Below are 57428 nucleotides of genomic sequence, written 5' to 3' on the forward strand. Positions count from 1 at the left end.
TAAATGACATCTTCTGAAGTTCATTCAATTTATAATCTACCTGGTAAATGGCATACCCTTCAAACTTAAGCGGTTTATTAACTTGAATCGGATGTTCTTTCACTTTCTCAAGTTCTGGATCCGTCCCAGCTACTCTTTCACCAACCTGCTTGTATAAAATAGCATCCGTTTGATAGTTCTTTGCCACGACTGCTTGTCCAGACTCTTCAATCGCATCTTTAAATTTCTCATCTTCATTATCATAAGTTTCTAGAATAAAGCCATCACTTTTTAAATAATAGGCTTCTTCCGTCCCTTTGATCTTCTCTGTTTCACCTTCTCTTAACCAGAGCACCTCATCAACATACATTCCAGGGAAAAAGCGGAGCATTCCGCCGATGAGGAAGAGAATGAGTCCGATATGATTTACGTAAGGTCCCCATCTGGAGAAGCGATTTTTCTCAGCAAATAAATGACCATTTTCTTCTTTAACATTGTACCTTTTATTTTCTAATGCTTGTTTAATGCCGTTTAAGTCAGGCGAATCATGGCTGAATTCCGTCTTGCCAAAATACTTCTGGCGCTTCATGAAACTTTCATGGCGAATGACTCGCTGCTTCTTTAATGAGCGATAAAGCGGGACAAACCGATCGAGACTGGCTACAATGAGCGAAAGTCCCAATGCGGCAATTAATAACATATACCACCATGAGCCGTATAAGTTATGAAAACCCAGGTCATAATACAATTGACCAAGTACGCCGTATTGTTCCTTGTAATAAACTGTCGGGTCTGACAGCGGTGGTATGTACATTTCTTGAGGGAAAATAGTGCCTATCGCTGAAGCTACTAGCAACAAGACGATGATCCAGATTCCGACCTTAACAGATGAGAAGAAATTCCAGATCTTATCGATGATCGTCGTTTTGTACGTTTGAGACCTCCGTGCACTTCCCTCGTATCTCATATTAAGCAGTTTCTTAGATTCTAAATCTCCTTGAAGCGGTTTACCACATACTTCGCATATCTCAGTTCCATAAGGGTTCACATGTCCGCATTCACAGGTGATGTTATTGTTGCTCATTGGAACACCCCATTACGGTTGGATTTGCTTCATATAGCTATCAATTACTTCCTCTGAAAGGCTGGCTTCCGTTTTTTGAACGACCTTGCCATTCTTGTCAATTAAAAAGGTTACTGGAATTGGCCCAACTCCATAGTGATTAGTTACATCATTGCTTTTATCAAGCAACACCGGAAAACTAAGGTTATACCGATCAGCAAAGCTTTCGGCAGTCAATTTAGGTTCCGAAACATTTACTGCAAGTATTTCGACGCCTTTTTCTTTGTATTCTTTATACTTCTTGTCCATCGCTGGCATCTCATCTTTACAAGGCTCGCAATAGGTTGCCCAAAAATTCAGAAAGACGCCTTTCCCTCTGTAGTCCTCAAGCTCTACTTCATTTCCGTCTAAATCCGTTAAAATAAAGTTTGGCGCTTGATCTCCGGCCTGTACGATTCCGCTTTCATTTGCAAAAAAGTTTGTATAGAACGTATAGCCGACTGCTATAAAGACGATAGTCAATATAACAGTCCGCACGATCAGCCGGTTTTTCTTTTTCATTCAACCAACTCCAATCAAACAAAGCAATACTACTCTCACTATAACGTGTCGATAAGGGGTCACCTTATCGTTTTTTTGAATTTTGTGTGACAGCTTGGTTACGAAGCTGCTTCACTTCGTAAGGTTTTAGCTCACGATAATCTCCAGGATTCATTCCAGTCAACTCAAGAAAACCATATCGTTCTCTCTTTAACTTTTGCACAGGGTAACCTAATGTTTCGAACATACGGCGTACCTGGCGATTCTTACCTTCATGAATGGTCAATTCTACAATTGATTTTCCTTTTTGTTTATCAACGGATAGAATTCTAGCTCGTGCTTTCGAAGTCTTTCCGTCTTCTAGCTGCACACCTCGCTCAAGCTTTTGAATGGTCTCTTTATTCATTAAGCCTTTCACTTTAGCAACGTACACTTTGTCTACATGATAGCTTGGGTGCATCAGCTTATTCGCAAAATCACCATCATTCGTTAAGAGCAAAACACCTGACGTATCGTAATCAAGTCGTCCAACAGGAAAAACCCGTTCTTCGATTTCATGGAAATAATCGGTGACGGCCTTTCTTCCTTTATCATCTTCTACTGTTGAAATGACGCCTGTTGGTTTATAAAACAAAAAATAAACCGGCTCTTCACGTTCTACCGGAATCCCGTTTACTTCAATTTTACAGCGCTCAGACACCTTTGTACCGAGTTCAGTTACGACTTTGCCGTTAACTTTCACTCTACCTTCTTCAATCAATGTTTCTGCTTTTCGTCTGGACGTTACTCCAGCTTGAGCAATTACTTTTTGCAAACGTTCCATCAAATTCACCTCACTAAAACATCATACTCTTGTCACAGTCAAACCTCAAGCACAGATTCATTCTATCATTTATTATGCTCAAACAGGAATGTTCCAAACATTCCGTTACAATAAAAAAAGCCATCGAATAAGATGGCTTCTATCCAAATACGAGAGTGACAAATATAATCGCTGCTGCCATCCCGACTAAATCTGCTAACAATCCAACTTTAAGAGCATTTCCCATTCGTTTGATGCCAATCGCCCCAAAGTAAACCGTAATGACATAAAGCGTCGTATCTGTACTTCCTTGCATGGTAGAGGCTAGCCTCCCAATAAAGGAATCTGGCCCATATGTGCTAATAATATCCGTTGTCATCGCAAGCGCACCGGTACCAGAAATCGGGCGAATGAGAGCCAAAGGAACGATTTCTGTAGGTACCCCAATCGCTTCTAGTGGTACTCTTAATAATCCACTAAGAAAGGCCATTGCACCAGATGCTCGAAAAACAGAAATCGCTACCATCATGCCTACCAAATAAGGAACGATCGAAACTGCAATAGAAAGCCCTTCTTTACCTCCTTCTACAAAGGTTTCATAAGTTGGTACTCTTTTCCACGTTCCGTACGCAAGAATAAACCCGATCAATAAAGGGATAATCCAGATCGATGCATTCACAGAGATCCTCCCCTTTTGCTTCTTCGATAGAAAAAGCGATCAATGAGGATAGCTCCAATTGTAGAACATGCTGTAGCAGCAATTGTTGTACCAACAATTTCCGTTGGTGAAACTGATCCATATTTCATCCGAATAGCTATAACACTAGTTGGGATGAGAGTTAAACTTGATGTATTGAGCGCTAGGAGGGTAATCATTGACCTTGTTGCATTATCTTTCATATCATTGAGCTTTTTTAACTCTTCCATTGCCTTTATCCCCATTGGCGTAGCTGCATTTCCAAGGCCGAACATATTCGCCATCATGTTCGAGAGAATATATCCCATTGCAGGATGATCAGGGGGAACTTCCGGAAACAGCTTCCGAGCTATCGGTTTAAATCCTCTTCCCAAAAGGTCTAACAGTCCTGCTTTCTGAGCAATCTTCATCAATCCAAGCCAGAAAATAAGAACACTTAACAACCCTATACAAACAGCTATCGCTTCTTCAGCCCCAGTAAATATTGCTTTATTGACCTCTTCCATCGTTCCATTAATTAGAGCAAATAGAATACCAATGAGAAATAAGCCAGCCCAGATGAGATTAACCATTCGGCTCACGTCCGATATCTAATGAAAATAACCCTTTAAAAAATCCCCATAATCCTTTTTCCTTTTTTTCAACGGAGTCAAAAGTAATTGGTGCTTTCACAATTGTCTTGTTATTTAGTTTTACAACATACATTCCAACAGGATCATCTGTTGACCCCATTTCATCCCACTTACTTTCATCTGGAGGTTCTACAAGTTGGATGGTGGAATCAATTTGATCTCTTTCTTCTGAGGTTAAAGGATAGGAAAGATCTCGATTCAATCTCACATTGCCTTTGTAAGGTTCATCCTTCACATCTTTAATAATCCCTTTAGGCTCAAGTAGAGTCAGCTCATAGTTACTATAACCCCAATTAAACATCGAAATATGATCATTCCAATCATCAGGCGCATCTAAGGTAACAGCAATAAGAGTCATACCATCACGTTCAGCAGTAGAAACGAGTGTACGCTTAGCTCGCTTTGTGTATCCCGTTTTCCCACCAGTAGAATCAGAGTATAAACTAGTTAACAGCTTATTTTTATTACGCCATACATAATCCCAATCCTCTGTCGCATTGGGTGCCTTATGTACTTTAGTACTTGAAATAATACGGTAAGTGTCATTATCCATGGCGTACTGTGTTAGGATAGCCATGTCATAAGCTGTCGATAGATGATTCTCATGATCATCAAGTCCATGAGGATTCATAAATATTGTGTGCGACATCCCAATTTCTTCTGCTTTCTGGTTCATCAATGTAACAAAGCCTTCTAAACTGCCTCCAACTTCTTCAGCAATTGCCACAGCAGCATCATTACCAGAACGAAGCATTAAACCGTATACCAAATTTTCAAGTTTTATTTTCTCTCCTTCTTTTAAATAGAGAGAGGAACCTTCTGTCCCAGCAGCGTTTCCACTGATTTTTACTGTTTCATTCATCTTACCTGACTCAATCGCAATGATCGCAGTCATAATTTTTGTGATACTCGCTATTCGTCTTTGTGTATAGGCATCTTTTTCGTAAAGAACTCTTCCTGTTTCTTGTTCAATTAGTATGGCACTTCTCGCTGAGACGCCTACTCCCTCTGCTACTACACCTCTTGGAATCATGAGAAACAACAGAGCAGCAATTAAAATAAAGACGCCAATTTTTGTCTTAAGCGATTTCATCATGACAGCCACGTCCCTTAAGCTCTATATTTGTACAAGTCTATGAGCAAGAGACGCAGTATATGTCTTTCATTCCTTTTCGGCATTCGGAAACATCACGGGATAATTGGTCGACTCTTTTAACGCTTTCTCTTCAGCGGGAATACGAACTCTCAGAAGTAATACTGCATTTAGCACAGTAAAAACAATCGCAGTGAAGTAAGAGGAGAAAATAAGTGGCAAAGAGAGAATTTCTAGTGCGACAATTACGTAGTTTGGGTGTTTCAAAAATCGGTAAGGACCCTTTTTTACAACATCTGCATCTTGTAGGACGATTATTTTTGTATTCCAAAAGCGGCCCAGACTTCTAATTGTCCAGACTCGAAGGCATTGAGCCAAAAGAAACACAAACAACATAACAGACCAGACGAAGGAGAGAGTGAAACCTCGTAAAATCGCTTCAATCGCTACTGCGAAAAGAAAGAAAATGTGTAGCAGCACAATGTATTTATAATGATTTTTTCCAACTTCTCTTGCTCCCTGCTCTTTCATCCACTTTTCATTTTTTTTAGCTATATATAGTTCAATTAATCTTTGAAACACAAGAAGGATAAAAACCCCAGTAAATATTAGCCCCATTTTTTATGCTCCTTTTTTCCATTCTAGCAGCAGCAGTTCTGAACAAAAACCAGGTCCGAGAGCTGCCATTAATCCAAGATGTCCATGTTTACACCCATTTCTCAAAAACTGGTCTAGTACGTAAATAACGGTAACTGAACTCATATTTCCATATTCTTTTAATACATTTCTCGATACTGCAGTCATCGACTTATCGAATCCGAGAGCTTCTTCATATGCTGTTAATACTTTTGTTCCTCCTGGATGGGCAATAAAATAATCTATTTCTTGCGTGGTCTTCTCTTGAATAGAGAGGAATTCCAGAACATTAGGTTCAAGCCAACTTGACACAATCGCGGGAATAGACTTAGAGAACACTACGTGCAAGCCTTCGTTGCTAACTTCCCATCCCATCACATCTTCTGAATCTCTCATTAATGTGGAGCGTGTGGCGACGATGCCTGGAATGCTCGGCAAGGTTGAACGTCTAAGAAGAGATGAAGTCTCACCTGTCAAAAGTACAGCTGATATCCCATCAGCAAAAAGTGCTGTTCCAATAAGGTTGCTCTTGGAAAAGTCACCATGTTGAAAAGTAAGACTACACAGCTCAACATTCACTACTAGAACAGCTTGATCAGGATGGGCAAGACAATAATCATTCGCTCTTGCAATACCTGCAGCACCACCTGCACAACCAAGTCCCCAGATGGGGATCCGTTTTGTATGTGGAGAGAATGGTAGGACATTCATAATTCTAGCCTCTATACTCGGTGTAGAAATACCTGTTGTTGACACAAAAAATATTGCATCGATATCTCTACAATCAATCATTTCATTTAAGTAAAAGGGATTGTTCAGACAGTCCAATACTGCTTCTTTAGCGTATTCAACAGAAAGAGAAACGTATTTTTCGTTTTTTTCTTCAAATGTTGGGCCACTACTATACCATTCTAGTGGCATAGCGAAATATCTTTTATCTATTTCAGCACTTTGAAAAACAGGTAGCAGACGATCTATATTTTTAAAATGTGGACCAAATTGCCTTTTAGCAAAAGTCGCAGCTTCTGTTTGCAGAAGACAATGAGGGGGTAAAGATTTTCCGATCGATAGTATCATTGATCTGAGCTCCTATTCCTACTCTTTTCAATTAGTGTTCGAAGTTTATTTCATTTTTATTCTAGAACCGTTAATAACTAGAAAAGAATGGAAGATTCACTCATTTGAGCCAAAAATGATACATCAATATAAGCGAACATAGTCAAAGCATAAAAAAGATGCCTCAGTATGGAGGCATCTTTTCTTTGTTTGAATGTAAATACGTACCTGTTGTTTTTATCTCATGGATGATCGCGAGAAGCTCTTGTAAATCCGCCTTCTTAAGCGGATCAACAAACTCATTTTCACTACTAATATACAAACGTTTTCGATTCGGATAAGATGAAAGGAGATTCAGTGCGATTGCTTCGTGAATGGGGGTCTCATAATCCCAAAATTCTTTAATGGCAGTTTCTGCAAAAACACCAGGATATAAAACATGAAATCGCTTTACCTTTCCATTCTCCTCATACGTTATTGTAGAACGAACGAATGAATCTTCAGGGGAGTTTGCACGATCTTTTTGAAGCTCCTCGAAAGCAACATGAGTTAACCGCATCGATTGTCCTCCTTCATCATGATCGAACTTAGCATCTACTCAGAGATTTCCTGAAACTTTTCAAAAAACAAGTCTGCTTCCTCATCTTCCTTATCTTCTGTCCCATCAGGTAAAGGGGGGAGATCCTTGATTGAGCTTAAACCAAAATGAAATAGAAACTCTCTAGTTGTTCCATATAAAATCGCTCTTCCAGCTTTTTCGGCTCTGCCCGCTTCTTTAATGAGCAATTTACTCATTAAAGTTTGTAAAGGCTTATCCGTTTTAACACCGCGAATTTCTTCTATTTCTACCCTTGTTATTGGTTGCTTGTAGGCGACGATCGCAAGTGTTTCAAGAGCTGCCTGCGATAAAGTATGATTACCTGGTGTCGCTACTAGTTTTTCGATATAGGGAGCATTTTTAGCATTTGTAGTGAGCTGATAGCCACCACCAATAAAACTAATTTTAAAACCGCGATCTTTTTCATTGTATTCATCCTGCAAATCACTTATTGCACTTAGAAGGGTGTCTTCTTCCAATGAGATGGTTTCACAAAGATCTTTCACTGTGATCCCTTCATCACCAACTACAAATAGAAGACTTTCGATAATGCTTTTTATTTCTTCGTTTGTCACACTGATGCCTTCCCTTCTCGTTCAAAAATCATAATTTCGCCAAAGTTTTTATCTTGTTCACAAGCCACATCTCTCGTTTTCATTAACTCAAGGACTGCAAGAAACGTCACAATCATATGCCCACGATCCTCTTCACTAAAAAGATCACTAAAACGCGTCTTTCCACTTCCTCGTAGCTGGTTCCGAATAGCGTTCATTCGATCTTCAATAGGAACATCTTCACTTTGAATCCGTGTACGCTTTGGTTTCTTTTCCTTTACACGTCTGGACATTTTTTGAAATGCCGCAAGCATATCATACAATGTAACGTCGCCAATGGAGGTTTGACTATCCTCATGACTAAATTCACTAGTATCCACAGGTGGCCGAGCATAAATAAGGCTTCGACTACTTTCTTTTTCCTTTAAATCATTCGCAGCCTCTTTAAACCTTCGATACTCAACAAGACGTTGAACGAGTTCATCACGGGGATCATCTTCAAACTCAGGGTCCTGTTCGAAAATTTCTTCTTCTTTTTGAGGAAGAAGCATTTTGCTTTTTATCGCAAGCAACGTCGCAGCCATAACAAGATATTCACTTGCCACATCAAGTTCTAACTCTTGCATTGTATGGACAAACGTTAAGTATTGATCTGTAATTTGCGAGACTGGAATATCATAAATATCCACTTCGTACTTATTTATAAGGTGGAGCAAAAGATCCAATGGACCTTCAAATGCATCAACCTTTACACTGTATTGCTTCATTTTCCATCTTCCTTTATCCAAGTCCATCTAGTATTCCGATTATATCACATTTACAATAGGGGCTTACAGCAATGCAAGAAAACCATCCGGTTCATTTTTAACGTAAATTGATTTCCATTGATCGTTTACAGTTTGATAGCATCCTGACGACTGATCGCTATTTTGATCCATAAGAGCACTCGCTTTATCCATTTAACACACATGTGCTACACTACTAAAAGAAATGGAGGAATCAGCATGTATTCAAAAGCCTATATTGATTATTTGGCTCATTTCCATGGACTTCGTGATTATTTTGAATGCCATGAAATCCTCGAAGAACATTGGAAAGAGGATCCGCGTGGAAGTCGTAAACTTCATTGGGTAGGTCTTATCCAAATTGCTGTTGGCCTCTACCACCATCGACGCGGTAATTTCACAGGGGCAAAGAGAATGATTGCTAATGCCATACGCATTTCCAAAAGCGAAAGTGAAGAACTCGATAAATTAGCGATAAATATTGATCAACTTTCTAAAAACCTATCAAAAGAGTTACAACTCATCAACACTCACTCTCCATACCAGGGATTTGATATTCCTCTCACAAGCTCCACCCTTCAAACGGCTTGTGAAGAAAGATGTCGTGAACTTGAATGTACTTATGGTAGTAAAAGCGATCTTTCGAATATAGAACTTATCCATCGTCATACGAGACGTGATCGATCAGATGTAATTGAAGAAAGAAAACAACAATTTGAAATAAAACAACAGAAAAGGAACGGCTAAGCCGTTCCTTTTCTTTGCATCTTACTTCATATTTTCTTCCAAGTGACACCTTTCAAAAAATGTCCCCGTATATTCATTACCCTTAATAGATATTTCATCACTTAGCATTTCTCGAAGTGCTTCAACCATTTGTTTTCCAATTCCTTGATGGCGATGGGAAGGATTAACGCTAATATCCTTTAACTCTACTTCGTTGTCGTTTACCCATTCAATTCCGAGCAATCCAATAATATCTTCTTCTTTCCAAAGAAAAAGCTGCAAAGAATCCATATCCTCATAGTCTTTAATCGATTGTTGCAGTTTCTTAATATCTTTTTCGTTCGGCATGAAGCTTAATAGCCCCATGGCTATTTTCTCATGAGCTTTCTTATAACGAATTAGCATGATTATCCCTCATTAAAGTAATTCTTGGCTTTCCGTTTAATAACTTATTCTAAAATCAATTAGAATGTTAAAATGATTCGACGAACAAGCTCAGCTAGCATGATAATGACAATGATCACACAGACCTAAGAATCAACCATTTTCTTTCTCTCTTCTTGGCTTTACGATTCCAAACTCTTTTGCCCTTCATCGCATACCATACTCATCATAGCCAAAAATGAACTGATAATCAACCTTCAAATGATTTTGATAAATTAGCCATTTCAATTGCTGCCGTTGCAGCATCCCAGCCCTTGTTACCAGCCTTAGTACCTGCACGTTCAACAGCTTGTTCAATGGTATTTGTGGTTAATACTCCAAAAATAACAGGTACACCCGTCTGCATCGTTAAATTCGCCACGCCTTTAGAAACTTCTCCACACACATAATCAAAGTGTGGTGTCGCCCCGCGAATAACCGTACCAAGCGTAACAATTGCATCATATTTTCCCGTTTCAACCATTTTCTTTGCGGCAAAGGGAATTTCAAATGCTCCAGGAACCCATGCTACATCAATGTTTTCTACGGACAAGCCATGACGCTTCAATGCGTCTTCAGCACCTCCAAGTAACTTACTTGTAATAAATTCATTAAATCTTCCTACTACTATACCCACTTTTAACCCAGATCCAACCAAGTTTCCTTCAAATGTTTGTCCCATTATTAATATCCTCCTATTTTCATACGTAAATTTTTAGAAATGAAGCATGTGTCCTAGCTTGCTATGTTTTGTTTTTAGGTACTTTTCATTCTCTTTTCGAGAAGCCATCTGAAGAGGTACCCTAGATGCTACTTCAAGACCATAACCTGTTAATCCAGCTATTTTACGAGGATTGTTTGTCAGAAGGTTCATTTTAGAAACACCAAGGTCTCTCAAAATCTGTGCCCCTATTCCATAATCCCTTAAATCAGGCTTAAATCCAAGCTTCTCATTCGCTTCAACTGTGTCGTAGCCCTGTTCTTGCAGTTTATAGGCTTTCATTTTATTAAGAAGCCCGATACCTCTTCCTTCCTGGCGCATATACAAAAGCACTCCATGACCTTCCTCTTCAATTTGTGCCAATGCAGCATGTAGTTGTGGACCACAGTCACATCGAAAAGATCCAAACACATCACCAGTTAAGCATTCAGAGTGAACTCGCACAAGAGTTGGTTGATCTGGTAAGATTTCTCCTTTAATCAAAGCTACGTGCTCTTTCTGATCAAGAATGTTCGAATACCCTACCGCTCTAAAAGAACCAAACTCAGTCGGAAGTTCTATTTCTACTTCTTTTCGAACAAGAACATCTTTACGGTTACGATATTGGATCAGATCTTTAATCGTAATCATTTTCAAATCATACTCTTCAGCAATTTCCTTTAGATCAGGAACGCGCGCCATTTCACCGTCTTCTTTCATAATTTCACAAATAACACCAGCCGGGGCAGAGCCAGAAAGTCGTGCCAAATCGACTGCCGCTTCCGTATGACCTGCTCTTCTAAGGACCCCTCCATCCTTAGCAATCAATGGGAAAATATGACCTGGTCGATTAAAGTCTGAAGGTTTAGCATCCGGGTTAATTAAGTATTGAATTGTAGATGCTCTTTCAGCTGCCGAAATTCCTGTAGTTGTACTTTTGTGGTCGACACTCACTGTAAACGCTGTACCATGAGAATCTGTGTTATGATCTACCATTGGACTCAACTTCAGTTCATTTGCACGCTCTTCCGTAATCGGCGTGCAAACAAGGCCTCTTCCTTTTGTAATCATGAAATTGATTGTTTCAGGTGTGACTTTATCGGCTAAAGCGATAAAATCCCCTTCATTCTCCCTGTCTTCATCATCACAAACGATCACCACCCGGCCTTGCATTAAATCATAAATCGCTTCTTCTATTGTATGGAACATATACGATGACCCTCCTGATAGTACCATTATTTAAATCCATGATCTTCAAAAAACTGACTCCCAAGTGAAGCAGTAGGTTCGGGTTTTGAACCGCTTCTTTGCTCCAAGTACTTCATAATGTATTTACCAAGCATATCGCATTCTATATTCACTGTATCTCCCACTCTTTTTCTCCCAAGCACCGTTTCCTCTACGGTATGGGGAATAAGAGATATAGTAAGAGAGTGCTCCCCTATTCCAAAGACCGTAAGACTAGTACCATCAACAGAAACTGAGCCTTTTTCAACAAAGTAAATTAAAAGGTTTCGCGGAATCGAGATGTCATAATAAACAGCATTATCGATTTGTTCTACACGAGTAATTTTCCCCACACCATCAACATGTCCAGAAACAAAATGACCACCAAAGCGTCCATTTGCGGACATAGCTCTCTCAAGATTCACCGATGAGTTTGGCCCTAGCTGACGAAGACTGCTTGCACGAAATGTTTCAGGCATAATATCTACGGTAAAAGAAGAGTCTGTATACGTCGTAACAGTTAAGCACACGCCGTTTATCGAAATGCTATCTCCTAAATGAACGTCTTTTAAAATAGTCGACGCCGCAATTTGCATTGCAATGGATTCTCCTGATTGTTGAACACTTTCAACTCTTCCGATTTCTTCCACAATACCTGTAAACATTAAGAAAGCCTCCTTGATGAAATAATTCGAATATCATTTCCAATTTGTTCTACGCTATCCACTTGTAAATCGATCGCTTCATTCATCGTTTTAAAACCTGCACCTCCGAAAGCCGTAGGAGATTGACTCCCACCAATTAGCTTCGGCGCAATGTATGTAATAACTTGTTGAAAAGAGCGTGATTCAAGAAAGCTACCGTGTATTTCTGAACCACCTTCAACAAATACTGATGTAATTTCTCGTTCCCCTAAAAGGTCAAGAACTTTATCCATTGGGAGCAGTGGATCTGTGACAGCGATGATTTGGACATGTTTTGGGAAAGATCGCTTATTTTTTAGCGCAGCTCGTTTTGTTGTAATGATCCATGTTTCTGCATTCTCATCACTTATTACTTTAGCGTCAGAAGGCATCCTCAATTGACGATCTAACACGATTCTAATCGGCGATAGCCCTTCACCGAAACGAGTCGTTAGTGATGGGTCATCAGAGAGGACGGTTCCAATACCTACAAGAATGGCATCATGTTGATGACGATAGGCATGAACATCTTTTCTCGAGTCTTCCCCCGTAATCCATTTACTATCACCTGAATGAGTTGCTATTTTGCCATCAAGCGTTGTAGCAGCTTTCAACGTTACAAATGGTCTTTTTTGTGTAATGTAATGGAAAAACATCCGGTTTAGCTGTAAGGCTTCTTCTTCCATAAGCCCAATATGGACAGCTATGCCTGCTTTCTTTAGTTTAGTCACACCATTTCCTGCGACCAGGGGATTCGGATCTTGACTTGCAATAAATACCTCTTTGACTCCTGCTTGAATTAAAGCATCAGCACAAGGAGGCGTCTTTCCATGATGACTACATGGCTCTAGTGTCACATAGGCAGTACTCCCACTTGCTCGATTGCCCGCCATCTTGAGTGCTTGAATTTCGGCATGGCCTTCTCCAGCCTTTAAATGAGCTCCCATCCCTACGATACGCCCACTATTAACAATGACAGCTCCTACGGAGGGATTCGGACGCGTTTGACCTATCGTACTTCTAGCTAAATCGATCGCTGTTTTCATAAAATCCGTATGATTCATCGTATTTACTCCTGTTCCACTCTCCATTATTGGTTGAGAAGGAGAACAAAAAAAGCCTCCCAAAACACAGCTGTCCCGGGAGGCAAAAGTATATGCCAAATAAGCCTTTTGAATCTATGATTCAAAAGGAAATTGGTCACTTTTATTCCTTCTCCCATCCAGACTATACTGTCGGTTCTGGTTTCTCACCAGATCCACCGTTTGCTTACGCAACCGGGTCACGGACTTAGCTAGCATAAGCTAGTCATCACCGCCGGTTGGGATTTTCACCCGACCCCGAAGGAAAGTATTAAGTTTTTAAGAGTCTGATCTATTCTTCGTCCCAGACTTTTACTTCTTTCATTACGTCACCCTGTTTAACGCGAAGGACCGTATCCATTCCTTCTGTTACTTGACCAAAAACGGTATGAACGCCGTCTAGATGAGGCTGAGGTTCATGAACTAGGAAAAACTGACTGCCGCCCGTGTTTTTACCAGCATGTGCCATAGACAATGAGCCTGCTACGTGCTTATGAGGGTTACCTTCTGTTTCACAGTCAATTGTATATCCTGGTCCACCCATTCCAGAACCTGTAGGATCTCCACCTTGAGCAACAAAACCAGGGATTACACGGTGAAAATTCACACCGTTGTAGAAACCTTCATTTGCAAGCTTCTCAAAGTTAGCAACAGTGTTAGGTGCTGCTTCTGGATAAAATTCAATTTCAATAACTTCTCCATTTTCAAATGCAATTGTTCCTTTTTTCATAAATAAATCCTCCTGCACTAACAATTTTCTTAAAAGCTCTTTCATTATAGCACAGACTGAAGCTGTTCCATATCATTTATGCTTTTCAACTATTATTTTGATATAATCGCTTGTTTTAATGGCAAATCATGTCGAACTAAATCCTCGTATGACTCTCTCTCAACAACAAGGTTGGCCTCACCATTTTCAACAAAGACAACAGCTGGTCTTGGTAATCTATTGTAGTTATTTGCCATGGAATAACCATATGCCCCCGTTGAAAAAACAGCCATCGTATCACCAGCAATCGCTCGCTGTAACTGGCAATCCCAAATTAACATATCACCTGATTCACAACACTTTCCTGCTACAGAGTATAGGTGGTCTTTTGCTTCATTCATTCGATTTGCTATTGTGGCTTCATATTTTGCCTGATAGAGAGCAGGGCGTAAATTATCCGTCATCCCTCCATCTACAGCGAGGTAATGTCGCAACTCTGGAACATTTTTGTGTGAACCAACCGTATATAACGTCATTCCAGCTTCTCCTACTAGTGAACGACCAGGTTCAATCCAGATCTCAGGCATGTTCATTTGCCCTGTTACCTGATTTCTGATTGTTTCAATCATAGCTTCGATGTAGTTCCCTACTGGTAATGGGTGATCTTCACTCGTATATCGGATTCCAAATCCTCCACCAAGGTTAAGGACTTCAGGCTCAAAACCATAGGCATCATACCATGTTGTAAGATAGCTATAAATCTTTTCAATAGCCATTACAAAACCATTTGTTTCAAAAATTTGTGAGCCTATATGACAATGAAGTCCAAGAAGATGAACAGCACTCATTTTTGTTACATCCAATATCGCGCGTTCTACCTGACCACTCTGTAAATCAAAACCAAATTTAGAATCTTCTTGGCCTGTTAAAATATAATCATGCGTATGTGCTTCAATACCTGGTGTTATACGCAACAGCACATTAGCTTTCACATTTTTTTCTTCTGCAATTTGCTCAAGGAGAGATAATTCGTAAAAATTATCAACAACGAAGCAACCTATTTCTGCATCAAGCGCCATTCTAATTTCAGATTCACTTTTGTTATTTCCATGAAAATGAATACGCTCAACGGGGAAACCTGCCTTCAAAGCAGTATAAAGCTCTCCACCGGATACAACATCCAAACTTAATCCTTCTTCTTCTGCAAGTTGGATCATTGCCATACATGAAAAGGCCTTACTAGCATAAGCTACTTGATAGTTTACATTCTCACGTTCAAAGGCACTTCGAAACGCCCTTGCTTTGTCTCGAATCATAGCCACATCATAAACATATAACGCAGTGCCAAATTTTTTTCCTAATTGGACCGTATCGATCCCTCCAACTGTTAAATGCCCCTCTTCTGAAACTGCAGATGTACCGTATAAATTCACAATCATTTCTCCCCTCTCGCTTATATAAATGCGAGCTCCCTCCACACAATAAGAAAAACAGCCAACTTTATAGATAGGCTGTTTTCTCCGTATCCTCACGAGTTGGATTAGCTCACCACTGAAAGAAATTCATCCTCCAGTGACAGTCTGCAACTTATTCAGCAGCAGCCCAGCAAGAAAAGGATGGGTCCTTTCTCACTTCGGCAAATTGACCTTTCTGATATCGTCTTCGCATTCCATTCTATGCTCAGATATCTTACTCATTCGTTTTGCGCCTCTATCCCCATTACGTTCAATGAGGTCTATTCAATTAAGAAATAAATTATCATACTTTTTAAGATTCGGCAAGTGGTTTGTCCGGCTGCTTCGTTTCATTCTGGGGCTCTGTAATACTTGGACGCAATTTTGTCAAAGGAACAGAAACGCGAATTAGCACTTGAATAAACGCTTTTGCATTAAAAGGAATGAATGGCCATAAATAAGGTGTATTTAATGGCTTTAAGGCGACTAGGAAGAGAATAATAGCTGTCACGCCTATTATATATCCTGGAACTCTGAAGAAAAAGACAAGGAAAAGTAGTAATAATCTAACTAGTTTGTTCGCTATTGATAACTCATAACTTGGCGTTGCGTAAGAACCTATAGCCGCAATAGAAACATACAGAATAACTTCTGGAACAAATAATCCTACATCGATGGCAATTTGACCAATTAATACAGCCGCAATTAAACCCATCGCTGTAGAAAGCGGGGTAGGCGTATGAATGGCGGCCATTCTCAGTGTTTCGATCCCAATTTCTGCAAGAATGATTTGAATAAATATCGGCACATTCGTTTCATCATTTGGCCCAATAAAATCAATCGATTTAGGCAACAACCCAGGTTCATATACCGCCAATAACCACAGGGGAAGTAACAATAGCGCTGCTAGCATTCCTCCAAAGCGGACCCATCTCAAGAATGCACCTGGTAATGGAGCTTCCCTGTATTCTTCTGCATGTTGAACATGGTGGAAAAAGGTTGTTGGCGTAATAATAACACTCGGAGAAGTGTCGACGATAATCAAGACATGCCCTTCTAACAAATGGGATGCGGCTACATCTGGCCTTTCCGTATATCGTACAAGTGGAAAAGGATTTCCCGCCTGATGCACTAAAAACTCTTCAACAGTTTTATCAGCCATAGGAATACCATCAATATTAATTTCTTTTAGTTTTTTCTTAATGATTTCAACTAAGTTTGGGTTAGCTACATCCTGAATATAAGTGATACACACATCCGTTTTGGAACGCTCTCCGATTTGAAATATTTCATTACGCAAACGACCATCTCTAATACGCCTTCTAGTAAGTGCAGTATTCTCAATAATATTTTCTGTGAAACCGTCTCTAGAACCTCTGATCACTTTCTCAGTGTCTGGCTCTTGAGGCGTTCTACCTGGATACTTTCGAACATCAATAATGTAAGCAATCTCTTCGCCTTCCATAAATACAGCGATCAGTCCAGAAAGAACTTGATCGACGACCTCATCGAACGTCTCTACTTTTGTTACTTGCTGATGGGGTAAATGATTATGGATAACTTGCTCGAATTTAACGGTCAAGCGATGATGATCATCTAATTCCATCAATTCTCGCATGATTTCAACAATGATTGATGTATCACATAAACCAGTACAATAATAGAATTGTATTTCTTTATTCAAAATCTTGAGTTTACGTACACCTACGTCAAAACTTTCCCCAATGCCAATTGATTTTTTCAAGAAGTCTTCATTTTCTTTTAATTTTTTAAATATTTTTTGTTTGTTATTCATTTTTGTTGTCATAGAAACCGCTCCTTTCAAGCAGAATTTGAACGGCTTTCAATGTTATAGGCGACCCAACCTCCGGATCATCAAGCCCAGACATTTTACCTATATCACCGACACCTATAATAATTGGGACATTCAGTTTATCTAAAATAGATACAGTATCCCCATCTATTCTCCCAGCTTCCATATCAGCAAATCCATTCTTATCAACACCGAAATGCGTTAATTCACCATCCCTGTCGATGGAAACATCTACTCTCGTCCATTCAGAGAAGTGTGTTCTCGAGGCAACTGCAATCGCACCAAGTAGTTCAACATCTTCATCCTCAGCCACAGCCTGCATCGCTAGTTCTCCATAACCTTCACCCGGAAAACCACTGTCATCAAACATTACAAAGATTGGATCATGTGGAGCTTCTTTAATTAGGGAAACAATTTCATAACCAGCAAGCGGGGTTGGATTTCCTGCTGATTGGCTAATGCATCTCCCGCCAATATCCGAAGCCACTTTTTCAATTGCTTTTTGCGCGTAAAGATCTCCATCAGTAACGAAAATAACCCGCCGCTTGTTCAATTCATTCACCCCTTTGGCTTGAATATAATGGCTATGATAAATCCGAAAACAATAGCTGATGAAATTCCAGCTGAAGTTAACTGAAATATCCCCATTGCAATGCCTATAAATCCATGTTCCTCTCCTTGCTGCATCGCCCCATGTAGCAAGGAATGCCCAAAGCTCGTAATTGGGACTGTCGCACCTGCTCCTGCGAATTCAATCAGTCGATCGTATATACCAAAACCGTCAAGAATCGCTCCAGTCACCACAAAAGATGACATTACATGAGCAGGCGTTAATCTAAAAATATCGAGCAATAACTGACCAACAACACAAATGGCTCCTCCTACTGCAAAAGCAATGAAGTATTCCACTATTCCTCACCTCCAACTCGCTCAAAAACCACTGCATGAGCGATAGCAGGCATACTTTCTTTCTGTTGCACCATAACGGGGCTATGCAAGCATCCTGTAGCAGTAACTAGAATTTTTGAATACTTCCCTTGTTTTAGAAGCTCAATGAGATGACCATACGTAACAACCGCCGAACAGGCACACCCGCTTCCACCTGCGAATACTTCCTTCTGATCAGGTCGATAGATCATTAACCCACAGTCATTATGATTATTAGTAATGTCAAACCCTTTCTCAAGCAATAAATCACGAACAATCGGAGAACCAACTGCAGATAAATCTCCAGTAACAATTAAGTCATAATCTGAAGGTTTTACATTTAGATCCTCAAAATGTGTGGCCAATGTATCTGCTGCCGCTGGCGCCATCGCACTCCCCATATCAAACGGATCCTTGATTCCCCAGTCAACTACTCTTCCAATCGTTGCCGCAGAGATTTGAATGTCCGATAACTCCTGACTAACTAACGCAGCTCCAGCACCAGTTACAGTTGATGTCGCAGTACCAGGTTTCTGACCTCCATATTCTGTTGGATAACGGAACTGTCTTTCAGCAGTTGCATTATGGCTACTCACTCCAGCAATAGCCCTCTCAGCAAAACCACCATCAACTAGAGAAGATGCAATCGCTAGGGATTCCATGGATGTCGAGCATGCTCCAAAAACACCTAGAAAAGGAATATGATTAGACCTTGCTGTATAAGTTGCGCTTACGATTTGATTTAATAGATCACCCGCTACAAAAACATCAACTTGATCAGGAGCTAATTCTTTTTTCTTCAAACAACTCATTACTGCATCTTCTAACAATTTTCTTTCAGCAAGCTCCCAATTTGCCTGATTACAATGAAGGTTAGCATAGGTCACATCAAACGAATTTCCAAATGGACCTTCTGCTTCCTTTGGGCCTGTTGCTGTACCTACTGATTGTAAATAAACATTTGAAAAACTCCATGTTTGCTTTCCTGATTTCATACAGGTTCTCTCCTTATATCAGGGCTTTAAAAATCATTCTGACCATCCCTACAATGTAAGCCGCAACGACGCCAAACACGATGACTGAGCCAGCAAGTTTAAACATATTGGTTGCTATACCAAGTACAATCCCTTCGCTTTTATGCTCGAGAGCAGCACTAGTAATCGAATTAGCGAAGCCTGTAACTGGTACAGCTGAACCTGCTCCCGCAAATTGACCAAGCCTGTCATACCAACCGAAAGCCGTTAATAAAGCTGCGATCAATATGAGAGTGGCTACAGTCGGGTTTCCAGCATTTTCTTTAGAAAAATCAAAGACATTGATATAGAAATTCTGAACACCTTGCCCGAACATACAAATAAACCCGCCTACAACAAACGCTTTTATGCAGTTGAAAAAATACGGCGGCTTTGGCTGATACTCTTTAATGTTCTGACTATACTTTTCCTGATCGTTTAATGATTTTTTCATTACTTGATCCCTCCATCCACAAAAATTGTCCAATGAAACAATGATCCGAATACTTTACCAAGTACTATAGCCATTAGTAAAACCAAAATTTTATCTATAAACCCAATCCGTTTCGTTAATATTGGCAAGACATTAAGTACTTCTGTTAATGCTGCTGCTAACATCCCAATAAATATACCTGCACCGAGTCCAATTGGGATCACTACAAATTTGGGCAGGCCAAGAGTTGGATTTCTTAACGATAACCAACTTGCCACTACAGCACCTACAATGATCCCCCATTCATAAAAACGAATGAGGTGTAACGTTTTGGACAATTGAGTGAGCCTGGGGATAATGCCAAGAACTGAAAGAAATGCAACAAATCCAGCCCCAACCGCAATCCCTTCAGCAAATCCGATTAACATCACTAAGAGAAATTGAGCATTCATGGTTTCGAATTTCCGTTTTCTTCGTTCTCATGAACGATTACATATTGATCAAGGTCCTGTTGATAATTAAACATTTCCACTTCAAGTGGGCTAGGTTCTTCGTTAAACCGCTTTTTGAAAAGATGGTTAAAGAACAGGACCATCCCAATTCCAAGTCCAAATGAGTATGGTACTTGTAGAAGCAGTGGTTTTGGATTGTCGATTCCAGTCACAATTTTATATATTTGCTGATGAACCTCTCTCATACTGACGTCTTCATGAAAATTCATAATAGCGAGGGCCGCACCAATAAATAATAAAAACCAGATAAGAACAAAATAAACGGGTGCTAATTTCTTCTTTGGATACTGAACTTCTACAATCGTTTGTGTAGGACCGACTACTTGAATCTCAACGTTTTCCATTTCGCTATGGATGGACATAATGACTTTCATAACATCGATTACGACTAAGTTCTTATCCTCTTTCGTCACATGGTAAATCTGGATATTCTCCACCTTACTACAACAAGAATCTTCTCCTATGAGCTGAGCAATATCACCAATCAATAACTTCTTATTAGGTGGTACTTTCTTTTTTTGCCTAAGTCGAAGATATATTATCTGACTATCCATGATCCTCCACCTCCTTATTCAAGGGGCATATTGGTTATAGTATGTTTCTACCAAATGACTCTCATTCTTTAGCAACCTAAGTACCATTAATTCCCTAGAAGTTTGGGTCCTTTTTATATCATCCATTCATTAATCTTAGTGATAGCTCTATTATTATTCTGGTAAAAAAATCCTTTGCAAACAAAAAAGAACAGAATGAGCTATTTGCTCATCTGTTCTTTAATTTGTTTTAATATTTTCTTTTCAAGTCTCGATACTTGAACTTGAGAAATCCCCAGTCTTTCTGCCACTTCAGACTGAGTTTGATCTTTGTAATACCTTAAATAAACAATTAGTCTCTCACGATTATCAAGATACTGCAATGCTTCCTTAAGGGCTAATTTATCAAACCAAGCACTATCTGTATGATCGGCAATTTGGTCGAGTAAAGTGATAGGATCTCCATCGTTTTCATAAACCGTTTCATGAATAGAAGTTGGTGCCCTTACAGCTTCTTGTGCCATGACAACTTCTTCCGGCGTGACTTCTATTCGTTCTGCAATTTCATTAATTGTCGGCGTTCTGCCGAGCGTTTTCGATAACTCATCCTTCGCTTTCCTAACTTTATTGCCGGTTTCTTTAAGGGATCGACTCACTTTCACTGTTCCATCATCTCTAATGAAGCGCTGAATTTCCCCGATAATCATTGGTACCGCATAGGTGGAGAATTTCACATCGTAACTTAGATCGAACTTATCCACGGATTTTAACAAACCAATACAACCGATCTGAAACAGGTCATCCGCTTCATACCCTCTATTTAGAAATCGCTGCACAACGGACCAGACGAGACGCATATTCTTTTGAACAATGAGGTCTCTGGCTCCCTGGTCCCCATTCTGGCTTTGTTTAATCAATTCCTTCACTTCATCAGGCTTCAGTTGCGACTGCTTCCCTTTTCTAACCTCCACGTCCATATGCAGGTCCCCTTAATTACATAGCGCTTTATTTTTTGATAGATACTTCATTAAGTGAATGGTCGTACCCTGGCCACTTGCAGACTCCACTTTGACCTCATCCATAAAATTCTCCATAATTGTAAAGCCCATCCCTGATCGTTCTAGTTCAGGCTTTGTTGTAAACAAAGGTTGTCTTGCTTCCTCAAGGTCAAGAATTCCCATTCCATGGTCACGAATGGTTAAATTGACCGTGTCGTCATTTAACTCGACCGAAATGTAAACCTTCTCTTCAGAATTTTGCTCATATCCATGAATAATGGCATTTGTAACAGCTTCCGATACAACTGTCTTGATTTCAGTAAGTTCATCAACAGTTGGATCGAGCTGCGCAATAAAAGCTGCTACAGTTACACGAGCAAATGATTCATTTTGACTGAGCGCAGAGAACTCGATATCCATACGATTCCTCATTATGCCACCCCCAAAGTAGCGAGGGCATGCTGCTCATCAGCCTCAAGCCTCACAATTTTAAAGAGACCTGACATTTCAAATAATCTCTTAACAGGTGGAGAGATTGAACATACGACCATTTCTCCTCCAAAACTCTTCACTTTATTGTACCGCCCTAGAATAACACCGAGACCTGAACTATCCATGAATGAAAGACCTTCTAGACTTAGCACAATATGTTCAATTTTACGCTCTTCAATAATCGAATCTACCCTGTCTCTTAGTTCTTCTGATGTATGATGATCCAACTCTCCATCAAGACGAATCAAAAGAACGGGATGGCGCACTTCAAGATTGATCGAAAGACTCACGTCACATTCCTCCTCATGTTTGCTTGTGAGTTTTTTCTCTCTTTACAGGGTTAATTCCTTCTTCGTGACAAAACTAGTGAGATTTCGATGAAAGAGGTGATCACTTGACAGTTTGAGTAGGCGCTTTGGCGAACTGTGCAGCTGTTCGTTTCATCAGCTGCCACCAGGAAGCTTTTTGAATGTCTTTGGCTGCAATAACCGGAGATGTAGCTGTCACATGACCATCTATTTTCACAGACAACTCACCTACCTCTTCCCCTTTCTTAACAGGTGTTTCTATATTCTTATTGACTTTGATGCTTGTTGTAATTTTACCGTTTTCTTGCCCTTTCTTAAGAAGAACGGAAACTCGCTCAGATGTTACAACAGACATGGTAGGTTGATCTCCTTTATTTACCTTTACTTCTTTCACGATGTTGTTTCGATCGAATAACTTATGTGTTTTATATTGAGAAAATGCATAATCAAACAGTTTTGTAATATCTGCATTACGTACTTTTGGAGATGGAGCACCCATTACAACGGCCACCACTCGCATGTCATCTCTTTTCGCCGTTGCCGTAAGACAATACTTTGCTTCACTTGTAAATCCTGTCTTCAACCCATCTACACCAGGATAAAATTTAACAAGCTTATTAGTGTTAACGAGCCAGAATTTCTTATCTGTATCCTGCCTCAGGTAGTCTTCATATAATCCAGTATATTTTGTAATCAATTCATATTTAAGAAGCTCTTTAGCCATAAGGGCCATATCATTTGCAGTGGAATAATGACCTTCCGCTGGTAATCCAGTAGGATTTACAAAATGAGTGTTTTTGAGTCCCATTGATTTTGCCTTTGCATTCATCGAATTAACAAATTCTTCTTCCGAACCAGCGATCGCTTCAGCCATTGCTACCGAAGCATCATTACCGGAAGCAATTGCAATACCTTTTAACATATCGTTAACTGTCATTTCTTCCCCTGCCTCAAGAAAAATCTGTGAACCACCCATTGAAGCAGCATATTCACTTGCTCTAACTTTCTGATCGAGGCTTATTTTTCCACTTTCAATCGCTTCCATAATTAAGATCATGGTCATGATTTTAGTCATACTTGCAGGAGGAAGCTTTTTATCACTATCTTTTTCAAACAATACTTCACCTGTATCTCGCTCAATCAAAATAGCGGAAGAAGAATTCTCTGCGATTTTTAGCTTTGCTTCTTCTGCATGCGCAAAAGAAGGAACAATAAGAGTTACTCCCAGCAAGAAGGCGAGCGCTGTTGCAACAACTTTCATTGGTGATCCCTCCATTCTTAGTATTACAAGGATTTCCAACATCTTGGAAAAATATACGAATTCTATATCCTCTATTGATAATCGCATTCACTCTCCTTAAATCTTTTCACGGATGTATACACATGGACATGTTAATGAAGTAATTGATTATTGCCTTAATTACGCTCTGAGATGAAGATGTCACGTGAATGAGCCAAAAAGATAAGCTCACATAGCTAAACACATAAAAAAAAGAAGCCTCCCAAAAGAGACTTCTCAAGATACTATCTTTTTTTATTAGTTAATAACTTTATAAATTAGCTGTGGCTTTTCAGCAGCTTGCTTAGAAAGAGTATAAGCTTCATTAATTTTATCGATTGAGTTCTGAACGTCTTCTTCATCACTGTGAAGAACAACTAGTGCTTCGCCTTTCTCCACTTTATCGCCGACTTTTTTCTTCAGGGTGATCCCAACACCGTGATTAATTTGATCGTCTTTTGTCGCTCTTCCTGCACCAAGATACATAGCAGCAACACCAACAGATTCAGCATCAATTTCTGTTACATACCCATCTTGATGTGCCGAAACTTCAATATCATGCTTTGCCTGTGGAAGTTTAGAAAGATCATCAATGACGGATACATCCCCACCTTGAGCTTGAACGAGCGTTCTAAATGATTCAAACGCTTTTCCATTTTGAAGATTCTCTTCAAGTGTTTTATACGCCGTCTCAAAGTCATCGAAAGCACCAGCTATCACTGTCATATGTGAAGCAAGTTCTAGAGAAAGCAGGCGAAGATCCTCGATATTTTCTCCTTGAAGAACCTGACAAGCTTCTCGAACTTCATTTGCATTTCCTACTTCAAAACCAAGCGGCTGACTCATATCACTAATAACTGCCACAGTGTTTCGTCCAAGGTTGTTTCCGATGTTAACCATTTCTTTAGCAAGAGCTTCTGAGTCTTCAAGCTTCTTCATGAAAGCACCGGATCCGGTTTTGACATCAAGAACAATACCATCTGCTCCAGAAGCAAGCTTTTTACTCATGATAGATCCTGCGATCAATGGAATGGAATCCACAGTAGCTGTTACATCACGAAGCGCGTATAATTTTTTATCTGCTGGAGCGAGGTTCCCTGTCTGACCAGCTACAGAAAGTTTATGTGTATTCACATTATTCACAAATTCTTCTTTGGTCATCTCAATGTGAAATCCTTTAATAGACTCCAGCTTATCTAAAGTTCCACCGGTATGACCTAAACCTCGGCCAGACATTTTTGCAACTGGTACACCTACAGAAGCAACCAATGGACCAACGATAAAGGTTGTCTTATCCCCTACTCCTCCAGTTGAATGCTTGTCCACTTTATGACCCTCTATAGCAGATAGATCGATTGTTTCTCCAGACTCTACCATTGCTTGGGTAAGCATAGCTGTTTCATTAGACTTCATCCCATTAAAATAAATCGCCATCATTAAAGCTGACGCCTGGTAATCAGGGATGTCCCCCTTTGTATATCCTTCAATAAAGAAATTAATTTCTTCTTTTGTCAATTCATTTCCATTACGTTTTTTTTGAATAACATCAACCATTCTCATTCGAATAGCTCTCCCTTCTACTTTAACCCATTTTACTTACAATTGTTTTAACTAAAAGAAGGAAGTTTGCCTTTACCTTCTCTGTTGTTTCAATTACTTCGTCGTGGTGAAGTGGTTGATCCAGAATTCCGGCAGCCATATTTGAAATACAAGAGATACCAAGTACATCCATGCCCGCATGTCTGGCAATGATAACTTCTGGTACAGTTGACATTCCAACGGCGTCTCCACCTAGCGTTCTTAGCATTCTAACTTCTGCTGGGGTTTCATAAGTTGGTCCAGTATTTCCGACATATACTCCAGATTGTAGTTTCATTCCAAGTTCTGTTGCCGTATCTTGTGCTAAACGTTGAAGATCCATTGAATAAGCGGTAGACATATCCGGGAAACGTGGTCCAAACTCATTGCTATTTGGTCCAATTAATGGATTTGTTCCAAAGTTATTAATATGATCAGCAATAACCATTAAATCTCCAGGTTGGAACTCTTCATTTATACCACCTGCAGCATTCGTTACGATTACTTTAAGAATCCCAAGTTCTTTCATCACTCGAACGGGGAATGTTACTTTATCCATTGAATATCCTTCATAAAAGTGAAAACGCCCCTGCATGGCTGCTACTGCTTTTCCATTTAACGTTCCGAATACAAATTGTCCAGCGTGCCCTTCTACTGTTGAGACGGGAAAATTCGGAATGTCACTATAGGGGATTTGAACTGGGTTTTCAATTTCTTCAGCCAGTACACCAAGACCAGAACCTAAGATCAGCCCGATTTCTGGACGAAACTCTCCAACTTGACTTTGTATATAGGATGATGCATCTTGAATTTCTTGTTTAATTGTCATTTTCGTTCCTCCTCTTGATTCTTAAAGCTTTTTAAGAAAGCTTGTCCCGTGTTTTGGTAACGTTACATCAAAATTATCCGCAATAGTTGCTCCAATATCAGCAAATGTGTCACGAATACCGAGATCTACCGCTTCTTTTATCCCTTTATGGTAGGCAAGTAATGGAACATATTCACGTGTATGATCTGTTCCATGATGAATTGGATCATTCCCATGATCAGCTGTGATCAATAACAAATCATCTTCTTCCATTCGATCGAGAACTTCCTTTAATCTCTCGTCATACTCTTCTAGCGCTTCACCATAGCCTTGTGGGTCTCTTCTATGCCCATATAATGCATCAAAGTCCACGAGGTTCAGGAAGCTGATTCCTTCAAATTGCATTTGTTGAGTTTCAAGCAACTTATCCATACCGTCCATATTTGATTTCGTACGAAGAGACTTTGTTACACCTTCTTCGTCATAAATATCTGAAATCTTTCCGATTGCAATAACGTCTTTCTCATTGTCTTTTAATTCATTCATAACCGTATGTCCAAACGGCTTAAGCGCATAATCATGGCGATTGGAAGTGCGTTTAAAGTCGCCTGGCTCTCCTAGAAATGGTCTTGCGATTACTCGTCCAACCATATATTCTTCTGCTTTTGTCATTTCTCTTGCAATCTCACAAATATGATAAAGCTCATCCAATGGAACAACATCTTCATGGGCCGCAATTTGAAGAACTGAATCTGCAGAAGTATAAACAATAAGTGCACCGGTCTTTACGTGCTCTTCACCAAGTTCTACAAGAATTTCTGTCCCTGAAGCAGGTTTATTTCCAATGATTTTTCTTCCAGTTCTGCTTTCAAGCTCGGAGATGAGATCGTCAGGAAATCCATTAGGGAAGGTTCTAAAAGGCTGTTCTATGTGAAGGCCCATAATTTCCCAATGACCAGTCATCGTGTCTTTCCCATTCGAAGCTTCCATCATTTTAGTATAATGTGCCATTGGCTTATCTGCTTTACTAACCCCATTAAGTTCCCGAATGTTGCCAAGACCCAATTTCTCCATATTTGGCATCTTCAAACCATTCATATGATCTGCGATATGACCTAGAGTATCTGCACCTAGGTCGTCAAATTGATCAGCATCAGGAGCCTCACCAATACCCACCGAATCCATTACAACCAAAAATACTCTCTTAAATCGTTTTGTCATTATGATCCTCCTCATTCAATGTCTATCTATTGTTACTATTCCCTTCAAAAACAAAAAAACTCACGCATGAATGCGTTTACGAAAGCAGAAAAAAGAAAAAATCTGGCCAATGACCAGATCTCTTTCTGGAGAAAGCCTCCTATTAGGCCCTTGGATGGTAAGTTGAATAAATATCCTTCAACCTCGCTTTAGTTACATGTGTATAGATCTGTGTTGTTGAAATATCTGCATGTCCGAGAAGCTCCTGTACTGCTCTAAGGTCCGCTCCATTTTCAAGTAAGTGTGTTGCAAATGAATGTCTAAGTGTATGGGGGGTAAGAGGTTTTAAAATGTTAGCTTTCAATGCAAGCTTTTTAAGAATTTTCCAGAAACCTTGTCTCGATAGGCTTTCACCACGATGATTCAAGAAAAGCATTTCGTTTTTATTCTTCTTCATTAATTGCCCTCTACCTTCATCCAAATAAATGGTTAAGGCATCTCTTGCCATCTTACCTAAAGGCACAATTCGTTCTTTATTCCCCTTACCAATCGTTCGAATAAAACCCATTGTTAAATGAACATCTTCCATTTTCAAATCAATGAGTTCACTCACACGCAAACCTGTTGCATACAATACTTCAAGCATAGCGCGATCGCGTTTACCAAAAGGAGTCGAATAATCGGGTGCCTCTAGCAGCTGCTCTACTTCAGTTGTTGACAAAATCTTAGGTAGTTTCCGCTCTGTTTTTGGTGTTTCAATATGTACAGAGGGATCTTGATCCACTGCCTTTTCTCTAAGTAAAAATTGATGAAAGGCACGAATAGAAGCAATGTTTCGAGCAATTGTAGTAGATGCTTTTCCACTGTCTCTTAGCGTATAGAGATAATTAACAATATGCACACGTCGCACTTCATCCAAAGTGGAAATGTTCTCATTTTCTTTTATGTGTTTTAGATATTGAGCGAGATCTCGCCTGTATGCATCGAGAGTATTTTTGGACAGGCTCCGCTCAACTATCAAATAGTGCAAAAAATCCTGTACCTGATCTTCCATTGTAAACGCTCCTTATTCACCTGTCTGGTAAAACAAATTGAGCCTTTCAAGGAAAGTGTGTTGAATACCCGATTCCATTTGAATGACTTTCACTGCTTTTCCTTGTGGCACATCATACCGATGATAATTCTGGTACTCTTGATTTACCCAGAGAATGCCAAAGTAAAACAGTAATGTACAACCTGTGAACAATAAGAAAACTTTCATTGTATCTAAAACAAGCAATAAACCCCTTCTCAAACTAACGCACCTCCATCTCTAGTAAAAGATATGCCAGGGATAGAGAATTTTATACATCGTTAGGAGATACAGGTTCTTAAATGTCTTCTATTACAATTATGAATGATTAACGGCTTGCTCCGGCTGTTCTTTATCTTCCTGTCCTTGACAACGGTGACAGATCCCATGAAATGTAAGGCGATGATCTTTAATTTTAAAGTTCCAATCATTCTCAACTACCTTTTCTACATCACCAAGTAAATCATCTTGTATTTCATCTACTGCACCACACTCAATACAAACCAAGTGATGGTGAAAATGGGCAGCGCCTTCTTGCCTGAGGTCAAACCTTGAAACACCGTCACCAAAATTAATTTTATCAACGATTTTCAATTCAGCTAATAACTCAAGCGTTCGATATACAGTTGCTAATCCAATTTCAGGAGATTTTTCTTTTACTAAAAGATACACATCTTCAGCGCTTAAATGGTCTTCTTCGTTCTCAAGAAGTACCCGCACGGTTGCTTCTCGCTGGGGCGTTAACTTATAGCTTTGAGAATGAAGATGTTTCTTAATTCGATCGATTCTGCTTTCCATGTCCCATTTCCCTCCCTCGATCGATGCCATTTTCATTATAAGCAGTAGGGAAATCGGTGTCAAATTAAAATCATTATCAACCTAATGTTGTAATGATTTTAATTTGATAATGAATATAATTTACTTCATTTCCACTACGGCCTTTATCAATCCTGGTGATAAATAAGCTTCAAACCATGCTGCTAGACAAAGAAAACTTAGCGCACATATAACTAGTCCTGAAAACCTTAAGAATGGAGGAAGAATCGGTTCTATTCTGCGTTTCATAAATAATTGCCTCATCAGTCGAAGCGAAAAAGTTAGAGAAGCCGTTGCAACGATCACCATCGCGGGTACCGCTATAATATTCTGTGGAAAGACTGAAACAAATGCCAATAAGAAGCCTTTCCAGCTCATTTGATTCACAAGAAAACCTACTGTAAAACCAACAACTATCCCTTTTAGAAAGAGCATAATTAGTACAATTGGAAGACCAATAATCGTAAGTCCTAGAAGCCACATCAAACCAATATATTTGGCATAATGAGTTAAGCTTTGATGAAACATTTCAGATGATGTTGCGAACTGTCCATCTGATACCTGTCCAAAAAAACGCCCCAAGTATACAGCAAGATCTTCTTTTTGAGTGAAGCTTAGACTATTGACTATAACGGCTCCGAATACAATGCCCATGAGGAACAATACGGCAATAAATGTGTAAAGAGATAAATGATCTGATAGATGAGTTGATATCATTTGCTTCAGATGTCGGCTACGATTCATACGATTTCCTCCTTCATACGACCTTTGGTAAAGTCTATGAAATGGATTTTGAACGTATGACTGATCGATAGATTATCTCTTTTGGTTTACAACTTTACCGTATGTTCCACCCCCACCTTGTTCTAAAGTAAGCTGCCCATTCCTTGAAAGGACGATCATATGAGCGAGTGACTCTCCCACAACGCCGGTCAGATCACTCTCAGTCACCCGGTGAAGAATATTCATCTCCGTACTAAAAGAATCTAATAGACGCTCGAAAGTTTTTGGTCCAACCCCTGGTAGAAAGTCTAGAGGAACGTGATGTACATATGGAGGACGAACAGGGCACGTCGACGCTGAACTCAATTCTTGAATTCGATTCGCCACCCCTTTTATAATCTTCTTACTTCCGCATGAATCGCAAACCAACTGATTAACTGGAGAATTACATTTAGAGCATATGGTCTCATAATATTTACCTAATTTTGGGTCCAATCCAAAATTCGCTGCAATTTTCCGGTCATATTTGCCTTGTAATGCCTTTTTCCACTCAAGAAATGTGGGTTGTTTTAAATATAAGCATTGATATTCTCGAGCTATTTTTTGTGTGGAATGTGCGTCTGAATTCGTCAAAAATGGGTAACGATGAAGTTCTTCAATTTGGTCTGCCATCTGTGTGTTAGAAGAAAGACCTAATTCAATTCCATCAATATTGTTTAGGTCAAAAACTTCGCTTATTGACTGATGGACTCCCTTCCCAAATAGGCTCTTAAATGGTGTGAATATATGGGCAGGTATAAATAAACCATCAAGCTCTTTTGCCTTTTCTTGAATGACCTCCGCTCTTTCATATATGCGTTGAGAACTTAGAGTAATGTTCGTCATTCTAGCTCTTAGCCAATCTGAAAAATGTTTCATTTTAGTTAAATCAGGCAAATAAACTAGTACATGAATAGGACCCTGACATTTCTCATCATAGATTTCGATTTCGGTACCTAAAATGAGAGTGAGAGATTCAAACCGAATTCCACCCTCACTCAATTCATAACATTCACCCTTCTCCAAATAATCTTCTATCTCTTTCATAACTTCAGGAACGTGACAATCGATCACGCCCACCATATCAAGCCCTTTTCTTGCACTAGCTTCATTAAGGATATGAGATAGTGTTAACGTTTTTGAACCAGTTATCTTAACAGGTTTGTTCGTTCTAGTTCTCCCGATATGAATATGAAAATCTGCATAACATGATTTCATGTGATCACTTCAATTTCATTTGTAAATACATGAGAGCATAAGCGGTTTTAGCATCATGAATTTCTTGGCTTTCTACCATCTTTTCCATTTCTTCTATTGTTAAATGAAGAACATCAAGAAACTCATCTTCATCAGCCGATTGTTCTCCTTTTTTCTCTAATCCCTTTGCTACGTATAAATGAACAAGTTCATTTGCAAAACCAGGTGATGTGTAAAATGAAATCACTTTTTCAAGTGAGTCACACGTATATCCTGTCTCTTCTTCTAATTCACGAACTGCTGTAACTTCAGGTTTCTCCCCTGGTTCAAGTTTCCCAGCTGGGATTTCCACGATAGCTTTATCAAGGGCTTTACGATATTGTTTAACGGCTAAAATTTTATGATCGGGCGTCTCTGCAATAACCGCAACCGCACCAGGATGATCAATTAATTCACGCTTACTTTGTTTCCCATTTGGTAACTCAACATCTTCCACTCGTAAGTCTATAATTCGACCTTCGTAAATCGTTTCTGAATGCAAGGTCTTTTCATATAAATGGTCCATTTGTTCATCATCTCCTGGTTCTAAAAATTCAAATCGATACATAAAGTCTATCACATGAGACAGATAATAGGGAAAAGACTAAAACCATTAATGTATCGAACTATTTAGGAGGTTCTGTTTATGAAAGTCTATATTCAGCCAAACGGTGTCACAATGGTAGGAAAACCAAAGCAGATTCAGTTAATGATTAGACATTATATGAATCATTATGAAACGATTGAAGAATGGATTCAGGCTCCTGCTGTTCGAACTAAAGCACACCTAAGGTTAATACAATAAGAAAACAACAAGAAACGCTGCCATTAATGGCAGCGTTTCTTGTTTAACGAATCTCCGTTTTGAAAATATTTTTCATTTGCTCAAGGAATACGTTATGATGCTCGGTAAACGTTGCCATACACGATGAATGGGCAACTGTTCTAAATCCTCTTGCGTAAGCACCATAAGCAGTTAGAAAATCGCAAATATCTGTACATACTCCTGCTAGATGAACAGTTTCTACGCGACGTGATTTGAGTATTTCTTCCAGATTCGTTCCATAAAATGCATCATATTCTGGCTTAGGAACAAACGTGACATTCGAAAGCTCCTTATTGGATTCATACCACTGCTGTAATTCACCATATAACTTCTGTCCCCACGTTCCTCTTACATTATGTACGGGCCAGATATTAAAGTGATCATCCTCTTCTTCATGCTCATCCATACAAATCACAACTTCCTTGCCTTCCTCAATAAACGTTGTGGCAAGTGAAATAATGCTAGGAACAATCTCCTGTCCCTTCTTGCCTGAAGTAAGTCCTCCCTCATCATGAACAAAATCATTGCTCATATCAATAATTAAAAGCGCTTCTGTTGCCATTCTACCGCCTCCCATTATGTTTACTATAGCAGGTGTGTTATCAGGTAACAAGACATCGGAATCAGCATATGATTGGCATGAATCCTCCTATCACGATACACTTAATACAGGTTAAAAATGGGAGGTATGGAATGCAATGAAAACCAATCAACTCGGAAGCTCAAAACTGAACGTTAGCGAAATTGGATTAGGTACTATGTCACTTGGCACTGATCGAGAGAAAGGTATTTCGCTTATTCATGAGGCAATTGATAACGGCGTTACATTTATCGATACAGCTGATTTGTATGACTTCGGTCTAAATGAAGAAATAGTAGGAGAAGCCCTACGTGATCGACGGGATTCAGTCGTACTTGCTACGAAAGCAGGGAACCACTGGGAAGAAGGAAAAGAAGGCTGGTACTGGGATCCATCAAAAAAACATATTAAATCAGCACTAAAAGCTAGCTTAAAACGATTGAAAACAGATCACATTGATCTCTTTCAGCTACACGGTGGTACAATCGAGGACCCATTCGATGAAACCATTGAAGCTTTTGAAGAATTAAAACAAGAAGGATTAATTATCGAATATGGTATTTCAAGTATACGGCCAAATGTCATCCGAGAGTTTGTAAAAAAATCTTCTATCGCATCAGTTATGATGCAATACAGCATTCTTGATCGTAGACCCGAAGAAGAAATTCTAGATTATTTGCATGAAAACAACATCAGTGTCATTGCTAGGGGACCGCTTGCTAAAGGCATGTTAACTGATCGATATGAGGAAAAAGTAAAAGAAGACGGATTTCTCGACCATTCTAAATTCGACGTTCTTGAAACTGTTAAGCAAATTTCTGAAATAAAAGGGGATAAGCGCAATTTAACTCAAACATCACTAAAATATGCTCTTGCTCATCCCGCTGTAGCTACAGTAATTCCTGGAGCTAGTCGCAGTGAACAACTTCTCGCAAATATTACAGCACAAAATGCTCCAGACTTAACACCTGATGAAGTTCAGAAAATACGTGACGTTTCAAAAGTGAATGTGTACGATAAGCATCGGTAATTAAATAAAGAGCGCAGTCAAATGACTGCGCTCTTTCCTTCTCTTTTCATAAATTAAAAGGCATCTAATATTGGATCGCTAATAATAATATCCGGTTCTGTTGAAGCTTGAATTTGCTCAATGCTATAGCCAATGGCAACTTCTTTTAACACAAGCCCTTCATCCGTTATGTCAAAAACAGCCCGATCCGTAATGATTCGATTAACAACGCCTTGACCTGTTAGGGGGAGGGTACAAGAATTCAAAATTTTCGGGTCTCCGTTTTTGTTCACATGATCCATAATGACAACAATCCTTTTCGCCCCATGCACAAGATCCATGGCCCCACCCATACCTTTAATCATCTTTCCAGGTATCATCCAATTAGCGAGATCACCATCTTTTGAGACTTCCATTCCGCCTAGTATCGCAACATCAATATGTCCTCCACGAATCATCGCAAAAGACTCTGCACTATCAAAATAGGATGCTCCTTGCATCGCTGTAACTGTTTCTTTCCCGGCGTTAATAAGATCAGGATCAACTTCACCTTCAGTTGGATAAGGTCCGATTCCAAGAAGGCCATTTTCCGATTGAAGCACTATTTTTTTGCCTTCTGGTATATAGTTAGCTACCATCGTAGGCATTCCAATTCCTAGATTCACATAAAAACCATCCAGAATTTCTATTTCAGCACGTCTTGCAATCTTTTCACGAACTGCTGCTTTATCTACTTTCACCATTATGATCCTCCTATCGCGTTGTTAATCGCTCAATCTTCTTTTCCTGCTCACCCACAATAACCTTTTGAATATAAATACTTGGAGTATGAATTTGATCAGGGGATAACTCTCCTACACCTACTAATTCCTCTACCTCAGCTATGGTCACTTTACCTGCTGCAGCAATCATAGGATTAAAATTGCGTGCCGTTTTGCTATAGACCAAGTTCCCCATTATGTCCCCTTTCCACGCACGAACAAATGAGAAATCTGCCTGAATGGCTTCTTCAAGCAAGTACTCTTTACCATTGAATACTCTGACTTCTTTTCCTTCTGCTATCGGTGTTCCCACGCCAGCTGGAGTATAGAACGCTGGAATGCCAGCACCGCCTGCCCTTATTCTCTCTGCTAGCGTTCCTTGAGGAATGAGCTCAACTTCTAATTCACCGGATAACACCTGTCTTTCAAATTCTTTATTTTCTCCAACATAGGAACCTACCATTTTTTTTATTTGTCTGTTTTTAAGGAGCAATCCCAGGCCCCAGTCATCAACTCCACAGTTGTTCGATATGACTGTTAAGTCCTTTGTTCCTTTCTCTTTTAATGCAAGAATTAAATTTTCTGGTATACCTACAAGGCCAAACCCACCAACTAGAATCGTTGCTCCATCTTGAATGTCTTGTACGGCTTCTTCAAACGTATCAAGTACTGGCTTCATTTATTTAAACCTCCATATCTTTTTTAAGTTCGTTCAACGATTGTTGCTACGCCCTGTCCTCCACCAATGCAAAGCGTAGCCAGACCAAACCGCTCATTTCTACGTTTCATTTCATGTAGTAGGGTTACTAAGATTCGAGTACCACTTGCGCCAATCGGATGACCAAGAGCGATCGCCCCACCGTTCACGTTCAAGATTTCTTCATTAAAATCAAGGTCTCTTCCAACGGCAAGAGATTGAGCAGCAAAAGCCTCATTTGCTTCCACTAGATTCATTTGATTCATTGAAAGTCCAGCACGTTCAAGTGCTTTCTTCGTAGCAGGAACAGGACCTAACCCCATTACGCTTGGATCTACACCTCCACTTGCATTCGAGCGAATAACAGCAAGGTATTCTATTCCAAGTTCATCAGCCTTTTCTTTACTCATTAAAACAACAGCGGCTGCGCCATCGTTAATACCAGAAGCGTTTCCTGCTGTAACCCCACCGTTTTTCTTAAAAGCTGGGCGTAACTTTGCAAGTTTATCAGCCGTTGTTCCTGGTTTAACGTATTCATCGGTATCAAATAAAAGAGGGTCACCTTTTCGCTGCGGAATAGAAACCGGGAGAATCTCTTCTTTAAAACGCCCCTCTTCAATTGCAGCCTGTGCTTTTTGTTGACTCCATGCAGCAAATTCATCCATTTCTTCTCTTGTTAGCTGATAATGATCGCACAGGTTCTCAGCAGTAACACCCATATGATAATCGTTAAATGCGCACCATAATCCATCTTGAATCATGCTATCCACCATCTTTTGGTCACCCATTCGTAAGCCTTCTCGTGCTCCGTTTAATAAATAAGGTGCCTGACTCATGTTCTCCATCCCACCAGCGACAACAATATCTTGATCGCCAAGCATAATAGATTGAGCTCCTAGATGAACGGTTTTCAATCCTGAACCACATACTTTATTGATTGTCATCGCAGGAGTTGAAACTGGGATTCCCGCTTTAATCGCAGCCTGACGTGCAGGATTTTGTCCGAGACCCGCTTGTAGAACGTTTCCCATAATGACTTCTTCCACCTGATCTATTGATAAGTCAGCTTTTTCGATCGCTCCCTTAATGACAGCGGCCCCAAGTTCTGTAGCTGATATAGATTTTAGTGAACCATTAAATGAACCTACCGGCGTTCTGACAGCGCTTACAATTACAACATCTCGACTCATTTCGATTTCCTCCTTATGTATCTATGACTCTCTTCTACATAATTCTTACTTAATTCAAAAAACTCCTTCCTCCAAGCGAGAATTTCCATTATTCAAACGATTATCTTGCAAGACTTCCGATCCTTTGTTTTAATTAAAGATAGCGCTTACAAAGAAAGGTGATGAATGTTTTGCTACCACAACATGCAACAATCATTGAAGTTGGTCCAAGAGATGGACTTCAAAATGAACTAAATCAGATCAAAACAAATGATAAAATCCGTTTCATCAAAGCCTTAAAAACAGCCGGAATGAAAGAAATGGAGATTACCTCATTCGTATCACCTAAATGGGTTCCCCAAATGAAAGATGCCAGTGAAATAGTAAGTACTTGCCTTGACGGTACAAGAAACTTCGTCTTAGCCCCTAACCGTAAAGGGGTCGAGAGGATTAAAGAAACGAACGTGAAATCGATAGCACTTTTTGCTGGTGTTAGTAACTCCTTTAATCAAAAGAATAGCAATAAAGAGACAAAGGATCTACTCAATGAGCTAATTCCTTTAGTCAAAGAATTAAAAGCAGAAGGTTATTTCGTTCGTGCATGCATCTCTACTGCTTTCTATTGTCCATATGAAGGAAAAATAAAAGTAAATGATGCGGTTGACGTTTGCCGTCAATTTGTTGATGCAGGCGTAGATGAATTGAGCGTAGCAGATACTATTGGAATGGCCACTCCTGATGAATCACACAACCTTTTTAGCCAACTTGTAAAAGAATTACCGTCAACATTGTTAACAGCTCATTTCCACGATACAAGGGGTATGGCACTTGCTAACATCTATGCATGTCTCCAAGCTGGAATTTCAAGATTTGATACGTCAGCTGGCGGACTTGGCGGCTGCCCTTTCGCCAAAGGAGCGACAGGCAACGTTGCAACAGAAAGTGTTGTCTATATGTTGGAGAGAATGGGTATCAAAACAGGTATTGATCTAGAAAAACTAATGAGAGCTATTGATGAGATTGAGCCTCACCTATCAAGATCCATCCTAACACCTTATCGAACGTTATATAATAAAGAAAAGGAAGCTTCCATAAAGTAGACATATAAATATTATGGTAAACTAAATAAAATAAGCACACAGACGTGTGCTTATTTTATCCTTTTACTATAGTTAAAATAATACTATAGATTAGAGCTAGAACTAGTCCACCGATAACCGTAATTCGATCCATCTTTTGACCTTTAAATAAATTCAAAACTCCCTTTACGATCATAAATACTACGAAAAAAATAACAAAATACATCAAAAACGTCACTCTAGTAAATCCCCCTAATCGTTATCCTTTGTTTATATATCGCATTCTCGGGTTAATGATTTCACTATCACTTTTAAGCATAAAACACTGGTGTTTCGGAAGAAAATCAATTTTCATTTCTTTATCAAAAAACACTTTATATTGTTTCTGAATCAATACAGGTCTGAAATTTGACTCAAGCGTCATATTAAAATCACCCTGAGCGGAATCATTTACTAATTGCGTAACACCGTTCACTACACACCCGCAATCTTCGATGTCATAATGTAACTTCATATAACCCTCAGAATCATGTTCTAATTTCTCGATCGCTTGATCTGTGAAAGTCACTCTCATGTTATCTCTCCTCTCCACTATCTTCTATAATAACGTCTATAAACTCAATAGCCCAGTCACACCACTCAATCCAGGTTTTCATCTGACGCCTACCGTATTCAAGCGTAAGGTATTCCCCCAGACGATCTTTCTCTATTCTATGATCAACTGCATTTTCTTCTTTCCAGCTGTTCATATGATCAAGCACCATTTGGTGATGCTCTTTACTCTCTTTTAGGAATTGGATCGCTTCTTCTTTTGGAATAAGATGAAATAAAGAAACACGCATCAATTGTTCGTTTTTCATTTTTGGTGGGTCTACAGTATGATGAGCAAGCCATTCAATGAGAAGACGGTACCCTTTATCTTCAATAGAATAGATCTTTTTATCTGGAAGATCTAACTGCGGAACAATTTCAAAGCTTACTAGCTTCTCTTTCTCCATCTTTCCAAGTTCACGATAAATTTGTGTATGATGCGCAGACCAAAAATGGATCATCGTTTCTCTAAATTGTTGTGTTAGCTCATATCCGGTTGATGGTTTCTTTGTGAGTAATCCAAGAAGAGCATATCGTAAAGCCATATCATCATTTCCTTTTCAGCAATTTGCTTCTTCTCCATTATAAACGTCTTTACAATATCTTTGCACATTTGAAGTTGCAAATCCACATTTGACAATTAATTTGAATTTTATTTTATCAGAAATGATAAGAAAAACCACCGCCGATCATATGCTTATACATTGCTTAAGATGAAATTTGATAAAATACCGGACAAATCAAAAAAGCAGGCTGTCTATTTCGACTGCCTGCTTTTTCGATGGTTTAAACTATTCTTTCGTATTGATATTTAGTAATCCTTCCGCTGTTTTTCGTGTCTCGTTGCCAAAAGAATCTTTCACTTTCACTTCGATCTCAGCACCTTCAGCCACCACATTCGAAGTAGCTGTCCAGTAACCGACATAATGCCCTTCTGATACTTCCATCATTGGAAATTCAGTCATACTTGAAGGCATCATCGTTGGATTCACTAGCGGCATACGAATTGAGAAAGTAGCCTTTATTCCTGGAGAGCTATCGAATTCAATTTTCACTGATTCTCCCGCTTGAAGATCTTTATTTTGATCTGGTTTTAATTGATTAATGACCAATTCTTCTTGCTGGGAATAAACTTTGATCGACTTTTTCGTTTTATTTCCTGCTTTGTCTTTCGCCACTACTTTTATAATGTTCTCACCTTGCTCGAGCAGCATCCGATGTGAAAATGCACCATCTTCTACTTTCGCTTTCGTTCCGTTAACCTTTACCCAAGCAAGATTTTCATCATGAACGTCACCTTTAACTGTTACGGATCCTTTATTTGTTTTCCAGTCATCTTTAGGAGATGTGATCGTTAATTCCGGTTTCGTTTGATCTAAAGTGACCATAACAGCATCAGATTCTCCCGTCATCCCACGATCAGTCGATGCACGAGCTGTTAACTGATTTTCACCATCGCTCAATTGGATTTCTGTTGTAAAATTACCTTCTTCATTAGAAGTTGTGACAGCTTCTTCTTCGCCATTTTTCATAACATGAACGTCTGTCATTGGTGCCGTTTCACCGTCAACTTCAATGCTATTCTTGTTTGTATATGAACCGTCTTTTGGAGATGTAATCATTGGTGCTGTTAGTTCATAATCAACGACTGCACGGATCATATAGTTCCCTTCTTCTTCAGGAGCCTTCGACCATGCGCCGCTAACATATTGAAAGCTTCGGTCGACATATTCCCCGTCTTCATCTGTTGCAAGACCCGGAGCATTTGGATTGGCATCAGCTTGAATATAAGTGAGATAAAAATCACCTTCTACGATCACTCCTTGATCAGACAGATCAACCATCGTCCATTCGCCATTTCGAAGAGCAGTCGCGTCAATTGGACCAGCGAGTTTCTTACCTGGTGCTCCATCCGGACCTGATGCATCATGAATTTCGACTTTAAAATTTGTGCCGCCTGGATTTGGCCATTCCGTATTCCAGAATCTAAATAACCCTCCAGTCACAAGCGCACGTTCTTGACCTTCTGCTAGCGACATTTTCACAGCCCAACCGTTCCCAGCATCATAGAACGCTCTTGCGTTCTCAGCAGTACCATCGTCATACCCGATTTCCCCTGCATATCCGATGAATGGGGAAAGATCAGCATTCTGTACAACGGTCTCGTTCGCTTCCACAGTGACGTTAAATGTTTCGCTATAGTAACCGGCCGCAAGAACTTTTAACGTATACTCCCCTTCATAACCTGTTACTGAATAATGTCCTTCTTCATCCGTTTGCACGGGTGCTATAGCAGCATCTTCTACTAATAAAACAGTTGCATCTTGGATTGGCTCTCCTGTTTCACTATTCGTGACTGTTCCTTCGATTTCTCCCTCTGGTATCGCTTCTAATGTGAAGTCAGCTTCTGTCACTTCATCATCTACGATCGTCACTTCCTGAGTCTCTGACTGGTAGCCATATGCTTCTGCAATAGCTGTGTAGTCCCCTGCTGCATGAGTCATGGAATAGCTCCCATCTTCCAAGTTCGTTGTTGCAGAGCGCCCTGTCTCAAGAATAGAAACTTCTGCTTGAAGCGGCAGAGCTTGAGGCGTAGGTGATGGTTTCTCTTGAACTGGATTTACAACAAGCGGTGAAGGTTTTAACTTGTCAGGATTGACTTTTTCTTTCGCTTTGGCACTAGCAGATTTTTCATCAGGCTGAATAGAAACTTTCGCGCTCTTTTTCTTAGCGGCGACTTCCATCGGCTCTGCTGATAAACTTACATCGTCAATATACCAGCCCTGCTTCATCACGCTACCATCCGTCTCGACGTGGAAAGCTAAATAAATCCGCTGATTTTCATAGGCAGATAGATCAACCTCTTCACTCACCCATTCATTAGAAAGATTATTATACTCCGCAAGAGCTTCCCAATTTTCCTGATCGGTTGAAACGAAGAGATGACCATAATCATAGTTTCTTTCAAGTTCATACCATTGATTGAATTGAAGATAAGCCTCACCTTCTGGTAAATCGATAGGAGGCATCATCAGCGTCATGTTAGCACTGTTGTCATATGCTCCATCAAGGTTGGTTCCATAAACCTTTTCTCCAGAGTAAGCTTCAGGACCAACCGTTGGCGTCCCCCACTCCCATGAATTATTTTCTCCCCAGCTCATCCATCCAGCTGGCTCTGATTCAAAGTCCGTTTCGTAACCTGTTGAGATTCCAGGAATAATTTCCACCTGATATTCGTCCGTTGTGACAACATGCCCGCCATAGTCTTCGATTTTAAACCTGTAACTAACGGAAGGTTCACTGACGGCGTCACCTGGAATAATAGCTTGATAGGATCCAGAAAGATAGTTCCCATCAACTCTTGTTGCTTCAGTTGACGTCCACTCTCCGTTATGATCATATTCAAGCTCTACACTCGTTACGCTCACATTATCTGTCGCTGTGACGGTAAGAGGAAATTCCATCTGAGCATAAGCTTCTGCAGGAGCATCGTGTTGATACGTGGGCTCTTCTTCATCGCTTCCTTCTTTCATCACATCACCCTCTAATGTACCGAGCCCACTCATAACAGAAGAAACAGCGTCAAATGCATTCACTAATCCATAACCGTAACCATTATTCGGAGAATCTGGGAATTCATCGTCTGTAAGTGGTGTGACGGTGTTTAAAAAGATGTCTTCTATATCATCAACCGTCAACGATGGATCTGCTTGACGAAGGAGAGCAGCGATCGCTGATACGTGTGGCCCAGCCATCGACGTACCATTCCACCCTCCTTCATAGCTACTCCCTGGTACCGCAGAACGGATATTAACTCCAGGAGCTGAAACGTCAGGTTTTATTTCATCATATGGGGATGGTCCCTGTAGAGAGAAACTTCCAAGAGCATCATTGATATCTGTAGCTCCCGTAGCAAATGACTCAGGATAATTTGCTGGTGTTGCGATTGACTCCGGACCTCCGGGATTAAATAGTGTTGTATTACCCGCAGAAAATTCTGGGAATATATCTGCATTTCGCCAATTTTGAACCATTGGGCGATACCATTCGTCAAGCCCAGGTCCGCCTCCCCAAGAATTGTTCACGACATCAGGAGCCTTCTCAGGGTGTGGATTGCCTTCTGCATCCTTAGGAGCAATAATCCATTCTCCTGCTTCAAGAAGATCGATATCTGTTCCACCGTCTTCGCTAAAAGCTTTTACCGCTATCCATTTTGCCCCAGGAGCGACGCCAATCTCATTCGAACCATCCGGTTCAGCGCCAACCATAGTTCCCATTGTATGAGTCCCATGTGCGAGATCATCATATGGGGCGGCTTCTCCGCTTACAGCGTCAAACCAGTTAAATTCATGATCTACTCCTTCAGAACTATATCCTCGATACTGTTCCATAAGAGCGGGATGATCCCACTGAACACCGGTATCAATGTTAGCGATCACCGTCCCTGCCCCATCAATTCCCATATCCCATACTTCAGGAGCACCTACTCGATCAATATTCCACTCAATTGAGTTCGTATCTGCAGTCGTTTTAGCCTTAGTTTTCGTTTTATCTGGAATTGGCTGAATCTGCCTGATCTCGTTAGGAAGTATTTTATCCACTTCAGGAAATGATGCTAGTTGGTTCATCACTTTTTTTGTTGCTGTTACTGCCATACCGTTTACGATGTAAAATGATTTTATGTCTTCTGCATTGCCTTTTTTCTCTTGTTGTTCTAAGTATGTGGACACAGAGTGTTGTGTTTCAATAGACGTAGCTCTTAACGCATTAACAACAGCTGATCGCTTAGTGATTTCAGCTTGAAAGGAAGTTAAGTTGTTTTTCTTAGCCTTTTCTTCAGCTTCTTTCGCAACCTTTGTCGTATCAGCTTGTTCTGCAAATTTAATCAAGAACGTTACTTTTTCGTTCTTCTCAAATGCTTTCGCTACCTTCTGATCAACGCGTTTCACTTCATCATTCATGGATACAGAAGAATCACTTTTCGCGTTCACTTGCATCGCTGGTTGTATGAAGCTCGTGATGAGGAGAATAAAACAAGCAAAAAGAGCTACGATTTTACGTTTGCTTCGTTTTCTCAAATTTCTTCCTCCCTAATTATTAGTTTTGTGTTTACACTCTGCCCTCCTTTTGTATTGCCGGGTTCACTTAATATGCTATACCAGGATTTGTCACAACCCAAACAAAAATGACGAAATTTTCAGAAAATGATTCAATTCTCTCAAAGTACTTTTAATATAAAAAAATGACGATTGTCCTGCTTCTGAATCATTTTGATGAGTAATATCGTTTTTTAATAGTCTTTAGGGGTTAAGGACTATAGAAGCATCGATTCTTACTCAAGTAATTTACTTATGACAAAGTCCCTAAAATTCGCTTTTATATCTTTCGGATGTCAGCATAAAGGAGGAGTTTGTTCAAATAGCCTTTTATCGAAATGCCAAAAAAATTGAAAAGCCACTCCAATTTGTCATTTTTCGCTAGCAATCGTTTCGTCAACCCCTCTTTTTTCAGCACAAATATCCGACAGAATTTGCTCACCTCCACTCATAAAGTCGCGGTCTTTATGTATGAATTAATGAAGATTACACCTATATGGTTTATCCACAAACTACATTAACTTATAGTTTTGATGCTCGATTTTGGCTCATTCGAGTGCAATTTTAATCACAGAGCGTACATGAGCCAGAAATCCGCAACGTTTATTACCGTCCTCTTCATGAAAAAACTCTCTTTCTTTAAGAAAGAGAGTTTTTTCATGAAGAGGACCCATTAAAGTCCTATTATAATACACCGGGCGTTACTCAAACATTCGTCTTGTAAGTGTTCATAAACTTTTGATCAATTCTATTTTTTAATTTCCATGAGAGAGGATGGTGAAGAACTATTCTCCCATATAACAGTAATCCCTGTTTCTGACCAGTAGAAAGAATCGATAAGTATGCATTCTTAGGTTGGAAACGCCGTCCATTCGCATCATTCAGAAACCCCTTAATGTTTGCCCAAAGGATATCTGATTGTCGCACGGCTACTACACCGGCTTTAGGAAGGTCCGGATACTGGCGGATAGAAGCACAATCTCCTGCCGCAAAAATGGCCGGATACTCCTTCACTTGTAGTGTATCTTCTACAAGTAAATAACCCGCTTCATCAACTGGTAATTGAGATGTTCGAAATATACCTGGAGCTTTTGGTCCAGTTAACCATAGCACTTCATCATAAGCAATTTGATTACCAGTTGTTGTGATAATCTGACTTGACGTTACATTTGCCACTTTTTCTTGCAAATAAAGTGGCAAGCTTTTACCTTGCATAATTTGCTTGATTTTTTCCTGCGCTTTAGCAGAAGTATTTTCTAACAATGGTGAATGAGAAATTAATGCCACCGGTTTTTTATCCTCAAGTTTTCTTTTTGCAGTGAGAGCTAAAGCCATTTCAACACCTGCAGCGCCACCCCCTACAACGACAGGGGTTTCTGCCGCCTGCATTGCCTTCGCGACTTCCTCGATACGATAGTTAGGTTTGATGCGGAGAGCATGCTTTCTAGCGCCAGGTACGTCAATTCCGGCTGTTAATGAGCCGATATCTACGGAAAGAACATCATATGAGAGAATATCGCCCTTTTCCGTTAACACAACTTTTGCTTTAGCATCTATAGATAACGCTGCACCCTCCGTAAAATGAATGCCTGCCGCTTTTGCTAATGTTGGAATATGTATTCGCATATCTTCTTTGTTATATAGCCCTTCAAGATAGCCTGAGAACATTCCAGAATAATATTGATACTCCGATGGAGAAATGAGTGTCACCTCATGCTCTCCATTTTCTTCCTGAAGTTTCTTCATTATGTGAAGGTGAGCATGTCCCGCTCCAATTAACAACAGTTTCTTCAACCTTCTCCTCCTTTAATTCTTTATCGAACCCATTTAATGTATTTTTCTGACACCTTCGGAAGCCAACCATCAAATAATTTTTCTCTCCAGAATAAATCAGCGGCTTGATTTAGGATAGCACCTTTCGTTGGGTATGGGTGAATAACTGTAGAAATGTCTCCGATTTTATGACCATGTTCTTTCGCAAAAACAATTTCTTGCATCCAGCTTCCAGCATCTTCACCAACAGCATGAGCACCTAGAATATGCCCTTTCATGTCTGTAATGACCTTTAAAAGTCCATTTTTTTTGCGCTCAGCTATAAATCGATCGACATCTTCCGTACCAACCTTGAAAACGCGAATTTGATCGCCATGTTTCTCTTTCGCTTCTTTCTCAGTCATTCCAAGGTGAAAGACCTCAGGATCTATATAGGTAACCCATGGAACGTTCTCATAGTTTACTTTTCTCTTTAATCCAAACACTGCGTTTTGTACAATAAGTTTCCCTTCCATACCAGCTCCATGTGTAAAAGGAAAGGCACCATTCACATCACCAATTGCATAGATGTGGGATTGGCTAGATTGTAATGATGCATTAACTTTAATAAATCCATTGTCCTCATCTACTGAGGCCGCTTCTAAATTCAATTTATCTGTATTAGGCTTTCTACCAGTTGAAAACATAATCATTTCTGATTGGATAGTTTTCTCTTCGCCATTCTCTATATACGCCACAACTTTATAACCGTTTTCCTCTTTAATCTCTTTTACTTCTGCTTTAAAAATAAATGAAAGTTCTTTCTCCAATTCCTTCGTAGCAATTGGAATAATATCATGGTCTTCTTTTTTCAAAATGGTCTCAGAGGTTTCTAATATAGTTACATTTGAGCCGAATCTTGAGAGAGATTGAGCAAGCTCAAGTCCAACAGGACCGCCACCTATAAAAACGATGCTTTCAGGCAAATGGTCTAAATTGAAAATTGATTCATTCGTAATATAAGAAACATGTTCCACTCCGTCAATTGGGGGAACTTTCGGGCTTGATCCTGTGGAAATCACAATACGTTTCCCTTTGATGGGGTTCTTGCCATCAATGAGGACTGTATGACTATCTTTAAATGAACCTTTGCCTCGATAAATATCTACCCCTAATTTCTCAAAGCGCTCATCACTATCAATTTCTTGAATTTCACTAATCGCTTCTTTCACGCGATCTATAGCACGACTAAAGAGCACTTCGCCGCTCACCGTAAGGCCAAATTCTTTTGCCCCCTTGTAGACAGCATGAACTTCTTTAGCAGCTGTAATAAAAGCCTTTGATGGGACACACCCATAATGAAGACAGTCACCACCTAAACCTGGCTGATCATCGATTAAGGCCACATTTGCTCCCATATTGGCTGCACCAGATGCAGCAGTCAGTCCACCAGAACCCCCGCCTATTACAATTAGATCATATTCTATCATTCGTCCCATCTCCTCTATCCTAATATCCTTTTGGCTTCTGCTAGTCTTTGAAAAGCAGTGAATAGTTCAATTGCTACAAACGCTAGTGTCAAGATAACTAAAAAGTTGTGAAACAAAATCATTGCTGTAAAGAGAAGAAAACCTTCTGTTCTCTCCGCAGCTCCCGCTTGATAATAGAATGATTTGATGCCTTTTTTCTCTGACACAGCACCTACTGTAAGGAAGATCGTCATGGCAAAAATGATGGAAGTACTTAATAATAACAAGGCCCACATCGCTTCAGGAAACCTAAAAGCAAGCCCTAATATGACACTAATTTCAACAACGCGATCAAAACTCACATCCAATACGGTGCCAAAAGCAGATGGCTTTGTTTTACGTGCCATTGTTCCATCAACAGCATCAAGAAAACCAGAAGCCCATAAAACGATAACCGCCCAAACGTAATAATCAAAATAAATAAATATCCCCGATGAAATGCCAATAATGAATGAAATAACCGTTACTTGATTAGCTGTAAGACCTAATCGAAGCAGCGATTCTGAGGTGCGATCCATTAGAGGCTGAACATATTTCCTTGCATGAGTGTCAAGCACGACAGCACCGTCCTTATTTCAGTTCTTCTTCAACAGAAGGTCCGAATGCTTTTCTGCGAATATATAGACTTACGATAAGTAATAGTAGTAATACGGCAGCAGCAATAATGACCGATGATAAATTATTTGATAAAAAACTTGCCCCCAGAAAATTCAATGCAATGGCACCTGGTAACATCCCCAGCAGCGTTGCTAAATAGTATTTCCTCCGATTCACATTAGAAACCCCACAAACATAGCTAACTAAATCAAAATGAAGAAAAGGAACGAGACGTAACAAGAGTACATAAAGAAAACCCTTTTCTGATAATCGTTTCTCAAGGTTTTCTCCCTTCCGCTTCCATGATTTCGGTAGAATGTTCATTCCTAATTTTCTTGCTAATGAAAAGAAAAGAAGAGCTCCTGTTGAACCACCTACCACCGCTAGAACTGTACCAAGTAGAGGCCCGAATACTAAGCCACCACTGATCGAAATGATCGATGTGGGAAAGAGCACAAAGGGTCTACCAATACAAATAAGCAAGAAAATGAGCGGAGCATAAAAGCCGAATGATGAAATCCAACCACGAATGTGAGAGGGTCTAAAATCAAATACATATTGATTAAGTAAGTAAATAACAATGATAAGTGCCGTCAACGATAATCCTTTTAGAAGTGTTTTAACAGTCATTGGGCAAGACCCCATTGATCTTTCTGATTGGGATATTCTTTCATGTCTTCCCTCTTAGCACTTAATAGAACTTCTTGACCCGCAACTAAACGACTGTCTGACATGACAAGAATACTTCCCTGTGCCCAGGATATACGATAGCATTCTATGTTGTTTTTTACTGTAACCGCGCTTACCTTTCCTGAAACAAAGGTACAATCCTGGTTACTTTCTTTATCTTGCACAGAAATGGCTTTTAATTTACTAAGCGGAATAAACCCTTCTTCTAGAGCTAATCCTTCTCCAATAATTTTAGCGCTCTCCATAGATGAAGGATTCGTGACAACATCATAAGGATGACCGATTTGGATGAATCTCCCCTCATACATAACAGCAAGCCTATCACCCATTTCGATAGCTTCGTCACGGTCGTGAGTAATAAACAGTGAAGTAATCCCTTCTTCTTTTAATAAATCCTTCACCTCACTACGAAGTGATTCTCGTAGTGCAGCATCAAGTGAGCTAAACGGCTCATCTAATAAAAGAAGATCTGGTTTCAGCACAAGCGCTCTTGCAAGTGATACTCTCTGCTTTTGACCACCTGATAATTCATGAGGAAAGGTATCTTTCCATTTAGACAGCTTTACTTTATTTAACATTTGTTCAGCTTGCCTAACGCGTTCGTTTTTTGATACTTTTTTTCTTTTCAAACCATAAGTTACGTTTTCTAGTACTGTTAAATGAGGAAATAGTAATGAATCCTGAAACATCAAAACGACCGAACGATCTTCTGGTTTCAGCCTTACAATTGATTTTTCTCTTAAGTAAATGTCTCCTTCATTTAGTGCTTCCAAACCAGCAATACACCTGAGGAGTGTACTCTTACCGCATCCTGATGGTCCTACTACTGTAAAATGCTCACCTTCTTCTAAATGAAACGAAAGGTTCTGCAAGATGGATGTATTTGAAAATTTCTTATTAAGATTTCTGCATTGCAATAGCTGGTTCAAAACAATCTTCCTTTCAAACGCGATTAACAGCTCGAATAACCAGCCTCAACATAACTTCCACCAGGCCAATAAATAGAAGGGGTAGCAAAGCAAAAAGTATTGAAAATCCTGCAATAACTGCTTCATTCGAACTTGAAAAATAGGGATAATATAATAATGGGAGGGTGATCACTGTACCTCCCCCAATAATTGCTGTAAGCGCATATTGTCCTAAAGATATAACAAAAGTTAATAACATTAAGCTTCGAATACTTGGAAGTAATAAAGGTAGGGCTACTGTCAAAAAGCGCGTCAACGGACCGGCTCCTAGTACAGCAGCCTGCTCATTTAGACTACTTCCCATTCTCTCATAGCCTGCCCTCATGACACGAATGGCATAAGGTAGCGTAGGAATCAAATGAACAATGACAACGCCTATCATCTTATCTGCTAAGCCAAATTGTATCATCGTAAATTGAAGCCCCATTGCGAGTAAAATGCCAGGTATTAAAATAGGGGATAGCAATAGTCCCTCAATAATGGATTTTCCTTTAAACGTATAGTGAGAAAGAGCCCTGGCCGCTGGTATCGCGAGCAAAATATTTAATATTACAACTAGAAGAGCAATCTTGAACGTTGTAACAATTGATTCGATTAATGAAGGATCTTTCATAATGCTACGCCACGCATCCAAACTTAGTTCGTTTGGAAATAACGCAGGCCACCTCCACCCTTCGGAGACGCTTTTCATTCCTATTGTTACAAAAGGTAGGATGAATAAAATAATAAACAAAACAAACACGAAACTAGTTGCTAACTCTCTTTTCCCTAAACGCTTCAAAAATAACCTCATCTGTTTCTCCCCTTTATCATTCTAAGCCTATGTTTTTGCACAGCTCCGATTGAAAAGGTCGCAAGAAGAAGGGCGAGCACTCCTGGAAGAAGCATAGCAGAAAATGCAAGTGGTCGCTTGCTCCAATCCCCATCATAAAACCATTCGTACGCTCTAACTGGTAACATTTCTGGTCGTGTGACACCTAATAAATATGGGATTTCAAACGCAGAAGCAACAAATGCTAATAAGATTACTGCTGTTTCGATGAGAATCGGGAGTATCCAGGGTAGTTCAACGGTTTTAAAAACATCCCACTTACTTCCACCTAGCGTTCGAACGACTTCAGAATAGCGATGATCGATCTCATAATAAACAGGCAACAGCATGAGAATTACAAAAGGAACTTCCTTCCAGACATATGTTAAAATGATCCCCAACCCAAATTTCTCTTGAACAAGAACTGGAAAATTCCCTCGACTCTCTAATACTCCCATTTGATAAAGTAGAGTAGAGAACAGTCCACTTTGCGAGAAAAACAAAAATACTAAATAACCTGCAACAAAATGCGGAATTAACATCGGTATCCATACAAGTATCTTCAACGTTGAATCTTTAAATAACTCATATAACATTCTAGTCATTACTAATCCTATCACTAACGATAGTAAGGTGGACAGGACGGCAACTCGAAACGTTAATTTAAGGGAATGAAAAAAAGCATGATTACTAAAAAGTTCCGCGTATGTTGCAATAGTCCATTCCCCATCTATTGTTTGAAAACTTTGAGCTACCGCTGACCACATTCCATGCCCTACAAGTAGCAATGTAACCGCAATCGCAGGTAATAAATATAAACGTAATTTCCACTTATTGCTCAATAACCCGATTCGCCCATTCATTATTAATCCACTCCGTGTAACCTGTATCTAAGTCTGGTAGCTTATATTCATTTAAAACCTCTGTGGAAAGTACGCTTTCTCCCCGGTCAAGATTACCAATAATCTTCTGATCCTCTTCACTCAATTTATCGAAATTTAATACCGTACCTTCCCCCCACATTGTAGGATCCATTTTAGCTATTTGAGCTTCTGGCGATTCAAGAAAATCAATAACTGTCATAGCTCCCTCTGGATTCGGACTATTAAATGGAATACTGAGATAGTGTGTATTTGAAACCGATCCAGGATCTTTTAGAACAAATGACTTCGTGCTTTCAGGAAACGTCCCATTTTCAATTAAACTTTCTGCTCTTGCTTCGTTAAAGCCCATAGTCATTAGGATTTCCCCCTGACTATAAAGCGTATCAAGTTTAGTCAATGATTCAGGATAAGTTTCACCATTACGCCAAAGATCAGACTTTATATCATCAAGATAGTTCCACACGTATTCTTCGGAATCTTTAATAATTTCTTTATTAAATTCCTTTGCCAGAAGACCCGACTCTTCGCCTGCACCTTTTATGAGTAGGTGCTTCACGAACGTATTACCAGTAAAATCCGAAACGTTAGGATACGTAAACTTCCCAGGATTATCGTGAATCCACTGCTTTAACTCCTCAAGTGTACTTGGAGGTGTATCGATCTTGCTCGAATCGTAATGAAAAACATATTGAACATTTCCCCACGGAGCTTCTAATCCATCAATTTCCGTCCCTTGATCATATTCAGCATTCTGATCCTTTGATCCAATGTATTCTTGAAAATGAGGCAGCTTCTTTGAGAAAGAACCTAGTAATAAATCAGCATTCTTAGCATTTTTGAAGTTTGCGCCATTGATCCATATGACATCAATTGTACCTTTGTTTTTATTTGCTTTTTTCTCTGTTAAAAGTTTTTGCATAAATTCTTCGGTATTCATCGGCTGACGATTAAGCGTAATATCATGCTCCTCTTTTAATCTTGGTGCTGCCCATTCATCAATGTACTGATTGATGCCTTCATCTCCTCCCCACATAAAGAGATTTACCTCTGTTCCATTAGAAGAGGATACGATTTCATCCCACTCCTTTGATAACACCTCTGTTTTACCAGTTTCATTGGTTTCACCATTCCCACATGCAACAATAAAAAGTAGCGTTGCGAAAATAAATGTAAACTTTCGCTTCATCTAGTTTCCCCCTCATATAAACTATCCTAGCAACTGAAAGACATATTTGACGAACTTGATTGTGTTTCATAGTCAGACATCATCTATTTTCCCATTATCAGTATACCTTTTTTATAAACATGATGCTGTAACGCTCCTTACATCTCAAACTTTATTAAAACCATTTCCTATAGCGTAAGTACGGCAAGTTCATCGTCCTTTTCACGAAGAAAAGCAATAGCCACTTTGGCTATTGCTTTTCTAGCGGGTATGTTAGGCTACCCTATCATCTATTCCCTTAGCTTTTCTGCATTTTTCTACGAACAATTACGCCAGTTGCAGCCATAGTTGCAAGTATGGCTGCAACAATCCATTCGATTGGCATTTGCTGTTCAGCTGTACCACCCATACCTGTTTTAGGCATATCAGTTGGCATAGCTTCCATAGCGAATTTGTCCGGGAATTGGTTTACGAAAGCACCAGAAAGTCCCTTTGCCGGCTTATACATATGAGCATAAGCTTCACGAACCGAATCATAAGCTGCATCGTAGTCTTCCGTAGTGTAGCTATCAAACGCAGATATTAATTGATTCACATGCATTTGTAAACCTTCAGATAATGGTCCCGCTTCTAATCTACCTTCAGTTGCTGTTTCAAGAAAACTTGAGAAGTCTGCACGATAGTCTTCCAGCGCTTTTAGTGCTTTTTCTTGAGCCGCCTCATCTTCAGCTCCTGTCGCTTGAACATATTCTACAAAGTTACCGATATGTCCAGACCACATTTCTTTAAATTGATTTCCTGCTTCTTCACCATATACAGAAGTTATCGCAGCAGCTAGATCATCCGTATTCTCGCTTAGTGCAGCTGCAGATGCATCAAAGTCTTCTGATCCGTCGATTCCGTTCTGCATTGTCATCATTGCAAGACCAGCATGTTCAGATAATAAATGACCTAATGTTGCACGAAGATCAGATGCTGGTGTTACGGCTTTTGTGTTCTCGAACTTGTCTGGGAACTGATCAGTAATGGCACCAGAGAATCCTTTAGCCACCATTTGCATGTGAGCAATCGCTTCACTTTCTTTCTCGTAGGCCATCTCATAATCACCTGCTACATAGCTATCAAATGAACCAATCAACTGATTAATGTGAGCTTGAAGTCCTTCAGACAATGTTTCAGCTTGAAGTCGTTCTCCTGTTGCATTTTCCAAGAAATTAGAGAAATCTTCTTTATAACCATCTAAGCTATCTAAAGCTTTTTGTTTTGCATCTTCATCTTCATTACCTGTTGCTTTCACATAGTCAACGAAGAAACCGATATGATTGCTCCAAATTTCATTAAATTCAGCTCCTGCTTCTTCACCATAAACGGATGTAATCGCAGCTGTAAGGTCTTCCGTGTTTTCACTTAAGGCACCAGCAGAAGCTTCAAAATCTGCAGAACCTTCAGCTCCTTTTCTCATTGTTTCTACTGCAAGATAAGCATGCTCACTTAGTAAATGGCCAAGATCAGCACGAAGATCAGCACCTGGTGTTTCTACTGTAGGCTTGTCCATTTGCTGGTCGTGGTCAGAGGCAAATGCTCCAGCTGTTGGTATTAAAAGTGAAAAGCTAAGCGGAACAACTAATAGTCCCTTTTTCCAATCGATCACTTTCTTTTTTATATTCTTGTTCGTATTCATTTTCAAATCCACTCCCCTTAATTTTGATTTACACTTAGCTAACGGAGAGAAGATCCATTTAGATCATTCTTTTTTAAAATTCTTCTCTTTTTTTAATTACGAGAGAATAAAAAGTCAGCAAAACCCACACATACTAAGGTTCTGCTGACTTTCAAGTTTTAACTATTTTTTATAGATATGATGATATTTAGAATGTGATAATAAACTACCTTTTCCTCAATCAATTCTATATGTGTTAATCACGCCCGCTTTTTCAAGAAAAATTAATCAAACTCTTTTTTCTCCCATTCATCTTCTGGTAGTCCCAAATCCTCTCCAGAAAACCTTTCTTCTTTAAATGGATCGGCATGGTTATGAAATCCGTTTTGTTCCCAAAAACCAGGTTTGTCTTCATTGATAAATTCTATACCTCTGATCCATTTAATACTTTTCCAGAAGTAAAGATGCGGTACAACTAACCTGAGAGGCCATCCGTGTTTTGCCGTTAATTTCTCTCCATCGACTGAGTGGGCAAGAATAACATTATCTCTCATTAAGTCAGTGAGGTGAATATTCGTTGTATAGTTATAGTCACCATGTAGCATAACATGGTTCGTTTTCGGTACTATCCCATATGCGTTCATAAAATCCTTAATCAAAACCCCTTCAAAAGTATTATCAAACCTAGACCACCTTGTGACACAGTGAATATCACACTTTACTTTCTTCTGTGGTAAGGCAAGTATGTCGCTATAGGAAATGATCACTTCCTTATCAATTTCTCCAAATACACTTAGGTTCCATGTCGACATCTCATACACAGGTACATCACCTTCATGTAGAATAGGGAACCTTTCTGTAAGTACTTGCCCCGGTGGCAGACGATCACCATACATTTCACTTGCATCTGGAACTTTCATTTTGCGAATACGGTCAGCTTTTTTCAAATCCTTCACAACCCGTCTCTCATTTATTGAATCGTCTAAAAAACTCTTCCTAACTAATAAGGAAGAGTTCGCTTCAGAGCTCTTCCTTATCTCTCAGAGCATAGACTCTGCTGGATTTGGCACCTTGTCTATCAGGTTGCCGGGCATCAAAGGGCCAGTCCCTCCGCCTCTCTCAATAAGGAAATTAAAAAATGTAATTTTGATTCATTCTATCGGTCTATTTAGTATTTTGCAATTATTGTTTTAAACGAGGTTTTTCTTCATTTCAACAAATTGAAATTCTCCCCCATTGGTTTGTTGCATAAACAGATGAGTGATTTGAAATCCAGCCCTTTGATACACTTTTATGGCTCGTTTATTAAATTCAGCTACTGCCATTCCAAAGGAAGTTGGACGATACAATTCAACTGCTTTTTGAAGGCCAGCCTCCAAAAAAGAAAAGCCTTCTCCTTTTCCAACATTATCGGGAGACATTCCTAGACCAATTTCTATATGGTTGTCTTCATGCTCATGAAAACTAAAAAAACCAATAAGATGATCCCTTTGGTAGACGCTCCAATAATTTTCATTGCTGGCTGCATCTTCCCGGAACTCTTTTAGATCTTCAAGATCCTCGTCCATATTATAAAATGAGTATACCCCATCATAGTCCCACGAGATAATTCGCTCGACTTCTTCTTGACTTATTAACTTAAATTGATATACCAATACTCTCCCTCATTTCTGTGTGATTGAAAAGGAAAAGCCCCATGCTGGGAAATGCATGGGGCTCACACTTTATATTTTAAGGGGGGCAGGAACCGGGGAAGTCCCTGCAAAAATAGTGTAGCAAGTTCCAAGGGCATGATGATTGATTATGAGTTGTTTTTCACATTCTTTTAATAAATGAAAAGAAGCTGGACAACTATTTATAAACCATGATCGTTTGAAGTTCTCGAAATCCAATGTCTTTATAAATGTATTTCGCGAAGTTAGAGGAATACACATTCAAACGAATTTCCTCATATCCCTGTTCTTTGAAGTTTTCAATACTCGCTTGAACGAGCTGCTTAGAATACCCTTTCCCACGAAACTTTGGAAAAACAAATACATCATAAATGAACCCATGCTTGCTTTCTGTAAAATAATCCGTGTTTTCTCCAAGTAATACCCAGCCAGCAATTTCCCCTTCGTCGCGATAAATGAGGTGGTAACCACCTCGATCAAGAATGGATGATACAATTTCAAGTGCTTTCTCTTCTTTTACGATACCAGGATTTGTCGTTCCTTCATTAACAGATTGAATGGAATTCGACAAAATAAAATCTCTTTCTTCTATCGTCGCTCGTTCGATCACATAGTTTCCCTCCATCATCAAAATCATTCATTACTCGTTTATTCTTGATGCAAGAACCTTATTCCTCCCATAAGTAAGATGCATATTCTTACCAAATTTATTTTTTTGTTAAAGCATAGACGCATGTATCAGTTAGTTTACTGCCATCAATTGAGACATGGTCGTTTCGTAAAATAGCCTCAAGTTGAAACGATTGTTTCTCGGCAATTCGCCGACTTCACCAATTTGTCGCATTACAACGAATTTCTAGCCTTCTAGCGTTTAGCTCTGAAAAGGCGTAATCTACAATGCCTTGGACCGCTTCAGACATATAGCCTTGACCAGCGTATCTAGAATCAATCCAATAACCGATTTCAAATTTACGAACGTTCCAATCTATTCGATGTAACCCTGAGGAACCGATAAAATCACCCGTCTGTTTATGGAAGAGTAATAGTCGAAGATCCTCCCGCTTTAAAAACGCTACGTGAGATTCGCGGATATTCGCTTCAACATCTTCTTCCGTTTGATCTATATGTGCGAAAGGCATCCAGGGTTTAAGCTCTTCTAACGAGGCATCAATTGATTGATGAACCGAAGCACCATCCCCAGGTAGTGGAGAACGTATATGTAAACGGTCAGTGCTAAATTTATTTGGTATATCAAGTAAAATGGGTTCCATGGAACTATTCCTCCAACAACACTAAAAGATGTCAGAATTATATCATTAATGAGAAACCTGTCAAGTTATTGGTCTTTTCCGGCCAATGTCCCGCTACCATCTAATTGAAATCGAGAGACGAATTGACGGATCACTTCACGAGGATATGGTTTTCTTGGCCTCTCTTCAGGACTACTTGTACATATTGCTGCTACCTTAGGAATTTCTGCCGTCCTTTATCAATCCTCTCTCGCCTTTTCGATTGTTACCGCGGGGCAGCTTACTTACTTTTCATGGCATATGAAGCTTTTAAAGATAGCGGATTCGCAGCTCCCCCCCCCTAAGTCAACCTAGCAGACCTTATTTTTCTTTATATCGAAAAGGGATTGTTATGAATATTTTAAATCCAAAAGTCTCTTTATTTTTTCTCGCCCTTCTTCCACAGTTTGTAAACCAGCAGGCGAATTCACCCGCTCTTCAAATGTTAATTTTAGAAGGGGTTTTCATTCTACAAGTCTTTCTTATCTTTAGTGCAATAAGCTTTTTTGCAGGAAAAATCGCATTCTATGTCGTAGAAAATCATGCTCTAGCTAGAAAATTCAATCTTGCAAAAGCTTTATTGCTTGCTTTAATTGGTCTTCAAATAGCCTTTAGCGATCAATAAAAAAGCAGCGCTTCTCATTAGAAAGCGCTGCTTTTTTATTTTTTTAGTAAAATCTAAATTTACTGAGCTGTATAGCCACCATCAATTAGAAGGGCTTGACCTGTAATGCTCTTCGCTGCATCACTTGCGATAAACATTGAGTAATCAGCTATCTCTTTCACTTCAAGAAGTCTTCTTTGTGGTACAAGTGGATAGATTACTTCTTCTAGTACCTTTTCTAGCTCTACTCCGCGTTCTTTCGCTAGATCTTCCATCTGTCCTCTTACGAGTGGTGTATCAACATATCCTGGTGCCATGGCATTTACTGTAATACCGTGTTCCGCACCTTCAAGTGCAGAAACTTTTGTAAGGCCGATGACCCCATGCTTGGCACTATTGTAAGCCGCTTTCCCTGCGAAACCGATGACACCATTGATAGATGCCATGTTAATAATTCGCCCAAATCCTTGTTTCTTCATGATTGGAAATACATGCTTTGTTGCTATGAAAGGAGCTGTAAGCATAATATCCTGCATCATACGAAACTTCTCAGTTGGGAAGTTTTCTAATGCAGATACGTGCTGAAGTCCCGCATTATTTATTAACACGTCTAAGCGACCGTATTCTTCTACAGTACGGTCAATTGCTTGTTTAATTTCATCTTCATTAGTCACGTCTGCTTTAATACCAATAGCGTTATAACCTTTATCTCTTAGTTTCTGAGCAGCTTCTTCTGTTCCTTCTTCATTTATGTCAGATAGAACAACTTTTGCTCCATT

The 57428-nt window shown here is 39.6% G+C and carries 65 protein-coding genes, 1 pseudogene and 3 riboswitches (2 of these 69 only partly in view); of the genes and pseudogenes, 5 read left to right on the forward strand and 61 right to left on the reverse strand.

What is annotated here, in order from left to right:
* From resB to AC0VYV_RS13310, 12 genes are all read right to left on the reverse strand, one after another.
* Positions 1–1063: the 5' portion of a cytochrome c biogenesis protein ResB gene (gene resB / locus AC0VYV_RS13255; protein WP_475365393.1), read on the reverse strand. Its footprint begins 563 nt before the window's first position; the window shows 1063 of its 1626 coding nt (coding positions 1–1063); its start codon is at positions 1061–1063; its stop codon lies off the left edge, out of view.
* Positions 1064–1075: 12 nt separating this feature from the next.
* Positions 1076–1603 carry a thiol-disulfide oxidoreductase ResA gene (resA, locus tag AC0VYV_RS13260; protein ID WP_194221971.1) on the reverse strand — a complete coding sequence of 176 codons (528 nt, stop codon included), beginning with the start codon at positions 1601–1603 and terminating at the stop codon, positions 1076–1078.
* A gap of 64 nt (positions 1604–1667) precedes the next feature.
* Positions 1668–2405 (reverse strand): pseudouridine synthase, encoded by a 738-nt coding sequence (locus AC0VYV_RS13265; RefSeq protein ID WP_194221972.1) that lies wholly within the window; start codon positions 2403–2405, stop codon positions 1668–1670.
* A gap of 139 nt (positions 2406–2544) precedes the next feature.
* Positions 2545–3063 (reverse strand): spore maturation protein, encoded by a 519-nt coding sequence (locus AC0VYV_RS13270; RefSeq protein ID WP_408962613.1) that lies wholly within the window; start codon positions 3061–3063, stop codon positions 2545–2547.
* Complete coding sequence (locus tag AC0VYV_RS13275; protein ID WP_226613861.1) at positions 3060–3653, reverse strand: nucleoside recognition domain-containing protein; 594 nt, start codon at positions 3651–3653, stop codon at positions 3060–3062. The genes AC0VYV_RS13270 and AC0VYV_RS13275 overlap by 4 nt, the downstream gene beginning before the upstream one ends.
* Positions 3646–4806, reverse strand: a complete 1161-nt coding sequence (locus AC0VYV_RS13280) for a D-alanyl-D-alanine carboxypeptidase family protein (protein ID WP_475367492.1) — start codon at positions 4804–4806, stop codon at positions 3646–3648. The genes AC0VYV_RS13275 and AC0VYV_RS13280 overlap by 8 nt, the downstream gene beginning before the upstream one ends.
* A gap of 69 nt (positions 4807–4875) precedes the next feature.
* Positions 4876–5424, reverse strand: coding sequence for an isoprenylcysteine carboxyl methyltransferase family protein (locus AC0VYV_RS13285; protein WP_475373907.1), 549 nt, complete (start codon positions 5422–5424; stop codon positions 4876–4878).
* A 3-nt stretch (positions 5425–5427) separates the two neighbouring features.
* The gene (locus tag AC0VYV_RS13290) at positions 5428–6519 is read right to left on the reverse strand and encodes a type III polyketide synthase (protein ID WP_475365395.1); all 1092 of its coding nucleotides are present in this window, start codon (positions 6517–6519) and stop codon (positions 5428–5430) included.
* Between the two features lie 163 nt (positions 6520–6682).
* Positions 6683–7057, reverse strand: a complete 375-nt coding sequence (locus AC0VYV_RS13295) for a hypothetical protein (protein ID WP_430246144.1) — start codon at positions 7055–7057, stop codon at positions 6683–6685.
* 35 nt (positions 7058–7092) lie between these two features.
* Positions 7093–7671, reverse strand: a complete 579-nt coding sequence (gene scpB, locus AC0VYV_RS13300) for an SMC-Scp complex subunit ScpB (RefSeq protein ID WP_194221978.1) — start codon at positions 7669–7671, stop codon at positions 7093–7095.
* The gene (locus AC0VYV_RS13305) at positions 7668–8417 is read right to left on the reverse strand and encodes a segregation/condensation protein A (RefSeq protein WP_303530902.1); all 750 of its coding nucleotides are present in this window, start codon (positions 8415–8417) and stop codon (positions 7668–7670) included. The genes scpB and AC0VYV_RS13305 overlap by 4 nt, the downstream gene beginning before the upstream one ends.
* Positions 8418–8480: 63 nt before the next feature.
* On the reverse strand, positions 8481–8609 hold the full coding sequence (locus AC0VYV_RS13310) for a hypothetical protein (protein ID WP_475365399.1): 129 nt from the start codon (positions 8607–8609) through the stop codon (positions 8481–8483).
* 45 nt (positions 8610–8654) lie between these two features.
* On the opposite strand from AC0VYV_RS13310, the gene AC0VYV_RS13315 reads away from it, so the two are divergent.
* Positions 8655–9182, forward strand: coding sequence for a DUF309 domain-containing protein (locus tag AC0VYV_RS13315; protein WP_475365400.1), 528 nt, complete (start codon positions 8655–8657; stop codon positions 9180–9182).
* 21 nt (positions 9183–9203) lie between these two features.
* Here AC0VYV_RS13315 and AC0VYV_RS13320 read toward each other — a convergent pair whose 3' ends face one another.
* From AC0VYV_RS13320 to AC0VYV_RS13450, 27 genes are all read right to left on the reverse strand, one after another.
* Positions 9204–9566, reverse strand: coding sequence for a GNAT family N-acetyltransferase (locus AC0VYV_RS13320; RefSeq protein ID WP_194221981.1), 363 nt, complete (start codon positions 9564–9566; stop codon positions 9204–9206).
* A 229-nt stretch (positions 9567–9795) separates the two neighbouring features.
* Positions 9796–10266, reverse strand: a complete 471-nt coding sequence (ribH, locus tag AC0VYV_RS13325; protein ID WP_430246138.1) for a 6,7-dimethyl-8-ribityllumazine synthase — start codon at positions 10264–10266, stop codon at positions 9796–9798.
* A gap of 33 nt (positions 10267–10299) precedes the next feature.
* Positions 10300–11493 carry a bifunctional 3,4-dihydroxy-2-butanone-4-phosphate synthase/GTP cyclohydrolase II gene (locus AC0VYV_RS13330; RefSeq protein WP_194221983.1) on the reverse strand — a complete coding sequence of 398 codons (1194 nt, stop codon included), beginning with the start codon at positions 11491–11493 and terminating at the stop codon, positions 10300–10302.
* Between the two features lie 26 nt (positions 11494–11519).
* Positions 11520–12176, reverse strand: coding sequence for a riboflavin synthase (gene ribE, locus AC0VYV_RS13335; protein ID WP_303530893.1), 657 nt, complete (start codon positions 12174–12176; stop codon positions 11520–11522).
* The gene (ribD, locus tag AC0VYV_RS13340; RefSeq protein WP_430246135.1) at positions 12176–13258 is read right to left on the reverse strand and encodes a bifunctional diaminohydroxyphosphoribosylaminopyrimidine deaminase/5-amino-6-(5-phosphoribosylamino)uracil reductase RibD; all 1083 of its coding nucleotides are present in this window, start codon (positions 13256–13258) and stop codon (positions 12176–12178) included. Before ribD ends, ribE begins: the two co-directional genes overlap by 1 nt.
* A gap of 142 nt (positions 13259–13400) precedes the next feature.
* Positions 13401–13546: riboswitch (FMN riboswitch) on the reverse strand.
* A 22-nt stretch (positions 13547–13568) separates the two neighbouring features.
* Positions 13569–14006: a peptidylprolyl isomerase gene (locus tag AC0VYV_RS13345; RefSeq protein ID WP_194221986.1), complete on the reverse strand. Its 438-nt coding sequence runs from the start codon at positions 14004–14006 to the stop codon at positions 13569–13571.
* 92 nt (positions 14007–14098) lie between these two features.
* Positions 14099–15418 (reverse strand): diaminopimelate decarboxylase, encoded by a 1320-nt coding sequence (lysA, locus tag AC0VYV_RS13350; RefSeq protein ID WP_475373908.1) that lies wholly within the window; start codon positions 15416–15418, stop codon positions 14099–14101.
* A gap of 100 nt (positions 15419–15518) precedes the next feature.
* A riboswitch (Lysine riboswitch) is annotated at positions 15519–15706 on the reverse strand.
* 46 nt (positions 15707–15752) lie between these two features.
* The gene (locus tag AC0VYV_RS13355) at positions 15753–17246 is read right to left on the reverse strand and encodes a spore germination protein (protein ID WP_404681738.1); all 1494 of its coding nucleotides are present in this window, start codon (positions 17244–17246) and stop codon (positions 15753–15755) included.
* Positions 17227–17805 carry a stage V sporulation protein SpoVABEA gene (gene spoVAEA / locus AC0VYV_RS13360; protein ID WP_430246129.1) on the reverse strand — a complete coding sequence of 193 codons (579 nt, stop codon included), beginning with the start codon at positions 17803–17805 and terminating at the stop codon, positions 17227–17229. The genes AC0VYV_RS13355 and spoVAEA overlap by 20 nt, the downstream gene beginning before the upstream one ends.
* Before the next feature lie 5 nt (positions 17806–17810).
* Positions 17811–18161, reverse strand: a complete 351-nt coding sequence (gene spoVAE / locus AC0VYV_RS13365; RefSeq protein WP_226613903.1) for a stage V sporulation protein AE — start codon at positions 18159–18161, stop codon at positions 17811–17813.
* Positions 18161–19174: a stage V sporulation protein AD gene (gene spoVAD / locus AC0VYV_RS13370; protein ID WP_430246127.1), complete on the reverse strand. Its 1014-nt coding sequence runs from the start codon at positions 19172–19174 to the stop codon at positions 18161–18163. Before spoVAD ends, spoVAE begins: the two co-directional genes overlap by 1 nt.
* Before the next feature lie 13 nt (positions 19175–19187).
* Entirely contained in the window at positions 19188–19646 is a 459-nt protein-coding gene (spoVAC, locus tag AC0VYV_RS13375; protein ID WP_475365402.1) for a stage V sporulation protein AC, read from the reverse strand.
* Positions 19646–20077 carry a stage V sporulation protein AB gene (locus AC0VYV_RS13380; protein ID WP_430246123.1) on the reverse strand — a complete coding sequence of 144 codons (432 nt, stop codon included), beginning with the start codon at positions 20075–20077 and terminating at the stop codon, positions 19646–19648. Before AC0VYV_RS13380 ends, spoVAC begins: the two co-directional genes overlap by 1 nt.
* Positions 20074–20691, reverse strand: coding sequence for a stage V sporulation protein AA (locus tag AC0VYV_RS13385; RefSeq protein WP_430246121.1), 618 nt, complete (start codon positions 20689–20691; stop codon positions 20074–20076). Before AC0VYV_RS13385 ends, AC0VYV_RS13380 begins: the two co-directional genes overlap by 4 nt.
* Positions 20692–20891: 200 nt before the next feature.
* Positions 20892–21647: an RNA polymerase sporulation sigma factor SigF gene (gene sigF, locus AC0VYV_RS13390; RefSeq protein ID WP_283154038.1), complete on the reverse strand. Its 756-nt coding sequence runs from the start codon at positions 21645–21647 to the stop codon at positions 20892–20894.
* Between the two features lie 12 nt (positions 21648–21659).
* A complete protein-coding gene (gene spoIIAB / locus AC0VYV_RS13395; RefSeq protein WP_430246119.1) occupies positions 21660–22100 on the reverse strand; it encodes an anti-sigma F factor in 441 nt (146 codons plus the stop codon).
* A complete protein-coding gene (gene spoIIAA, locus AC0VYV_RS13400) occupies positions 22100–22450 on the reverse strand; it encodes an anti-sigma F factor antagonist (RefSeq protein WP_430246117.1) in 351 nt (116 codons plus the stop codon). Before spoIIAA ends, spoIIAB begins: the two co-directional genes overlap by 1 nt.
* A 100-nt stretch (positions 22451–22550) precedes the next feature.
* Positions 22551–23729 (reverse strand): D-alanyl-D-alanine carboxypeptidase family protein, encoded by a 1179-nt coding sequence (locus AC0VYV_RS13405; RefSeq protein WP_430246115.1) that lies wholly within the window; start codon positions 23727–23729, stop codon positions 22551–22553.
* 276 nt (positions 23730–24005) lie between these two features.
* A complete protein-coding gene (locus AC0VYV_RS13410; RefSeq protein ID WP_430246113.1) occupies positions 24006–25307 on the reverse strand; it encodes a pyrimidine-nucleoside phosphorylase in 1302 nt (433 codons plus the stop codon).
* Positions 25308–25329: 22 nt separating this feature from the next.
* Positions 25330–26154: a purine-nucleoside phosphorylase gene (locus AC0VYV_RS13415; RefSeq protein ID WP_430246111.1), complete on the reverse strand. Its 825-nt coding sequence runs from the start codon at positions 26152–26154 to the stop codon at positions 25330–25332.
* A gap of 21 nt (positions 26155–26175) precedes the next feature.
* Positions 26176–27354 (reverse strand): phosphopentomutase, encoded by a 1179-nt coding sequence (gene deoB, locus AC0VYV_RS13420; RefSeq protein WP_475365403.1) that lies wholly within the window; start codon positions 27352–27354, stop codon positions 26176–26178.
* 142 nt (positions 27355–27496) lie between these two features.
* Entirely contained in the window at positions 27497–28387 is an 891-nt protein-coding gene (gene xerD, locus AC0VYV_RS13425; protein ID WP_475365404.1) for a site-specific tyrosine recombinase XerD, read from the reverse strand.
* 12 nt (positions 28388–28399) lie between these two features.
* Positions 28400–28627 (reverse strand): YqzK family protein, encoded by a 228-nt coding sequence (locus AC0VYV_RS13430; protein ID WP_475373909.1) that lies wholly within the window; start codon positions 28625–28627, stop codon positions 28400–28402.
* Positions 28628–28723: 96 nt separating this feature from the next.
* Positions 28724–29203, reverse strand: coding sequence for a ferric iron uptake transcriptional regulator (gene fur, locus AC0VYV_RS13435; protein WP_194222003.1), 480 nt, complete (start codon positions 29201–29203; stop codon positions 28724–28726).
* Positions 29204–29323: 120 nt separating this feature from the next.
* Positions 29324–29965, reverse strand: coding sequence for a stage II sporulation protein M (gene spoIIM / locus AC0VYV_RS13440; protein WP_194222004.1), 642 nt, complete (start codon positions 29963–29965; stop codon positions 29324–29326).
* 72 nt (positions 29966–30037) lie between these two features.
* The gene (locus AC0VYV_RS13445) at positions 30038–31201 is read right to left on the reverse strand and encodes an endonuclease Q family protein (protein WP_475367690.1); all 1164 of its coding nucleotides are present in this window, start codon (positions 31199–31201) and stop codon (positions 30038–30040) included.
* A gap of 4 nt (positions 31202–31205) precedes the next feature.
* On the reverse strand, positions 31206–31745 hold the full coding sequence (locus AC0VYV_RS13450; RefSeq protein WP_475367493.1) for an NUDIX hydrolase: 540 nt from the start codon (positions 31743–31745) through the stop codon (positions 31206–31208).
* A 120-nt stretch (positions 31746–31865) separates the two neighbouring features.
* On the opposite strand from AC0VYV_RS13450, the gene mciZ reads away from it, so the two are divergent.
* Positions 31866–32024, forward strand: coding sequence for a Z-ring formation inhibitor MciZ (gene mciZ / locus AC0VYV_RS13455; RefSeq protein ID WP_194222006.1), 159 nt, complete (start codon positions 31866–31868; stop codon positions 32022–32024).
* 43 nt (positions 32025–32067) lie between these two features.
* On the opposite strand, the gene AC0VYV_RS13460 is transcribed toward mciZ, so the two are convergent.
* Positions 32068–32607: a cysteine hydrolase family protein gene (locus tag AC0VYV_RS13460; protein ID WP_475365406.1), complete on the reverse strand. Its 540-nt coding sequence runs from the start codon at positions 32605–32607 to the stop codon at positions 32068–32070.
* A gap of 136 nt (positions 32608–32743) precedes the next feature.
* Between AC0VYV_RS13460 and AC0VYV_RS13465 the strand changes: the two genes are divergently transcribed.
* Positions 32744–33655: an aldo/keto reductase gene (locus AC0VYV_RS13465; RefSeq protein ID WP_475365407.1), complete on the forward strand. Its 912-nt coding sequence runs from the start codon at positions 32744–32746 to the stop codon at positions 33653–33655.
* A 53-nt stretch (positions 33656–33708) separates the two neighbouring features.
* Here the strand turns inward: AC0VYV_RS13465 and AC0VYV_RS13470 are convergent, their stop codons facing one another.
* The 3 genes from AC0VYV_RS13470 to AC0VYV_RS13480 are packed head-to-tail and all read right to left on the reverse strand — an operon-like array spanning position 33709 to position 36282.
* On the reverse strand, positions 33709–34377 hold the full coding sequence (locus tag AC0VYV_RS13470) for a CoA transferase subunit B (protein ID WP_475365408.1): 669 nt from the start codon (positions 34375–34377) through the stop codon (positions 33709–33711).
* 10 nt (positions 34378–34387) lie between these two features.
* A complete protein-coding gene (locus tag AC0VYV_RS13475; protein WP_475373910.1) occupies positions 34388–35074 on the reverse strand; it encodes a CoA transferase subunit A in 687 nt (228 codons plus the stop codon).
* A gap of 23 nt (positions 35075–35097) precedes the next feature.
* On the reverse strand, positions 35098–36282 hold the full coding sequence (locus tag AC0VYV_RS13480) for an acetyl-CoA C-acetyltransferase (RefSeq protein WP_475365409.1): 1185 nt from the start codon (positions 36280–36282) through the stop codon (positions 35098–35100).
* 161 nt (positions 36283–36443) lie between these two features.
* Here AC0VYV_RS13480 and AC0VYV_RS13485 point away from each other — a divergent pair, with 161 nt between their 5' ends.
* The gene (locus tag AC0VYV_RS13485; RefSeq protein WP_475373911.1) at positions 36444–37361 is read left to right on the forward strand and encodes a hydroxymethylglutaryl-CoA lyase; all 918 of its coding nucleotides are present in this window, start codon (positions 36444–36446) and stop codon (positions 37359–37361) included.
* A 55-nt stretch (positions 37362–37416) separates the two neighbouring features.
* On the opposite strand, the gene AC0VYV_RS13490 is transcribed toward AC0VYV_RS13485, so the two are convergent.
* From AC0VYV_RS13490 to AC0VYV_RS13570, 17 genes and pseudogenes are all read right to left on the reverse strand, one after another.
* Positions 37417–37578 (reverse strand): hypothetical protein, encoded by a 162-nt coding sequence (locus AC0VYV_RS13490; RefSeq protein ID WP_475373912.1) that lies wholly within the window; start codon positions 37576–37578, stop codon positions 37417–37419.
* A gap of 21 nt (positions 37579–37599) precedes the next feature.
* Positions 37600–37914 (reverse strand): iron-sulfur cluster biosynthesis family protein, encoded by a 315-nt coding sequence (locus AC0VYV_RS13495; protein ID WP_160918920.1) that lies wholly within the window; start codon positions 37912–37914, stop codon positions 37600–37602.
* Between the two features lies 1 nt (position 37915).
* Positions 37916–38476, reverse strand: a complete 561-nt coding sequence (locus AC0VYV_RS13500) for a PadR family transcriptional regulator (RefSeq protein ID WP_194222013.1) — start codon at positions 38474–38476, stop codon at positions 37916–37918.
* Positions 38477–38722: 246 nt separating this feature from the next.
* On the reverse strand, positions 38723–43009 hold the full coding sequence (locus AC0VYV_RS13505; RefSeq protein ID WP_475373913.1) for a S8 family serine peptidase: 4287 nt from the start codon (positions 43007–43009) through the stop codon (positions 38723–38725).
* Positions 43010–43732: 723 nt separating this feature from the next.
* Complete coding sequence (locus AC0VYV_RS13510; RefSeq protein WP_475373914.1) at positions 43733–44821, reverse strand: FAD-dependent oxidoreductase; 1089 nt, start codon at positions 44819–44821, stop codon at positions 43733–43735.
* A gap of 20 nt (positions 44822–44841) precedes the next feature.
* On the reverse strand, positions 44842–46269 hold the full coding sequence (locus AC0VYV_RS13515) for a dihydrolipoyl dehydrogenase family protein (RefSeq protein WP_475367693.1): 1428 nt from the start codon (positions 46267–46269) through the stop codon (positions 44842–44844).
* Positions 46270–46283: 14 nt separating this feature from the next.
* Complete coding sequence (locus tag AC0VYV_RS13520; RefSeq protein ID WP_475373915.1) at positions 46284–46865, reverse strand: CDP-alcohol phosphatidyltransferase family protein; 582 nt, start codon at positions 46863–46865, stop codon at positions 46284–46286.
* 13 nt (positions 46866–46878) lie between these two features.
* Positions 46879–47535: a TVP38/TMEM64 family protein gene (locus AC0VYV_RS13525; RefSeq protein WP_194222017.1), complete on the reverse strand. Its 657-nt coding sequence runs from the start codon at positions 47533–47535 to the stop codon at positions 46879–46881.
* Complete coding sequence (locus AC0VYV_RS13530; RefSeq protein ID WP_475373916.1) at positions 47532–48524, reverse strand: ABC transporter ATP-binding protein; 993 nt, start codon at positions 48522–48524, stop codon at positions 47532–47534. Before AC0VYV_RS13530 ends, AC0VYV_RS13525 begins: the two co-directional genes overlap by 4 nt.
* A 13-nt stretch (positions 48525–48537) precedes the next feature.
* Positions 48538–49356 carry an ABC transporter permease gene (locus AC0VYV_RS13535; RefSeq protein ID WP_303530844.1) on the reverse strand — a complete coding sequence of 273 codons (819 nt, stop codon included), beginning with the start codon at positions 49354–49356 and terminating at the stop codon, positions 48538–48540.
* Entirely contained in the window at positions 49353–50237 is an 885-nt protein-coding gene (locus AC0VYV_RS13540) for an ABC transporter permease (protein WP_475365415.1), read from the reverse strand. Before AC0VYV_RS13540 ends, AC0VYV_RS13535 begins: the two co-directional genes overlap by 4 nt.
* Positions 50206–51444, reverse strand: a complete 1239-nt coding sequence (locus tag AC0VYV_RS13545) for an ABC transporter substrate-binding protein (RefSeq protein WP_475373917.1) — start codon at positions 51442–51444, stop codon at positions 50206–50208. Before AC0VYV_RS13545 ends, AC0VYV_RS13540 begins: the two co-directional genes overlap by 32 nt.
* Before the next feature lie 277 nt (positions 51445–51721).
* On the reverse strand, positions 51722–53071 hold the full coding sequence (locus AC0VYV_RS13550; RefSeq protein ID WP_475374892.1) for a copper amine oxidase: 1350 nt from the start codon (positions 53069–53071) through the stop codon (positions 51722–51724).
* 296 nt (positions 53072–53367) lie between these two features.
* On the reverse strand, positions 53368–54030 hold the full coding sequence (locus AC0VYV_RS13555; protein ID WP_475367494.1) for a sulfite oxidase-like oxidoreductase: 663 nt from the start codon (positions 54028–54030) through the stop codon (positions 53368–53370).
* Positions 54031–54113: 83 nt separating this feature from the next.
* A riboswitch (SAM riboswitch) is annotated at positions 54114–54212 on the reverse strand.
* A gap of 61 nt (positions 54213–54273) precedes the next feature.
* Positions 54274–54738 (reverse strand): GNAT family N-acetyltransferase, encoded by a 465-nt coding sequence (locus AC0VYV_RS13560; RefSeq protein ID WP_475365417.1) that lies wholly within the window; start codon positions 54736–54738, stop codon positions 54274–54276.
* Between the two features lie 196 nt (positions 54739–54934).
* Complete coding sequence (locus AC0VYV_RS13565) at positions 54935–55366, reverse strand: GNAT family N-acetyltransferase (RefSeq protein WP_194222332.1); 432 nt, start codon at positions 55364–55366, stop codon at positions 54935–54937.
* A 97-nt stretch (positions 55367–55463) separates the two neighbouring features.
* Positions 55464–56027, reverse strand: a pseudogene (locus tag AC0VYV_RS13570) (GNAT family N-acetyltransferase).
* Between the two features lie 301 nt (positions 56028–56328).
* Here AC0VYV_RS13570 and AC0VYV_RS13575 point away from each other — a divergent pair.
* Positions 56329–56670 (forward strand): LysE family translocator, encoded by a 342-nt coding sequence (locus tag AC0VYV_RS13575; protein WP_475374893.1) that lies wholly within the window; start codon positions 56329–56331, stop codon positions 56668–56670.
* 59 nt (positions 56671–56729) lie between these two features.
* On the opposite strand, the gene AC0VYV_RS13580 is transcribed toward AC0VYV_RS13575, so the two are convergent.
* Positions 56730–57428 carry the 3' portion of a 3-hydroxybutyrate dehydrogenase gene (locus AC0VYV_RS13580; protein WP_430246066.1) on the reverse strand. 78 nt of this gene lie beyond the right edge of the window, so only the last 699 of its 777 coding nucleotides appear in the window; the start codon falls outside the window, past its right edge; the stop codon is at positions 56730–56732.

It is taken from the genome of Anaerobacillus sp. QJM3NY_17, from assembly GCF_056173665.1.

What these genes read in the sequence shown, in the direction of transcription:
- resA (WP_194221971.1), bottom strand. Translation starts at nt 1,603, where the DNA reads ATGAAAAAGAAAAACCGGCTGATCGTGCGGACTGTTATATTGACTATC.
- AC0VYV_RS13265 (WP_194221972.1), bottom strand. Translation starts at nt 2,405, where the DNA reads ATGGAACGTTTGCAAAAAGTAATTGCTCAAGCTGGAGTAACGTCCAGA.
- AC0VYV_RS13275 (WP_226613861.1), bottom strand. Translation starts at nt 3,653, where the DNA reads ATGGTTAATCTCATCTGGGCTGGCTTATTTCTCATTGGTATTCTATTT.
- AC0VYV_RS13280 (WP_475367492.1), bottom strand. Translation starts at nt 4,806, where the DNA reads ATGAAATCGCTTAAGACAAAAATTGGCGTCTTTATTTTAATTGCTGCT.
- AC0VYV_RS13285 (WP_475373907.1), bottom strand. Translation starts at nt 5,424, where the DNA reads ATGGGGCTAATATTTACTGGGGTTTTTATCCTTCTTGTGTTTCAAAGA.
- AC0VYV_RS13290 (WP_475365395.1), bottom strand. Translation starts at nt 6,519, where the DNA reads ATGATACTATCGATCGGAAAATCTTTACCCCCTCATTGTCTTCTGCAA.
- AC0VYV_RS13295 (WP_430246144.1), bottom strand. Translation starts at nt 7,057, where the DNA reads ATGCGGTTAACTCATGTTGCTTTCGAGGAGCTTCAAAAAGATCGTGCA.
- AC0VYV_RS13305 (WP_303530902.1), bottom strand. Translation starts at nt 8,417, where the DNA reads ATGAAGCAATACAGTGTAAAGGTTGATGCATTTGAAGGTCCATTGGAT.
- AC0VYV_RS13310 (WP_475365399.1), bottom strand. Translation starts at nt 8,609, where the DNA reads ATGGATAAAGCGAGTGCTCTTATGGATCAAAATAGCGATCAGTCGTCA.
- AC0VYV_RS13315 (WP_475365400.1), top strand. Translation starts at nt 8,655, where the DNA reads ATGTATTCAAAAGCCTATATTGATTATTTGGCTCATTTCCATGGACTT.
- AC0VYV_RS13320 (WP_194221981.1), bottom strand. Translation starts at nt 9,566, where the DNA reads ATGCTAATTCGTTATAAGAAAGCTCATGAGAAAATAGCCATGGGGCTA.
- ribH (WP_430246138.1), bottom strand. Translation starts at nt 10,266, where the DNA reads ATGGGACAAACATTTGAAGGAAACTTGGTTGGATCTGGGTTAAAAGTG.
- AC0VYV_RS13330 (WP_194221983.1), bottom strand. Translation starts at nt 11,493, where the DNA reads ATGTTCCATACAATAGAAGAAGCGATTTATGATTTAATGCAAGGCCGG.
- ribE (WP_303530893.1), bottom strand. Translation starts at nt 12,176, where the DNA reads ATGTTTACAGGTATTGTGGAAGAAATCGGAAGAGTTGAAAGTGTTCAA.
- ribD (WP_430246135.1), bottom strand. Translation starts at nt 13,258, where the DNA reads ATGAATCATACGGATTTTATGAAAACAGCGATCGATTTAGCTAGAAGT.
- AC0VYV_RS13345 (WP_194221986.1), bottom strand. Translation starts at nt 14,006, where the DNA reads ATGAAAAAAGGAACAATTGCATTTGAAAATGGAGAAGTTATTGAAATT.
- AC0VYV_RS13355 (WP_404681738.1), bottom strand. Translation starts at nt 17,246, where the DNA reads ATGACAACAAAAATGAATAACAAACAAAAAATATTTAAAAAATTAAAA.
- spoVAD (WP_430246127.1), bottom strand. Translation starts at nt 19,174, where the DNA reads ATGAAATCAGGAAAGCAAACATGGAGTTTTTCAAATGTTTATTTACAA.
- spoVAC (WP_475365402.1), bottom strand. Translation starts at nt 19,646, where the DNA reads ATGAAAAAATCATTAAACGATCAGGAAAAGTATAGTCAGAACATTAAA.
- AC0VYV_RS13380 (WP_430246123.1), bottom strand. Translation starts at nt 20,077, where the DNA reads ATGAATGCTCAATTTCTCTTAGTGATGTTAATCGGATTTGCTGAAGGG.
- AC0VYV_RS13385 (WP_430246121.1), bottom strand. Translation starts at nt 20,691, where the DNA reads ATGGATAGTCAGATAATATATCTTCGACTTAGGCAAAAAAAGAAAGTA.
- sigF (WP_283154038.1), bottom strand. Translation starts at nt 21,647, where the DNA reads ATGGACGTGGAGGTTAGAAAAGGGAAGCAGTCGCAACTGAAGCCTGAT.
- spoIIAB (WP_430246119.1), bottom strand. Translation starts at nt 22,100, where the DNA reads ATGAGGAATCGTATGGATATCGAGTTCTCTGCGCTCAGTCAAAATGAA.
- AC0VYV_RS13405 (WP_430246115.1), bottom strand. Translation starts at nt 23,729, where the DNA reads ATGAAAGTTGTTGCAACAGCGCTCGCCTTCTTGCTGGGAGTAACTCTT.
- AC0VYV_RS13410 (WP_430246113.1), bottom strand. Translation starts at nt 25,307, where the DNA reads ATGAGAATGGTTGATGTTATTCAAAAAAAACGTAATGGAAATGAATTG.
- AC0VYV_RS13415 (WP_430246111.1), bottom strand. Translation starts at nt 26,154, where the DNA reads ATGACAATTAAACAAGAAATTCAAGATGCATCATCCTATATACAAAGT.
- deoB (WP_475365403.1), bottom strand. Translation starts at nt 27,354, where the DNA reads ATGACAAAACGATTTAAGAGAGTATTTTTGGTTGTAATGGATTCGGTG.
- xerD (WP_475365404.1), bottom strand. Translation starts at nt 28,387, where the DNA reads ATGGAAGATCAGGTACAGGATTTTTTGCACTATTTGATAGTTGAGCGG.
- fur (WP_194222003.1), bottom strand. Translation starts at nt 29,203, where the DNA reads ATGGAAAGCAGAATCGATCGAATTAAGAAACATCTTCATTCTCAAAGC.
- spoIIM (WP_194222004.1), bottom strand. Translation starts at nt 29,965, where the DNA reads ATGAATCGTAGCCGACATCTGAAGCAAATGATATCAACTCATCTATCA.
- AC0VYV_RS13445 (WP_475367690.1), bottom strand. Translation starts at nt 31,201, where the DNA reads ATGAAATCATGTTATGCAGATTTTCATATTCATATCGGGAGAACTAGA.
- AC0VYV_RS13450 (WP_475367493.1), bottom strand. Translation starts at nt 31,745, where the DNA reads ATGGACCATTTATATGAAAAGACCTTGCATTCAGAAACGATTTACGAA.
- mciZ (WP_194222006.1), top strand. Translation starts at nt 31,866, where the DNA reads ATGAAAGTCTATATTCAGCCAAACGGTGTCACAATGGTAGGAAAACCA.
- AC0VYV_RS13460 (WP_475365406.1), bottom strand. Translation starts at nt 32,607, where the DNA reads ATGGCAACAGAAGCGCTTTTAATTATTGATATGAGCAATGATTTTGTT.
- AC0VYV_RS13465 (WP_475365407.1), top strand. Translation starts at nt 32,744, where the DNA reads ATGAAAACCAATCAACTCGGAAGCTCAAAACTGAACGTTAGCGAAATT.
- AC0VYV_RS13470 (WP_475365408.1), bottom strand. Translation starts at nt 34,377, where the DNA reads ATGGTGAAAGTAGATAAAGCAGCAGTTCGTGAAAAGATTGCAAGACGT.
- AC0VYV_RS13475 (WP_475373910.1), bottom strand. Translation starts at nt 35,074, where the DNA reads ATGAAGCCAGTACTTGATACGTTTGAAGAAGCCGTACAAGACATTCAA.
- AC0VYV_RS13480 (WP_475365409.1), bottom strand. Translation starts at nt 36,282, where the DNA reads ATGAGTCGAGATGTTGTAATTGTAAGCGCTGTCAGAACGCCGGTAGGT.
- AC0VYV_RS13485 (WP_475373911.1), top strand. Translation starts at nt 36,444, where the DNA reads ATGAATGTTTTGCTACCACAACATGCAACAATCATTGAAGTTGGTCCA.
- AC0VYV_RS13495 (WP_160918920.1), bottom strand. Translation starts at nt 37,914, where the DNA reads ATGAGAGTGACTTTCACAGATCAAGCGATCGAGAAATTAGAACATGAT.
- AC0VYV_RS13500 (WP_194222013.1), bottom strand. Translation starts at nt 38,476, where the DNA reads ATGGCTTTACGATATGCTCTTCTTGGATTACTCACAAAGAAACCATCA.
- AC0VYV_RS13515 (WP_475367693.1), bottom strand. Translation starts at nt 46,269, where the DNA reads ATGATAGAATATGATCTAATTGTAATAGGCGGGGGTTCTGGTGGACTG.
- AC0VYV_RS13525 (WP_194222017.1), bottom strand. Translation starts at nt 47,535, where the DNA reads ATGACTGTTAAAACACTTCTAAAAGGATTATCGTTGACGGCACTTATC.
- AC0VYV_RS13535 (WP_303530844.1), bottom strand. Translation starts at nt 49,356, where the DNA reads ATGAGGTTATTTTTGAAGCGTTTAGGGAAAAGAGAGTTAGCAACTAGT.
- AC0VYV_RS13540 (WP_475365415.1), bottom strand. Translation starts at nt 50,237, where the DNA reads ATGAATGGGCGAATCGGGTTATTGAGCAATAAGTGGAAATTACGTTTA.
- AC0VYV_RS13545 (WP_475373917.1), bottom strand. Translation starts at nt 51,444, where the DNA reads ATGAAGCGAAAGTTTACATTTATTTTCGCAACGCTACTTTTTATTGTT.